Consider the following 54,805-nt stretch of genomic DNA (forward strand, 5'->3'; position numbering starts at 1 on the left):
CGGGCCACAAGCGCACCCACCTCGGCGGACAGGGCGGGCTCGAGGCGCTCGTGCACCGACAGGGAGTCGTCACCGAGGGCCCGCGCGGCGGCCAGGACGAGGCCGCGCTCCGGGCCCTTCGGTACACCGGCGGCCGCCCGCTCGTACAGCTCGGCGCCCTCCTCCAGGACCAGTCCGATGTCGATGCCGGCCGGGATCTTGACCGAGGCGGCGTGTCGCCAGGTCGCCAGCGGGTCCGACCAGGCCTCCACACGGAAGGTCCAGCGGCCCGTCGCCTCCGGCGTGATCTCCGCGCCCCACACGTCGCTGCCGGGGGACAGCTCACGCATCGGCGTCCACGGGCCTCGGCGGCCCTTCGGATCGCGCAGGACCACATTGGCGCCCACGGCGTCGTGCCCTTCGCGGAACACGGTGGCCGTGACCTGGAAGGTCTCCCCGGCCACCGCCTTCGCCGGGCGCTTGCCGCACTCCACGGCCGGCCGGACGTCACGTACCGGTACACGGCCGATGGCCGGGGTCCTGCGCATGTATCTCACCTCCGCCGTGCGCGAAGCCGGGCACCTGGCCCGGCTTCGCGATCCGAGACGGGCCGGCTCGCGCCGGTCCCGTGGGGAACGCCTTGTACGGTGCCAGGTCAGGGGCTTGACGCCGTGGAACGCCGCTCCGGTGGCGGCCCTCTTCTCGCCGACCGGCGCCGTTTCGGCCGCCCGTTCTGCTCGCGCAGGTAGGTGACCAGGTTGGTGCGCAGATAGCGTTCGGCCGCGTCCGCCGCTTCGCGGGCGCAGCGCTTGCCCATCAGCACGCACAGCGTGTAACCCGAGTCCTCGAAGGCCGTGCGGACCGTGCGGTCGTGGGGCGAGGCGAGCATCACTCGTTCCCACGCCCGGTAACGCCGCAACTGCCGGGCCACCTCGGCCTTGGCGGGCAGCAGCATCGCCGTCTTCACCTTCCACGCTCTCGACTGGGCGCGTTCCCGACGGTCGGGTGGTGTCCGGGCGCGGGAGGGCACGGCACCGTTACGGCGATCGAGGCTTTCACTTATGGTGCACGCACGACGACGCAGCGTCTTGTTGGACCTTCAACCATGAGTGGTGTCGGGTGCTCGTGTTGCACGAATGGCGTAGTGGCCGCATCGTAAAGGTGACTCAGAAGCAATCAGCGCTCACGCTGGGTGTCCGGGGTCCCTCCCGGACAGGCGAGGGGAGCAAGAGCTTCGCCGGTGAGGAGCAAGCGACGATGAAGACCGCAGTGCCCTGCTACTACCGCATCGACGTGGAAGTCAGCCCCGAACGGGTGGGACAGGTCAGCCGCATCCTGGCCGCCCATCTGCGCTACTGGGACCTCGACAACCTCGCGGACCCCGTCTGCCGTGGCGCCGAACTGCTGCTGCGGGCGATCCACCAGCACGCCTCCGACAAGCGCACGACGATCGAGCTGTGGTGGAACGGACAGCACCTCATCACGGCCTTCGGCGACGACGACCCCGAACTGCGCCCCGACCAGGACCTGCGGTCCTGTCTGGCGGACATCGCCGCCATGAGCGACGGCTGGGGCTGCTGCGCCTCGGACAGCGGGACCAAGATCATCTGGTTCTCGCAGCGCGCCCGCGCGGGCCAGCGGGTCCCGCTGGTGCCCACTCCGCCCGTGCCCACCCTGATGGAGGACCTCCAGGTGCCGCGCGAGCTTCCGGTCGCGATGCTGGCCGCCCAGGCGGGTGCCCCGGACGACACCCTGGAGGACAGCCGGTGACGTCCCGCACCTCCCGGAACGGGCTGCCCGTGTGGAGCGGGCAGCCCTACCCGTTGGGCGCCACCTTCGACGGACAGAGCACCAACTTCGCGCTGTTCAGCGAGGTCGCCGAGCGTGTCGACCTGATCCTGCTGGACGACGCGGGCACCGAGACCGGCGTCCGGCTGCACGAGGTCGACGGATTCGTCTGGCACGCCCGGCTGCCCGGCATCGCGCCCGGCCAGCGCTACGGCTACCGGGTGCACGGCCCCTGGCAGCCCTCCCTCGGCCACCGCTGCAATCCGGCGAAGCTGCTGCTCGACCCCTACGCCATGGCCGTGGACGGCCAGATCGACAACCACGCCTCGCTGTACGAGCGCGCCCCCGACGGCCCGGCGCCCGCCGACAGCGCCGGGCACTCCATGCTGGGCGTGGTCACCGACCCGTACTTCGACTGGGGCGACGACCGCCCGCCCCGGACCCCGTACTCGGACTCGGTCATCTACGAGGCCCATGTGCGCGGCCTGACCCGCACCCACCCCGACGTCCCCGAGCGCCTGCGCGGCACCTACGCGGGGCTCGCGCACCCCGCGGTCATCGAGCACCTGACCTCGCTCGGCGTGACAGCGGTGGAGCTGATGCCGGTCCACCAGTTCGTGCAGGACGGCGTCCTGCAGGACCGCGGCCTGTCGAACTACTGGGGCTACAACACCATCGGCTTCTTCGCCCCGCACCACGCCTACGCCGCCTTCGGCAGCCGGGGGCAGCAGGTCAACGAGTTCAAGGCCATGGTGAAGGCGCTGCACGCGGCCGGCCTCGAGGTGATCCTCGACGTCGTCTACAACCACACCGCCGAGGGCAACGAACGGGGCCCCACCCTGTCCTTCCGGGGCATCGACAACGCCTCCTACTACCGGCTGGTCGACGGCGACTGGGCCCACTACTACGACACCACCGGCACCGGCAACAGCCTGCTGATGCGGCACCCGCACGTGCTCCAGCTGATCATGGACTCACTGCGGTACTGGGTCACCGAGATGCACGTCGACGGCTTCCGCTTCGACCTCGCGGCCACCCTGGCCCGGCAGTTCCACGAGGTGGACCGGCTCTCGGCGTTCTTCGACCTGATCCAGCAGGACCCGGTGATCAGCCGCGTCAAGCTGATCGCCGAACCGTGGGACGTGGGCGAGGGCGGCTACCAGGTGGGCAACTTCCCGCCGCTGTGGTCGGAGTGGAACGGCAAGTACCGGGACGCCGTGAGGGACTTCTGGCGGGCCGAGCGCGGTTCGCTCGGCGAGTTCGCCTCCCGGCTGACCGGCTCCTCCGACCTGTACCAGCACAGCCGGCGCCGGCCGCGCGCGAGCGTCAACTTCGTCACCGCGCACGACGGGTTCACCCTGCGCGACCTCGTGTCGTACAACGACAAGCACAACGTGGCCAACGGCGAGGACAACCGGGACGGCGAGAGTCACAACCGGTCCTGGAACTGCGGGGTGGAGGGTGCCACCGACGACCCGGCCGTCCTCGAACTGCGCGCCCGCCAGCAGCGCAATCTGCTGGCCACGCTGCTGCTCTCGCAGGGCATCCCCATGCTCAGCCACGGCGACGAACTCGGCCGCACCCAGCGCGGCAACAACAACGCCTACTGCCAGGACAACGAGATCTCCTGGGTGCACTGGGAACCGGCCGACGAGCAGCGGTCGTTGACGGCGTTCACCCGGCGCCTCATCGCCCTGCGTGCCGCCCATCCGGTGCTGCGCCGGAGCCGTTTCTTCCGGGGCGAGACCGTGACCAACGCCGACCAGCCGCTGCCCGATCTGATGTGGCTCAGGCCCGACGCGCGCGAGATGACCGACCGGGACTGGCAGCGCGGCGACGCGCACTCGGTGACCGTGTTCCTCAACGGCGACGCCATCGCCGAACGCGACTCCTACGGGCGCCGGATGACCGACGACTCCTTCCTGCTGCTCATCAACGGCTACTGGGAACCCGTCGGCTTCCGCCTGCCCGACCACACCTTCGCCGAACGCTGGACGACCCTCATCGACACCGCCGACCCGGAGGGCGTCCCCGACGAGCGGGAGCGCAAGGCGGGGACGCGGATGCGGGTGGAGGCGCGGAGTCTGGTCGTGCTGACGAGGCCGTCGCGAGTGGCCGGTTAACGCTCCCGGCGGGACGTCACGGTGAACTGCGCCCCGTCCGGATCCCGCAGAATCGCCTCGTCCTCCGCCTCGCTCAGCACACTGCCGCCGTGCTTCTCGGCCGTTCGCGCGCAGCCGGTGACGTCCGCGACGAAGAAGTGGATCTGCCAGTGCGGCCGTACGGACGGATCCGGAGCCGCCTCCGCCGCGCCGGAGTCGATCCGGGCCACGATGTCGCCCTGACTGCGCAGCACCACCTCGCCGCCCTCGTACTCCACCTCGCAGCAGCCCGGCAGCCCGGACGCCCAGTCGAGGACCTCGCCGTAGAACATCGCGGCATCGAAGGCGTTGCGGGTGTGCAGCCGGATGAAGGTGGGGGCCGCCCGCCGCCACGCCTCCCAGTTGCCCACCAGTTCGCCCTGCCAGATCCCGAACGTGGCCCCGTCCCGGTCGGCGAGCAGCGCGGCCCGGCCCGGGGCGAAGGACAGCGGTCCGACGGCCGCCGTGCCGCCGCGCTCGCGGACCCGGGACACGGCCACGTCGGCGTCCGGCACGGCGAAGTACGGCGTCCAGGCCACCGCCATCTGCCACATCGCGGCGACGGCGGCGATACCCGCCACCGGCACCCCGTCCGCCAGCGCGATACGGAAGTGCTCGCCGAGTTTGGCGCCGCGCCAGCGCCAGCCCAGGACCGCCGTGTAGAAGTCCTGGGTGGTCTCGAGGTCGCGGCTGGTCAGGCTCACCCAGCACGGGGCGCCGAAGACGGAGTGCGTGGACACGACGTCGCGCTTGCGCGGTCCACCGTCGACGGGGGTCTTGTGGTTCATGGCAGTCGCGTCCTGCTCTCGGGGCCGGTCGGCCGCCGGTCTGGCACCAGTGTCCACTGCGCGGGCCGGTTTCCGCTCCTCGGCCTTGCTTCGACTCCCCCTTTGGCTCCTGCCTTGACTCCCCCTTTGCGGCAATACCTCTGTAACAGAGGTAATCTTCGAATGTGGAGCACGAGACCTTCCCGGAGGACCTGGCCGACACGCTGGTACGGATCCAGCGGCTGATCCGGCGCCGCTTGCGCGGCGAGCTCGTCATGCCCCGGCTGCGCGGTGCCGAGGTGGAGCTGCTGCGGCTGGTCGAGTCCCGGCCCGGCATCCGCATCTCGGACGCGGCCAAGGCGCTGCACCTGGCGGGCAACTCCGTGTCGACCCTGGTCAACCAGCTGGTCGGGGGCGGATATCTGCTCCGCGAGACCGATCCGGCCGACCGGCGGGCCGCGCGTCTGCTGCTGACCGGAGCCGCCGAGAAAAGGCTCGCCGACTGGCAGCGCCGCCGGGCCGAGCTGGTGTCCCGGCAGGTCTCCCGGCTCGACGAGACCGACCGGGAGGCCCTCCGCGCGGCCCTTCCGGCGCTGCGCAAGCTGGCCGTCACCCTGCACGAGGAGGCCGAGGAATCATGACGCAGGCCGAGGATCACGACGGAGGTCCGGGCACCATGACGAGCGAGAGCGGCACCGCAGACCTGTCCGGTACGACCGCCGAAGGGGTGACCGAGGCCGTCACCTGCACCGGTCTCTCCTACGCGTTCGGCGACACCAAGGCCGTCGACGCGCTCGACCTGGCCGTCCACGAGGGCGAGGTGTTCGGACTGCTCGGCCCCAACGGCGCGGGCAAGACCACCGCCATCCGCTGCGTCACCACCCTGCTGCCCGTCCCCGCCGGCCTGGTCCGGGTCTTCGGCCACGACTCCGCGAAGGAACGCATGGCGGTCCGCCGGCTCCTCGGCTACGTCCCGCAGCAGCTGTCCGCCGACAGCGGGCTCACCGGGCGGGAGAACGTCGCCCTGTTCGCCCGTGTCTTCGACGTGCCCCGCCGCGAGCGGGCCGCCCGCGTCGCCCAGGCCCTCACCGCCGTCGGCCTCGCCGACGCCGCCGACCGGCTCGCCGGCACCTACTCCGGCGGTATGGTCCGCCGGCTCGAACTCGCGCAGGCCCTCGTCAGCGCCCCCCGGCTGCTGATCCTCGACGAGCCGACCATCGGCCTGGACCCGATCGCCCGCACCGGCGTGTGGGAGCACATCAACGCCGTCCGCGCCGCCACCGGCATGACCGTCCTGGTCACCACCCACTACATGGACGAGGCCGATCAGTACTGCGACCGGGTCGGCCTGATGCACCGCGGCCGTATCCGCGCCCTCGGCACCCCGGCCGAGCTGCGCCGGGGCCTCGCCGAACGCCGGGGCACCGACACCCTGCCCACGCTGGAGGACGTCTTCCGCGACGTCGCCGGCAGTGGCCTCGACGACACGTCCGGAGGAGGTTTCCGCGATGTCCGCAGCACCCGCCGAACCGCGCACCGAGTCGGCTGACCGCACGGATCTTCTGCTGACCCCGCCCGTGCCCCGCGCGGGCTGGCGGCTGCTGCCCGCCCGGGTCGTCGCCATGTGCGCGGTCGAACTGCAGAAACTGCGCCACGACCGCACCGAGCTGTACACACGCGCCGTCCAGCCCGCCCTGTGGCTGCTGATCTTCGGCCAGACCTTCACCCGGATCCGGGCGATACCCACCGGCGGCATCCCGTACATCGACTTCATGGCGCCCGGCATCATCGCCCAGTCGGCGATGTTCATCGCGATCTTCTACGGCATCCAGATCATCTGGGAGCGGGACGCGGGCATCCTGAACAAGCTCCTCGTCACCCCGACCCCGCGCTCGGCGCTGATCACCGGCAAGGCGTTCGCCGCCGGAGTGAAGTCGCTGGTGCAGGCCGTCGTCGTCATCGTCATCGCCGCCCTGCTCGGCGTCGCCCTGACCTGGAACCCGCTGAAACTGCTCGGCGTCGCCGTCGCCGTGGTCCTCGCCTCCGTGTTCTTCTCCTGCCTGTCGATGACCATCGCCGGCATCGTCCTCAGCCGCGACCGGCTGATGGGCTTCGGGCAGGCGATCACCATGCCGCTGTTCTTCGCCTCCAACGCCCTCTACCCCGTCAAGGTGATGCCGGGCTGGCTCCAGGCCGTCAGCAAGGCCAACCCGCTGAGCTATCAAGTCGACGCGCTGCGCGGCCTGCTGCTCGGCACGCCGTCGCATCTCGGCGCCGACTTCGCGGTGCTGGCGGTGGCCGCCGCGCTCGGGATCGCCGCCGCCTCCTCGTTGCTCGGCCGGCTGGCCCGCTGATCTTGGCCGCGGACGTGATGTGCGGCACGCGCGCGTACCCCGCCGAAAGGGGTGCCGAACGGATTCTTCCTGGGCAGCGCTTGATCACCGATCAAAGCGGGCGAACCCGCTGGCCACAGCGCATTCTGCTCATTTGACAGTGTGCTCAGCACACAGATAGACAGCAGCTCTCGAAGGTCGAGAGGGGCACTGTGTACGAGCCGAACGTGGTCGGGGACTGGCACGAGTACGACGAGCATGCCGGTCTGCGGGTCCGCGTCCACCGCCTGGAGGCGTCCGAGCCGCCGCGCGGACGCGACGACGCCGCCGTGGGGCTGACGTACTTCAGTGTCCGGGTGACCGTGGAGAACCGCGGTGCGCGGCACTACGGCATCCATCTGGAGGACGGCCAGATCGACGTCCGCGTCGGCCCGGACGGCGAGGCCGCGTTCATGGACTGGCGCAACTCCCAGTTCATCGAGGGCTTCGACGTCTACCCGCTGCGCCGCGCCACCGCCGTGCTCTACGCCGCCGCACCCGAGGCCGCCCTGACGCACGTGGACGTCCAGGTGCAGCTGCGGGTGGAGGAGGAGTGGGCCGACCGCCGGCTGTGGACCGGCGGTACCGGCGTCCAGGAGGCGACCGCCGCGGCCGCCCCGGCCGGCACCGCCCCGTGCAGCCTGGCCCACCAGGTCAGCGCCTTCCTGCGGGACCAGACGGAGCCGGGCGCGGCCTGACGCGGCCCGGTAGAACCCCTCGTGCCCGGGGCGGGGGCGGTCAGTGCGGGATTCCGTCGATGATCTCCCGGGCGCCCTGCCGGAGCAGCGCCACCGCGACCGAGGTGCCGAGGGTCGCCGGATCGAGCCGGCCCGCCCACTCGTGGGCGTTCAGCCGGGTCTTTCCGTCCGGTGTGAACACACAGGCCCGCAGGGAGAGTTCCCCGCCGCGGTCCACGCGCGCGTAGCCGGCGATCGGGCTGTTGCAGTGGCCCTGCAGCACGTGCAGGAACATCCGCTCGGCCGTCGCCTCCCGGTGGGTGGCGGCGTCGCCGAGCCCGCTGACCGCGTCGATCAGCTCGGTGTCGTCCTCGCGGCACTGCAGGGCGAGGATGCCCGCACCGATCGGCGGCATCATCGTCTCCGCCGACAGCACCTCGGTGATCACGTCGGTCCTGCCGATCCGCTCCAGCCCGGACACCGCCAGCAGCAGCGCGTCCGCCTCCCCGGCGGCGAGCTTCTCCAGCCGGCGGTTGGCGTTGCCACGGAACGGGACGCACTCCAGATGCGGATGCGTGGCGGCCAGTTGGGCGATCCGGCGCACCGCGGAGGTGCCGATCCGGGTGCCGGCCGGCAGCTCGTCCAGGGTGAGACCACCCGGATGGACCAGCGCGTCCCGGATGTCGTCCCGCTTCAGGAACGCCGCGAACACCGTGCCGGCGGGCAGCGGCCGGTCGGCGGGCACGTCCTTGACGCAGTGCACCGCGAGATCGGCTTCCCCGGCCAGCAGCGCCGCGTCGACCTCCTTGGTGAACGCCCCCTTGCCCTCGACCTGGGACAGATCGCCGAGCCACTTGTCACCGGTGGTCTTCACCGGGACGACCTCGGTGCGCACGCCCGGGTGCAGCACGGCCAGCTCGGCGCGGACCCGCTCGACCTGGGCGAGGGCCATGGGCGAGTCACGGGAGACGATTCGGATCAGTTCGGGAACCGGCATGGGCACACGATAGACCTTCGCCGCTCATGCCAGGTCTTCGGGCAGGTCCGCCGTGGACTCCTGCGGCGTCAGGTCCGGGCGCAGCCGCAGCCAGGACGGCTGGCGCAGCAGGCCGTTGCGGGTCCGTGTGCTGTAGCCGACCTCGCCCACGAGCCGGGGCAGCACCCAGTGGGCGCGGGTGATCCGCGGCACCGGGTCGAAGGGGCACCGGCTGCTTGCGGCGGCCTGGAGCAGCCGGGCCAGCTCGGTCCGCTCCGCCTCGCTCCAGCCGGTACCCACCCCGCCGACGTACCGCAGCCGGTCACCCGCGCGTTGGCCGACCAGCAGGGCTCCGGGCAGCCCGGACAGCCGTCCCCTGCCGGGCAGCCAGCCGCCGACGATCACGTCCTCGGCCCGCATGTTCCGGATCTTGATCCAGGAGCGGGAGCGCACCCCGGGCTCGTACACCGAGTCCAGCCGCTTGCACACCAGGCCTTCCAGGCCGTGCTCCCTGGTCGCCGCGAGCGCCTCGGCGCCGTGCCCGGTGACGGCACCCGGCGTCGACCAGTACGGTCCGGCCAGGCCCAGCTCCGCCAGCCGGGCCCGCCGCTGTGCGTACGGCCGCCGGAGCAGGGATTCCCCCAGGTAGGGCACGTCGAAGAGGACCAGGTGGACCGGCACTTCGGCGGCCCGGCGCGCGGCCCGCGCGGGGGAGTGGGCGAGTCCCATCCGGCTCTGCAGCAGCTGGAAATCGGCCCGGCCCCGCGCGTCCAGGGCCAGCACCTCGCCGTCCAGCACGGCGGGCGTGCCGCGCAGGGCGCCGCCGAGCGGCCGGAGTTCGGGATAGGCCGCGGTGATGTCCTCGCCCGAGCGGGCGCGCAGGCGCACGCTGCCGTCGCCGGGCAGATAGACCATCGCCCGCTGGCCGTCCTGCTTGGTCTCGTACGCCCATCGCGTGTCCTGCGCGGCGGGCGGCAGCCTGCCGGCCGTGGCGAGCATCGGTGCGATGAGCGGCAGGGGTACGGCGGTCACGGCTGAAGTCCTCGACCGCTTCCGCCGACCGCACGCGCCTTCGCCCGTCGGTTCCCCTGAACGGGTCCGTACCGGGATCAGGTGTGCTGGAGACAGGCGAGCACGGCCGGCACCCGGCGGTGCCCGCTGTCGCTCGGCGGCAGGCCCAGCTTCAGGAAGACGTTGCCGATGTGCTTGCTGACGGCGCGTTCGGTGATGACGAGGGTCCGGCCGATCGTGGTGGTGTCATGGCCCTCGGACATCAGGTGCAGCACCTCACGCTCGCGCGGGGTGAGCGCGTCCGGGGAAGAGTGCGCGCGGCGGGTCATCAGTTCCGTCACCGCATCGGGGGCGAGCGCCGTGCCGCCCCGGGCGACCCGTTGCGGCACGTCGAGGAATTCATCCACACAGCCCACCCGGTCCTTGAGCAGATAGCCCACCGCCCTTGAGCAGATAGCCCACCGCGCGCGCCGCCGCTCAGCAACTCGGCCGCGTACGCCTCCTCGACGTACTGCGAGAGCACCAGGACCGGCAGCCCGGGCAGCCGCTCGCGTGCCTCCAGCGCGGCGCGCAGCCCCTCGTCACGAAAGCGCGGTGGCATCCGGACGTCCAGGAGGGCGATGTCCGGCCGCTGGGCCAGCAGCGCCGGAACGACTTCCGGTCCACTGCCCACGACGCCGGCCACCTCGTGCCCGGCCGACGTCAGCAACAACACCAGGCCCTCCCGGAGCAGAGCGTTGTCCTCGGCGATCAGCACACGCACAACGGTTCCCGCGACAGATCGGCCGGGCCCCGACCGCCCGGCGGCCACCGGACCAGGTGTCTCATGCTGTCACTCCCGAACGTCCCTCGTTCTGCGGCCCCGTACGCCTGCCGTCCCGCCCGGCCGAGGCCACGGCCCGCCCGGACCTGATGGTCCGGCCGAGGCCACCGCTGCGGCGCCCTTCCCGGCCGGGCCCGCCGCCCGCGCGGAGCGGCACGGACCACTGCGCCGGCGGGCCGGCTGGTACCCCCGCTGTGGCCGAGGTCGCGGCGGCTGCCGGGGCCGAGTGCCCCGGCCCGCTTCTCGCGCCGCGTGGCGCAGGCCTCGTGCCGGCTGTCGCGCTCCGCCCCCCGGCGCGGCTGTCCGGCTCAGGCACCGCCCCCCCGTCGTCCCGCCGAGGCCACCGCTGCAGCCGATGGCCGGGGCCGCCCCGGCCGACCAGTCCGGCCCGTTGCCCGTTGCCCGCGCGGAGCGGCACCGGCTCCTGCGCAGGTCGTCGGGCTCGGGCACCGTCCCGTTCGTTCGCCTCAGGCCACCGTTCCGGCCGAAGGCTCGGCGGTCGTCGGTGCGCAGGCGGGGGCCGGGGCGGGCGGGCGGTGGCGGGGGAGGAAGGAGGCGAGGACGAAGGCGAGGACGGCCGCGCCCGCGCCGATCGCCATGACGACCTTGAACCCGTTCTGGGACGGCAGCGCCTGCCCGCCGAGGCTGATCGTCATCTGTGCCAGGATCACGCCCGTGACCGCGCTGGCCACGGAGGTGCCGATGGACCGCATCAGCGTGTTGAGGCTGTTCGCGGCGGCCGTCTCCGAGGGCGGAACCGCGCCCATGATCAGCGCCGGCATGGCGCCGTACGCGAAGCCGACGCCCGCGCCGATGACGCAGGACACCAGGATCAGGTGCCACACCTCGGACATCAGGACGATGTTGAGGCCGTACCCCGCCGCGACGATCACCGCGCCGATCATGAGCGTGACCTTCGGCCCCCTGGCCTTGGTGATGGCGGCGGAGACCGGGGCGAAGCCCATCATGACCAGACCCTGCGGAGCCATCACCAGACCCACGGTCATCATCGACCTGCCCAGGCCGTACCCCGTCTGGGTCGGCAGTTGGAGCAACTGCGGGAGCACCAGCGACATCGCGAACATCGAGAAGCCGAACGCGATGGAGGCGAGGTTGGTGAACAGCACCTGGCGGCGGACCGTGGTGCGCAGGTCCACCAGCGGCGTCCGTGTGCGCAGTTCGAAGAAGCCCCAGGCCACGAGAGCGACGACGGCGAGCGCGAACAGGCCGAGCGTGGTGCCGCTGGCCCAGCCCCAGTCGCCGCCCTTGGAGATGGCGAGCAGCAGCGAGACGAGCCCGACGGCCACACCGAGCGCCCCGACGAGGTCGAAGCGGCCGCCGGTACGCACGCCGGACTCCGGCACCAGGGACAGGACGAGCCCGAACGCGACGACCCCGAGGGCCCCCGAGGTCCAGAACAGCACGTGCCAGTCGTAGTGGTCGGCGATGAACGCGGCGGCGGGCAGTCCGAGCGCGCCGCCCACACCGAGCGAGGCGCTCATCAGCGCGGTCGAGCCGGCCAGCTTCTCCGGCGGCAGTTCGTCGCGCATGATGCTGATGCCCAGCGGCACCACGGCGGCGGCCAGCCCCTGCAGCGCGCGGCCGACGATCATGGGGATCAGCGCGTCGCTGAGCGCGCAGACCACCGAACCGGCCACCAGCAGCACCAGACTGACCAGCAGCAGACGCCGCTTGCCGAACATGTCGCCGAGCCGGCCCGTCACGGGCGTGGCGACAGCGGCTGCCAGCAGCGTGGCCGTGACCGCCCAGGCGGCGTCGGACGCCGAGGCGTGCAGATAGACGGGCAGCTCCGGGACGATCGGGATCACCAGGGTCTGCATCAGCGACACGGTGATACCGGCCAGGGCCAGCACCGCGACCACGGCACCCGGGCGCGACGGAACGGATCCGCCGGCCCCGGCGGGCCGAACGGGGGCATCGGACATGAGACGAGGACCTTCCGGAGAGAAAGAGAAGCAAGGAGAGAACAGAACGTTTAAGTCAACTGCTTGACTTACTTTATCGAGCCGAAAAGGCGCCGTACGCGGGGCCTGTTCCTGGTGGGGCGGGCGCGCACCGTAGGGTTGGCCGGCTGGACCTCGCCGCCCCGGTCGAGGGCCTGGGGCGGTGCGCGGGACTGACCGCCCCGGGGCGGTGCACAGTCCCGGAGCGGTGGTGAGCATGGCGGGCAGGACGGCGCGGGCCGAGCAGGTGAGCGCGACGCGGGAGGCGATCCTGACCGCGGCGGAGCGGCTGTTCGCCGAGCACGGCGTGTACGCCGTCTCCAACCGTCAGGTCAGCGAGGCCGCCGGCCAGGGCAACAACGCCGCGGTCGGCTACCACTTCGGCACCAAGGCCGACCTGGTCCGCGCGGTGGCCCGGCGGCACGGCGAGCACATCGAGACGCTCCGCGAGCGGGCGCTGGTGGCGGCCGGCGACTCCACGGACGTACGCGACTGGGTCGACTGCCTGGTGCGCCCGGTCACCGAGCACCTGGCCGGGCTCGGCAGCCCCACCTGGTACGCCCGGTTCTGCGCCCAGGTGATGACCGACCCCGCGCTGCACGAGATCATGGTCGAGGAGTCCATGACCTCCCCGGCGCTGCGGCAGGCGATCGAGGCCCTGAACCGCGTCCTGCCCGAGCTGCCGTCCGAGGTCCGCGCCGAACGTGGCCAGATGGTCCGGCAGTTGATCCTGCACACCTGCGCCGAGCGGGAGCGGGCACTCGCCGAGGGCACCCCGACCCCGCGCGCCACCTGGGCGGAGGCGGCCGGCGGACTCGCCGACGCGATCGTCGGCCTGTGGCTGGCACCGGTGAGCCGCGACGCCCGCTGAGCCTCGCGCATCCGCGGCTCACGCATCGAACGTCACCACGACCTTCTCCGCGGCCCCCGGCGTGAGCGCCAGCCCGAAGGCGCGGTCGGCCTCGGCGAACGGGACGCGATGGCTGATCAGCCGGGCGAACCGCTCATGGTGCTCGATCAGCTGGGGTGTGACCTCGAAGATCTCGGTCGGGTACCCCTGGGAGGCGATCAGCGTCAGCTCGCTGCGCAGCATGCCGCCGAGGTCGACCTCGGAGCCCTTCTTCTGTGCGGCGACCATGACCAGCCGGGCGCCCCACTCGGCGGCGCCGACCATGGTGTCGAAGACGGCGGCGGCCCCGGCGGCGTAGACGCTCCGCCGCGAGGGCTACGACGGCACGCTCACCCTCGTCGGCGACGAACCCCGTCCGCCCTACGACCGCCCGCCGCCGTCCAAGCAGGTGCTGTCCGCCCAGTGGGAGCCGGAGCGGGTACGGCTGCGCCCGCCCGCCGACCTCGACGCGCTCCACCTGGACCTCAGACTCGGCGTCCCCGCACGGGAGTTGGACACGAACGGCCGCACGGTGCGGCTGGCCGACGGTTCGGTGCTGCCGTACGACGGACTCGTCGTGGCCACCGGCGTACGGCCCCGCCGGCTGCCGGGCAGCGGCGCGCGGGTGCTGCGCACCCTGGACCGCCCGGCTGTCAGGGCTGTGCTTGTCGCTTCGTCCGGCCTGCGGCGTCAGTGGGCGGGTTGATCCGTGAGCCCGGCCACCGGGCTTGCGCCCGCTGCCTTGCCCGGCCCGCGAGCCCGGCCACCGGGCCTGTGCCCGTCGCCTTCCCCGGTCCGTCGGCCTGACCGCCAGGGCCTGCGCTCGCTGCCTCGCCCAGCCCCTGACGTCCATGGGAGGGTCGACCCGCCGGTCCGGCCGTCAGGCCCGCTCTCGCCGCCCCGCTCGACCCGCGACCCCAGTCGTCAGGTCCGCGTCGTAGCGATGCTCACCGCGTTCGCCGCCACCACCGCACCGATGCCCGCCCACTCCGCGCCGCCCGGGCCCTGGTCGAGGATGGCCCAGCCGACCAGGGCCGCAAGGACCGGGTTGACGCTCATGAACAGGCCGAAGGTCTGCGTGGGGACGTGGCGCAGGGTCAGCAGGTCGGCCAGGTAGGGCACGGCGGACGACAGGACTCCGGCCGCCACCGCGCACAGGACCGCCCCGGCCGTCGGCGGATGGCGCAGGGCGACGGCGACGCCGGCCGGCAAGAAGGCCAGTGCGGACACCGTCGCGGCCGCCGCGGAGCCCTGCGCGCCGGGTATGCGGCGGCCGACGACGCGGTTGAGCAGGATGTACGAGGCCCAGCAGCACGCGGCGACCAGGGCCAGGGCCATGCCGGTGTAGTCCGCGGAGGGGCGCGGGCGCATCAGGACGACCACCCCGGCCGCGGCCAGCACCGCGCACCCGGCGTCCAGCCGGCGCCGCGAGGCGGCCAGGGCGATGGCGAGCGGCCCGAGGAACTCCAGGGTCACGGCGAGTCCCAGGCCGATCCGGTCGACGGCTGTGTACAGGCTGAGGTTCATCGTGCCGAACACCGCGGCCAGGAGCAGCACCGGCCACCACTGCCGCCAGGTGAAGCCGCGCAGTCGGGGCCGGCCGACGGCCAGCAGGGCGAGCGCGGCGACGTACTGGCGCACCGCGACCACGCCGAGCGGGCCGAGGACGGGGAAGGCGAGCGCCCCGACGGCGGCGCCGGTCTGGTTGGAGAGCCCGCTGCCGAACATCGTGGCCACGCCGGCCAGCCGCCGGGCCTGTGTCGGGGACGGGGTGATGACCATGGGCGCGGCCACGGCCGGGCGTTGGGGAGCGCGTCGCATACCGGGATCGTGCGCCGCCCTGACGCTTGCGCAAAATGCATGCGCTGGTCCATCTATACGCTGAGCGTATGCACGATATCGATCTGCGCCAGCTGCGCTGTCTCGTGGCCATCGTCGACGAGGGCACGTTCACGGACGCGGCGATCACGCTCGGCGTCTCCCAGGCCGCGGTCTCCCGCACCCTCGCCTCCCTGGAGCGCGCACTGGGCGTACGGCTGCTGCGCCGCACCTCCCGCGAGGTGACCCCGACCGCGACCGGGCTGCGCGTGGTGGCGCAGGCCCGCCGGGTGCTCGCGGACGTCTTTGACCTGGTCCGGGAGGCGACCTCGGGGCACACCCGGCTGCGCGTCGGCTACGCCTGGTCGGCGGTGGGCCGGCACACGGTCGCCTTCCAGCGGCGCTGGACCGCGGCACACGGGGACATCGACCTGCATCTGGTGCGCGTCAACTCGCCCTTCGCCGGGCTGGCCGAGGGTGCCTGCGATCTCGCCGTCGTCCGCAGGCCGCTGGACGACCGGCGGTTCGACACCGCGATCGTCGGTCTGGAGCGCCGGCTGTGCGCGCTCGCCGCCGACGACCCGCTCGCCAGGCGCCGTTCGGTGCGGCTCGCCGAGCTGACCGACCGCACCCTGCTGGTGGACCGCCGTACCGGCACCGCCACCCCCGGCCTGTGGCCGCCCGACGCCCGCCCGGCCGTCGAGGAGACGTACGACGTCGACGACTGGCTCACCGAGATCGCCGCCGGGCGCGGGATCGGCGTCACCGCGGAGTCGACCGCGAACCAGTACCCGCGGCCCGGCATCGTCTACCGGCCGGTCCGCGACGCCGAACCCGTCGCCGTACGGCTCGCCTGGTGGCGCGACGACCCGCATCCGGCCCGCCAGGCGGTCGTCGAACTGCTCACCGAGCTGTACCGCACACCCTGAGCCATCCGGGAAGGATGATGCAGACAAAATTGTTGACAATCTTGTTTGGCTAGATTTACGTTCGACAGGCACTCACTCAGGGAGGGCAACGATGCCGAAGGAAGCCCGTCCGAGCACTGGAGAGCAGGCCAAGCGGCATGCGTTCGCGCAGCTGCGGCAGGCGATCCTGCACGGCGAGATGGCACCGGCTCAGCGGCTGGTGGAGAACGAACTCGCCGAGCAGTTCGGTGTGACGCGGGCCAGCATCCGCGCGGCGCTGATCGATCTGGAGGCACAGGGACTGGTCGAGCGGATCCGCAACCGCGGCTCGCGGGTGCGGGTGGTGACCGTCGAGGAGGCGGTCGCGATCACGGAGTGCCGCATGGCCTTGGAAGGGCTGTGCGCCGCCAAGGCCGCCGTCGCCGCGAGCGACGAGCAGCTGACCCGACTGGCGGACCTCGGCGCGGCGATGAAGAAGGCCGTCGCCGACGGCGAGCCGGTGACGTACTCCGACCTCAACCACCAGTTGCACGACCGCATCCGGGAGATCTCCGGCCAGCAGACCGCGGTCGAGCTGCTGGAGCGCCTGAACGCCCAACTGGTCCGCCATCGCTTCAAGTTGGCACTCCGGCCGGGGCGTCCGCAGCAATCCCTGAACGAGCACCTGGCGATGATCGAGGCGATCAGGGCCAGGGATCCGCAGGCGGCCGAAGCGGCCGTCCGCGCCCACCTCGCCAGCGTGATCGACGCGCTCGGCGACTGACACCGCGCGCCTCGGGGTGCGTTGTGTGCCGGCGTCGCGTCGCGTGTCCGAGCGCTGGGGCGGGTGGGCGTTCACCCGTCCAGCAAGGAGATGCCACTCATGACGCAGCCCAACGCGCCCGCCCCGCCCCGGTCGACCCTCGTCGTCACCGCCCATGCCGGGGACTTCGTGTGGCGGGCGGGCGGAGCGATCGCCCTGGCCGCCTCCCGGGGCGAGCAGGTCACCATCGCCTGTCTGACCTTCGGCGAGCGCGGTGAGTCCGCCAAGGCGTGGCGCGCGGGGAAGACCCTCCAGGAGATCAAGGCGCTGCGCCGTCAGGAGGCGGAGCGGGCGGCGGCCGTACTCGGCGCCGACATCCGTTTCTTCGACGCCGGCGACTATCCCCTCGTCGCCACCGCCGAGCTGACCGACCGGCTCGTCGCCCTCTGCCGCGAGACACAGCCCGACGTGGTGCTCACCCACCCGGCGCAGGACCCGTACAACGGCGACCATCCCGCGGCCCACCGCATGGCGCTGGAGGCGCGCGTCCTCGCCCAGGCCATCGGCTATCCCGGCCCCGGCGAGATCATCGGCGCCCCGCCCGTCTTCTGCTTCGAGCCGCACCAGCCGGAGATGAGCGGCTTCAGGCCCGAAGTCCTGCTCGACATCACCGAGGTGTGGCAGACCAAGCGCAAGGCGATGGAGTGCCTCGGCGCCCAGCAGCATCTGTGGGACTACTACACCGACCTCGCCGTCCGCCGTGGCGTCCAGCTGAGGCGCAACGCCGGCCCCAACCTCGGCCTGCCGCACACGACCGTGGCCGAGGCCTATATGCGCCCCTTTCCGCAGGTCACGAAGGAGCTGGCATGAGCGGCGTGATCGTCACCGACCCACCCAAGGCGGAGCTGCGGTACGTCGAGGCGCTGGCCGGCTTCGGCGTGGCCACCGTCAGCGAGGCAATGGGCCGCACCGGTCTGCTCGGTCCGGGGATCCGGCCCGTCCAGCAGGGCGTGCGCGTCGCGGGTACGGCCGTCACCGTGCTCGGCCGGCCCGGCGACAACCTCATGATCCACGCGGCCGTCGAGCAGTGCGGCCCGGGCGACCTGCTGGTCGTCACCACCACCTCGCCGTCCAGCGACGGCATGTTCGGCGAACTGTTCGCCACCGCCCTGCAGCGGCGCGGGGTGCGCGGGCTCGTCAGCAACGCCGGCGTCCGCGACACCCGGGAACTGCGTGACATGGACTTCCCGGCCTGGTCGCGTGCCGTCTCCGCACAGGGCACGGTCAAGGCCACCGGCGGTTCGGTCAACGTGCCGGTCGCCATCGACGGCCAGGTGATCAACCCGGGCGACGTGATCCTCGCGGACGACGACGGTGTCGTGGTCGTACCGCGCGAGCGGGCCCGCGCTACCGTCGAGGCCTCCACGGCCCGGGAGGAGAAGGAGGCCGCCTCCCGCGCCGCCTTCCTCGAGGGCCAGTTGGGCCTGGACCGGTACGGACTGCGCGAGACGCTCGCCCGGCTCGGGGTGACGTACCGGACGTACGAGGAGTACACGCGGTGACCGGGCCCGGGGAGGTGCGCTGCATGCTGATGCGCGGCGGCACCTCCAAGGGCGCGTACTTCCTGGCCGAGGACCTGCCCGCCGATCCCGCCGCCCGGGACGACCTGCTGCTGCGGATCATGGGCAGCCCCGACCCGCGCCAGATCGACGGCCTCGGCGGCGCCCACCCGCTCACCAGCAAGGTGGCCGTGGTCTCCGCCTCGGCCGACCCGGACGCCGACGTCGACTACCTGTTCCTCCAAGTCCTCCTCGACAGACCAGAGGTGAGTGATCGTCAGAACTGCGGGAACATCCTCGCCGGAGTCGGCCCGTTCGCCGTCGAGCGGGGACTCGTGGCTCCCGCCGACGGCGAGACCTCCGTACGCATCCGCATGCTCAACACCGGGAAAACGGCCATCGCCGCCTTCCCCACGCCGGGAGGCCGTGTCGAGCACACCGGCGATGCCGAGATCTCGGGCGTGCCCGGTACGGCGGCAGCCGTGGAGATCGGGTTCCCGGCCGGCGGTGCCCCGTTGCTGCCGACCGGCAGGGTCCGCGACACGGTCGCCGGTACGAGGGTGACCTGCGTCGACAACGGGATGCCGACCGTGCTGATCCCGGCGACCGCGCTGGGCGTCACCGGGTACGAGGCGCCCGAGGACCTGGAGGGGGACCCGGCGCTCGCCGGCCGCCTGCGCGAAATCCGCCTGGCGGCAGGCCGGCTGATGGGGCTGGCGGAGGCCGAGAGCGCCACCGTCCCCAAGCTCACCCTGCTCGCCGCGCCCCGGGACGGCGGCGTGGTCACCACCCGCACCTTCCTCCCCGTCCGCTGTCACCCCTCCATCGGCGTCCTGGGCGCGGCGAGCGTGGCCGCCGGGCTCCGGCTGCCCGGGGGCGTGGGGGAGGGGATCGCCGTACTCCCCGAGCGCGGCGACCGTATCCGTATCGAACATCCCACCGGATTCCTGGACATCGACGCGGACATCGATCCGGCCGTCCCGGCGGCGCGCCGCACCGCCGTGGTCCGCACCGCCCGCAAGATCTTCGACGGCACCGTCTTCCCCCGCGCCGCGACGCCCGCACCCGTACGACCCCTTGGAGACGCCCATGGCTCCGCCCCTCGGTGACATCGCCCATGTCGGCCACGCCCAGCTCTTCACCCCGGACCTGGACGCCAGTGTCGCCTTCTTCACCGACTACCTCGGGCTCACCGTCAACGGCCGGCACGGCGACACCGTCTACCTGCGCACCTTCGACGACTACGAGCACCACAGCCTCGTCCTCACCGCCCGTGACACCCCCGGCCTCGGCCGGCTCGCGCTGCGCACCTCCAGCGAGGAGGCGCTGCGGCGCCGGGTCCGGGCGGTCCGGGCGGCGGGCGGCACCGGCCGCTGGACGGAGGACGAACCCGGCCTCGGCCGGCTGTACGTCACCACCGACCCCGACGGCCACGAACACGCCCTGTACTGGGAGAGCGAGCACCACCAGGCCCCCGAGGAGCTGAAACCGGCGCTGAAGAACCAGCCGCAGGCGAAGCCCGACCGGGGTGTGGGCGTACGCCGCCTGGACCACGTCAACTTCCTCGCGGCCGACGTGCTCGCGAACGCCGAGTTCCAGCAGCAGGTGCTCGGTGCCCGCCCCACCGAGCAGATCAGGCTCGACAGCGGCCGGGTCGCGGCCCGTTGGCTGACCTTCACGAACAAGTCGTACGACGTGGTGTACACGGAGGACTGGACCGGCTCGACCGGCCGCCTGCACCACATCGCCTTCGCGACGGACACCCGCGAGGACATCCTGCGCGCCGCCGATCTCGCCATCGACACCGGGGTGTTCATCGAGACGGGCCCGCACAAGCACGCCATCCAGCAGACGTTCTTCCTCTACGTCTACGAACCGGGCGGCAACCGCGTCGAGTTGTGCAACCCGCTCACCCGCCTCGTCCTCGCCCCGGACTGGCCGCTGATCACCTGGACCGAGGCCGAGCGGGCCAAGGGGCAGGCGTGGGGCCTGAAGACCATCGAGTCCTTTCACACCCACGGCACACCGCCGGCCGGCTGAGACGCACGGCGGGAGCCATCCCAGGGCCTCCTGGTCGATGAGATTGTTGACAAAAATGTTGACTGTCTTGGGGTGGCTCCCACTGTCTGGCGCACTACGCACGAGAGGCAACGACGATGTCCCCCTCACCCTCCCCCTCCGCTCGCGGCCGCAGACTGGCGCTGCTCGTCGTCGGTCTGTGCTGGCTGGCCGTCCTCTTCGACGGCCTCGACATGTTCGTCTACGGCTCGGTGCTGCCCCACATGCTGGAGACCAGGGCACTCGGGATCACCCCGGGCCAGGCCGGCGACCTCGGCAGCTACGCCACCTTCGGCATGCTGCTCGGCGCGCTCACGGCGGGCACGGTCGCCGACCGCGTCGGCCGCAAGAAGCTGATGACCGCCTGCATCACGCTCTTCTCGCTGGCCTCCGCGATCTGCGCGCTGTCCGGCTCGGTCGCGGTCTTCGGCCTCGGCCGCACCCTGGCCGGCGTCGGCCTCGGCGGTCTGCTGCCCACCGCGATCAGCATGGTCTGCGACTACGCCCGGGGCGGCCGCGTCGCGCTGACGATCGGCGCCCTGATGACGGCCCACCACGCCGGCGGCATCCTCTCCGCCTACGTCGCCAAGTGGCTCGTCGAGCCGTACGGCTGGCGCTCCGCCTTCTGGGTCTGCGTCCTGCCGCTGCTCTTCGTCCCGGTGCTCGCCAAGGTCATGCCCGAGTCGCTGAGCTTCCTGGTCGCGGGCGGCCGCACCGCCGAGGCCCACGCACTCGCCGCCCGCTACGAGGTCGAAGTCCCCGCCGAGTCCGCCCCGAAGGCCCCGGCCGACCGATGGGGCGCCCTGCTCGCCCTGTTCCGCGGCGGCGAATGGCTCCAGACCCTGCTGTACTGGCTGGCCTCCTTCGGCGGACTCCTCCTCGTCTACGGCGTCGCCACCTGGCTGCCCACCCTGATGCGCGGCGAGGGCTACCACCTCGGCTCCGCCCTGACCTTCGTCGTGCTGTTCAACCTCGGCGGCATCGTCGGCATGCTGATCGCGGGCCGTGCCTCCGACACCTTCGGCGCTCCGCGCGTCTCCGCGCTCTGGTTCGCGCTCACCGCGGCCGGTGTCTTCCTGCTCAGCGCGCACCTGCCGCTCGGTGTGACCTTCCTGGTCGTCTTCCTCACCGGCGTGTTCCTCAACAGCGCCCAGACGATGGTCTACGCGACCGTCTCGATCCGCTCCACCCCGGACAGCCGCGCCACCGCCGTCGGCTGGACCTCGGGGATGGGCCGCTTCGGCGCGGTCTTCGGCCCCTGGCTCGGCGGTCGGCTCCTCGACGCGGGCCACGGCGACTGGGGCTTCACCGCCTTCGCCCTCGCCGGCGTCTCCTTCATGGTGTTCATCGGCATCGCCGCCCTGCGCTCGCCCCGGCGTCCCGAGCGCACCGGCAGCGGACCGAAGCTCGTCACGGCCTGCTGACCCGTCCCTTCGCACGCGGTGCCGCACCCCGGGTCGAGGGTGCGACACCGTCTGCGCACCGGCAGGCTCAGCCCGCCTCGTTCGGCTCCACGTCCCGGCCCGTGCACGCCAGTTCCCCGCCGACCTCGGCACACGCTTCCACGCCCCGGGGCGAGGACACCGAGAGCATGGGGCTGCTGTCACCGGCCGGGTCGTCCGCCGGATAGCCGGCCGACAGCACGTCCTGGCCCGCCCGCACCGACACCTCGCGGGCCTTGGCCGAGTGCAGCCGCACCTGGGACCAGACGGTGCCGCAGGCCGCCGAGTAGCGGAGCCGGACCGTGTAGGCGGGGTCGGTGACCGTGCTCGTGGTCCGCGCGTCCCGGGCGCACAACGACGCGTCGGGCAGCTCGCCCTGGCACGAGCGGCCGTGACAGCGCGGTGCCGCCGGCACGGGGCGCGCGGCGGGCGTCGAACCCGGTCGCGCGGCCAGGGTGACGGCGGCGGCCACCGCCGTCACCGCGCCGCACATGGCGAGTGCGGACAGGGGCAGCCAGGCCGGAAGGCGGGACGGCAGCCGGGGCGGAAACCATGCGGGGAAGGGCCGGCGAAACCGGCCCGGCCGCCGCCCGCGGCCGGTCCCCCCGGGCGGACCCGCGTCGAGCGGCGTCGCGTCGGGCAGGGCCGCGTCGGCCGCGTCCCACTGGGCCAGTACGGCGTCGGGATCCGTGCCGGCGAGCCGGCAGAGCGCCTCCACGGCGGGCCGGGGCGGTGGCGTGCCGCCGGACAGATAGCGGTGCCACGCGGACTTGCTGTACGGGGTGCGCGCGGCGAGCGCCGCCAGGCTCAGTCCCGTACGGTCCTTCAGTTCGCGCAGTCCCGCCACCAGCGGTTCGTCCGGCGTGGTCGATGCTTGAGGGTGCCGCATCGTGCGTCCTCGACTCCCTTTCCACTATGGGCTGTTTCGCCCCTGTTGTCGGGATGGATTCCCAGGAGCGCGGCGAACGCAACACGCGGTGGGGTATGAGGAGGGTGAGGCAGAGCGGCATACCGAAGGCCCGTTCGGGGGTCGTCGAACGGGCCTTCGGTGGCTAGGCGGTGCGGTGGTGAGGCGTCGTCAGCACCAGGGCAGGGCGCGGTGGGTGCGGACGTAGTGCGCCGAGACGTAGCCCCTGTGGTGCGTGAGCCGGTACCAGGTGCGGTTCCCGGCGACCCACGAGCCGCGGGTCTTGCAGGTCAGGTGCAGGAGTCGGTTGGTGTGCCGGTGGCCGACCACCCGGTAGCCGGTGCCCGGACCGGAGCGGATGTTGAGGCGGGCGTGACGGGTGGTGACGCGACCGGTGACGTGGGAGGCGAGGCGGTACGACGCCGCCGGCGCGCCCCAGCTGTAGGCCGCCGTCCGCGGGGCGAAGCGGTACGCCGTGCCCGGTGCGCCGAGGCGGTGGAACCGGTGGATGCGGTACGCGTGGCGCAGGTGGTGCAGACGGTACGCGTCGTACCTGTGGTGGTGGATGCGGTACGGGGCGGAGTGGGTGTGGTGCTGGGCGATGGCGCCGGGCGCCGGGTACGCGGTGGCGGCGTTCGCGGTGGCGGCCCCGGCCGCCGTGGGCAGGAACGCGAGCACCGCGACCGTGGCCAGCAGACCGCTCTTGAGAGTCCGTAGGATCATGGCAACCTCCGGCTGTCGTTCTCGTGACCACGAGCAGTGATCACGACAGCAAGCGTTTCCGTGACGGACCGTGAGGATGCCGTTCCGGCGTCCCCGGGGACACCCGGGACGTCCCGCGGGACGGGTGCGGGCCTCGTGGGTCGGCCCAGCGGGGTGACGGGGCGGCGGCGTCCCGCCGTCCCGTTCGTCTTCGGACGGCGCGTCCCGAGGAGGGTCGTGACGGCGTGTCACCCACACTGGGGAACGGGCGGGGCGAGGGGTTCCGGATCAGACGGTCTCGGCGAACGTGACGGTCCGCTCCTTCAGCAGCGGGAACACCGTGCCCCGGATCAGCTCCGCGAAGTGGTCCGTCTCCTTGTGCGCCTCGAAACCGGCGCGGTCGGTGTAGCGCTCGTACACCATGAATTCCCCGGGCCGGTCGGCCACTTCGTGTGCCTCGTAGGCGAGGTTCGCGGGCTCGGACGGGACCCGTTCGCGCATCTCGCGGAGCGCGTGGCGCACGGTGTCCGCGTCGGCGGGTGCGCACTGGTACTGGGCGACGACGGCGAAGGCCATGGGTTCCTCCGGGGTTCGAAACGGCTGTGGTGCTGCCGATTGCAGCACGGGTGCGGTGAGGGGCGGCCTGTACGACACGCGACCGACGGCTGCCGGGCCGGACCGGGCCGGGCGTGGATGTGGATGTGGCCGTCGTCCGTGGTCCGTGGGCGGCGGAAGTTACTTGACTTACGCAACGACCTGGTAAACTGCCGGGTATGCCCACGGAATCGCTGTCCGACCGGCCCGTCGCCTCACCGGAGGTCGTCGAGATCGAGCGTGCCCTGACACGCGTCACCTACCTCAGCACCCGGTCCCGGCAGCACGAGCGGCTGATGGCGCTGGCGGGCGTGCCGCTCGACCGGGCCGCGGTGGCGCTGCTGCGGCAGATCGCCGACTCCGAACCGCTGCGGCCGGGGGAGCTGGCCCAGCGCCTGGGCGTGGAGGCCTCCCATGTGACGCGGACCGTGCAGCAGCTGCAGAAGGCCGGCTACGTCAGCCGTGTCCCGGACCCCGACGACCGGCGCGCCCAGCGGATCCGGCTCACCGGCGCGGGGCGGGAGGCCGTGGGCCGGATCAGGGAGGCCGGCGCCCGGGGGATGGAGCTGGCCCTCGCCGAGTGGCGGCCCGAGGAGTTGCGGCAGCTGGCCGCCCTCTTCCATCGCATGGTCGACGACTTCCTCGCGTACGCGATCGAGGAGGACTCCGGACGGGACGCGGGCGAGGCCCCGCCGGCGAAGGGCTGACGGCCGCTGCCCGGCATGAGCGGCGGGAACGGCGCACCCTCGCCTCTACCGTCAAGTAATATCCGGCGGCAGGCCGGCGGAGGAGAATCGGCACCGTCGGTGCCGTGGGCGCCGCAAGCGGCCCGAAACAGAGGAGGGGCGGTCGTGACGCAACGTATCGAGGTCGGGGGCACGGTGGAGGACTTCGCCCTGCCCGACGAGACCGGCACCACCCGCCGGCTCACGGAACTGCTGGCCGACGGGCCCGTGGTGCTCTTCTTCTACCCGGCCGCCATGACCCCCGGCTGCACCGCCGAGGCCTGCCACTTCCGCGACCTCGCCGCGGAGTTCGCGGCCGCCGGCGCACGCCCCGTCGGCATCAGCGGCGACAGCGTGGACAAGCAGCAGGAGTTCGCCGGTACGCACACCCTCGGCATGCCGCTGCTCTCCGACGCCGACGGCGCGGTGCGCGAGCGGTTCGGCGTCAAGCGGGGCTTCTCCCTCGCGCCCACCAAGCGCGTCACCTTTGTCATCGCCCAGGACCGCACGGTGCTGGAGATCGTCCGCAGCGAGCTGCGCATGAACACCCACGCGGACCGCGCCCTCGCCGCCCTCCGTACCCCTCGGGGCTGACCGGCTCCGCCCGGCCACCGGGGCCGGCCGGCTCCCGTCCCGCGCTTGATGCCCCGGAACAATCGCATCATCCTGGGGCATATGAAGCATGGTGCCGCCGTGGCCGTCATCGATGCCCTGGGCAGGGTGACCGGCTGGAGCGAGGGAGCGCGGCTGGTCACGGGCCTCACGGCCGAGGACGTCGTGGGCCGGCCCGCGGCGGATCTGCTCGCCGACGAGGTACCCCGGGACGCCTTGACGGCCCGGGCCGGGACCGTCGCCCTGCGGCACCACGACGGACACCGGGTCGTGCTGGCCCTGTCCGCCTGCCCGCTCCTCGGCCCCGACGGCGCGCCCACCGCATACGTGGTGAGTGCCGACCCGCCCGCGCCACCCGACGCCGCACTGACCGGCCAGGCCTTCCAGACGGCCTCCATGCCGATGGCGGTCCTCGACCTGCAGCAGCGTTATCTGCGGGTCAACGACGCCGCCTCCCAGCTGATCGGCGTACCCGAGGAGGACCTGGTCGGCCGGTTCTACCCGGAGACCGTGGAGGACTCCGAGTACAGCCGGGTCTACCAGCGCCATCTGCGCCAGGTCATCGAGACCGGCCGGCCCGTTCGCTACGAGAGCTTCACCCGCGCTCCCGCGCAGCATCGGGACAACGCCTGGAACATCGAGATGTGGCCGCTGCGCGACGACTCCGGTGCGCCGAGCGCGGTCGCCATCGCCGCCTTCGACAGCGGCGAGCAGTACTGGGCCCGGCGCCGGCTCGCCCTCCTCAACGAGGCGGCGACCCGCATCGGCACCACCCTGGACGTGGTGCGCACCGCCGGGGAACTGATCGAACTCCTCGTCCCGCGGTACGCCGACTTCGCCAGTGTGGACCTGCTCGACTGGGTGCTCGGCGCGGACGAACCGCCGATGCTCCCCGACGGGGGCGTCGTCCTGCACCGCGTCGCCCACGGCTCCACCCGCGAGAGCGACCCCGGAGCCGCCGTCCCCATCGGCGGGACCCACGTCTACCCGCCGTCCTCCCTGCCCGCCCGTGCCCTGCGCGATGGCCGCGCGGTGCTCAGCCAGGCCGGCGAGCCGGAGTTCGTCCGGTGGCTGGCGGAGCGCAACGCGCGCTCCCCCGAGAGCCGCCCTCTCCGGCAGGGCGCCCACTCCATGATCGCGGTGCCGCTGCGCGCCCGCGGCACCACGCTCGGCGTCGTCGTCTGCGTCCGCACGGACCACCCCGACGACTACGGTCCCGGCGACGCGGTCTTCGCCGAGGAACTCGGCAGCCGTGCCGCCGTCTGCATCGACAACGCCCGCCGCTTCGCCCGCGAACGCAGCACCGCCCTCGCCCTCCAGCACAGCCTGCTCCCCCGCGGCCTGCCCGGGCAGGCCGCGGTCGACGTGGCCCACCGGTATCTGCCGTGCGGCTCCCTGGCCGGCATCGGCGGCGACTGGTTCGACGTCATCCCGCTCTCCGGCGGCCGGGTCGCCCTGGTCGTCGGCGACGTGGTCGGCCACGGCATCCAGTCCTCGGCCAGCATGGGCCGGCTGCGCACGGCCGTACGCACCCTCGCCGACGTCGACCTGCCGCCGGACGAACTCCTCACCCACCTCGACGACCTGGTCGTCCACCTGTCCGCCGAGGACAGCGCCGAGGACCGCGGCGAGGAGGTCGCCGAGCTCGGCGCCACCTGCCTGTACGCCGTGTACGATCCCGTCTCCCGTCGGCTCAGCCTGGCCGCCGCCGGCCACCCGGCCCCGGCCGTCGTCCGGCCCGGCGGCACCGCCGAGACCGTCCCCATGGCCGCCGGGCCGCCGCTCGGCGTGGGCGGGCTGCCGTTCGAGGCGACGGAACTGGAGCTGCCCGAGGGGTCCGTCGTCGCGCTCTACACCGACGGTCTGCTGGAGGACCGCGACGGGGATCTCGACGGCGCCACCGAGGCGTTGCGCCGGGTCCTCGCCGCACCCGCCGACTCCCTCGACGCCCTGTGCGACAGCGTCCTGAAAGCCGTCCTGCCCGACCAGCCCGGCGACGACGTCGCGCTGCTCCTCGTCCGCACCCGCGCCCTCGGCGCCGACCGGGTCGCCACCTGGGACGTCCCGCCCGACCCCGCCCAGGTCGCGGTCCTGAGGCAGGCGGCCGACGACCGGCTGACCGCCTGGGGGCTGGAGGAGGCCGCCTTCGTCACCGAACTCGTCGTCAGCGAACTCGTCACCAACGCCATCCGCTACGGCGAACCCCCCATCCAGCTCCGCCTGATCCGCGACCGCGCCCTCATCTGCGAGGTCTCCGACGCCAGTTCCACCTCTCCGCATCTGCGCCGGGCCAAGGCCTACGACGAGGGCGGCCGGGGACTGCTCCTGGTGGCCCAGCTCACCCAGCGGTGGGGCAGCCGGCAGACAGGACTGGGCAAGACCATCTGGGCCGAACAGGCGCTGCCCGGAGCGGATGGGCCCAAGCCGTAGTCCCCGGAAGAACCGGCCGTTCGGGGATGCCGGGCAGACGCCTCGCCGGGGGGAGCGGGCCGCCCGTGTTCGATCCGCACCGCCTGCGCCTGCTGCGCGAACTCGAACGCCACGGCACCCTCGCGGCCGTCGGCGTCCCGCCGTCCTCGCCTGCCGGGACGCGCTGCGCCGCGCGGTCGCCCTCCGCTCCGGCCCGGCCCGCGCCGGACCGCCCTCAGTCCGTGCCGTCCGCCGTCACCTGGGCCAGGGTGCGTCCGGTGCGCACCGAGCGGGCCCGGCGGGGGTCCGGGGTGCCGTGGCCGTCCGACCGTGCCGGGCCCTTGCGCACCAGCAGCCACGCCTCCTCCCCGTCCTCGGCGCCGCGGAAGCGGGTCAGCGCGTACTCACCGTGCAGCTTGGTGCCGTGCAGCCGGAACGTGGCGTGCCCGTGCGCCAGGGACCGCGCGAACCCCACCGGGCGGCCCCCGCGGTCGTGGCTCAGCGGCTCGTAGGTCCCGTGGTCCCACACGATGACCGTGCCGCCGCCGTACTCGCCGCCCGGGATCACCCCTTCGAAGTCCTCGTACTCCAGCGGGTGGTCCCCGGTCGGCACGGCCAGCCGCTTGTCCCCGGGATCGGCGGACGGGCCCTTCGGGACCGCCCAGGACTTCAGGACGTCACCGACCTGGAGCCGGAAGTCGAAGTGCAGCCGCCGCGCGTCGTGGATCTGCACCACGAACCGGGGCGCGCCGGACCCGTGCGGGGTCGGCTCCGGCCGCCCGGCCGGCTCGTGAGTCCGCTCGAAGTCGCGCTTGCCGCGGTACGTCCGCAGCCGGTCCGCTGCCTCAGCCGCCACCTCCCGCTCCTTCCACCGGGTCCCTTCGAGTGTCCGCCTCACGCGCCCGGAACGCCCGTGGGCCGTTCGGCCCCGATGCCGTCCAGCTCGGCCACCGCGTCCCGGGGAAGCTCCAGGGACGCGGCGGCGATGTTCTCCCGCAGATGGTCCGGGGACGACGTGCCGGGGATCAGCGCGATGTTCGGCGACCGCCGCAGCAGCCAGGCCAGCGCCACCTGCTGCGGCGACGCCCCCAGCCGCGCGGCGACCTTCGCCAGCGTCTTGGACTGCAACGGGGTGAAGCCGCCGAGCGGGAAGTACGGCACGAAGGCGATGCGCTCCGCCGCCGTACGCGCCAGCAGCGCGTCGTCCTGCCGGTTGGCCAGGTTGTACAGGTTCTGCACGGTGACCACGGGCGCGATCGCGCGCGCCTCGTCCAGCTGCGCGGCGGACGCGGCACTCAGCCCCAGGTGCCGGATCAGCCCCCGCTCCCGCAACTCGGCCAGGGCGCCGAACGGTGCCGCGACGGAGTCCTCGTTCGGGGTGTCCATGTCGCCGAGACGCAGATTGACGACGTCCAGGCTCTCCACACCGAGGTGGCGCAGGTTGTCGTAGACCTGCGCCTTCAGGTCCTCGGGGTGGCGCGAGACGATCCAGCTGCCGTCGGCCCCGCGGCGGGCGCCGACCTTGGTGACGATGTGCAGATCCTCGGGGTAGGGGTGCAGGGCCTCGCGGATGATCTCGTTGACGACGACGGGGCCGTAGAAGTCGGCGGTGTCGATGTGCGTGATGCCCGCCTCCACCGCCGCGCGCAGCACCGCCACGGCCCGGGCCCGGTCCCTCGGCGGGCCGAAGACGTGCGGCCCCGCCAGCTGCATGGCGCCGTAGCCGACGCGGGTCAGGGTCAGGCCGTCGGCCGGGGTGACGGTGCCGCCGAGCTGTGCTGTCATGTCGTACCTCGCAAGATGTCCGGGCGCCCGGCCGGTCCGGCGCCTCGCTCTCCACCCTGCGCCGGTGCCCCCCCCGCCGTGGCAGTACCCCCGCGATCCTGGGAGTGACAGGGACAGTCACCGCCGCCCGCCCGGCCGTACGGTGGGTGCCATGGACGGATCGAACGCGCTCGGTGAGTTCCTGCGCGCCCGCCGGGCGCTGGTGCGGCCCGAGGACGTGGGGCTGCCCGGCGGCGGCCTGCGCCGGGTGCCGGGGCTGCGCCGGGAGGAGGTCGCCATGCTGGCCGGCATCAGCTCCGACTACTACCTGCGGCTGGAGCAGGGCCGGGACCGCAACCCGTCCGTGCAGGTCCTCGAGGCCGTCGCCCGCGTGCTGCGGCTGGACGCCGACGCCACGGCCCACCTCGTCGGTCTCGCCCAGGACCGGCCCGCCTTCGGGGTACGGCCCGGACGCCGGTCGCAGCGGGTCCCGCCGAGCCTGCTGCAGCTCATCGCCGGCTGGCCGCGCAACCCCGCCTATGTGCAGAACCGCTACACCGACTGCCTGGCCGCCAACGCCCTCGCCACCGCGCTCAGCCCGAACTACCGGCCCGGCGTCACCCTCCTGCGGGCCGTCTTCCTCGACCCCGCCGAGCGCGAACTGCGCCGGGACTGGGAGGAGCTGACCGAGGAGGGCGTGGCCGTGCTCCGGTCCGAGGCAGGCGCGGACGCGGACGACCCACGGCTGCGCGACCTGGTCGGCGAACTGTCCCTGCGCAGCGAACGCTGCCGCACGCTGTGGGCCCGGCACGAGGTACGCCCCCGACGCGGCCGCACCAGCCATCTCACCCATCCCCAGGTCGGCGAACTCGACCTGCACTCGAACAAATTGTCCGTGGACGGCACCGACGGACTCACCCTGGTCGTCTTCCACGCGGAGCCCGGCAGCCGCAGCGCCGAACTCCTGGACATCCTCGGGAGCCTGAGCGCGCCCGCGGGCGGCATCACCCCGGAGCGCGTCGAGGACCAGTAGCCGACCGCCGGCCCGAGGGGCCGCAGCCGGCGGAACCCCGTCAGTTCCAGGGGGTCACCGTGAGCCGGATCCGCGCGTCCTGTCCGACGATGGGGGCGGCGGTGGCGGGCAGCTCGATGTCGTTGACCCAGATGCCGGCCGCGGGGTTCTCGTCGTCGAGGGCGCCGCCGTCGGGACGGTACGCGCTGATCGGGCCGGTGATGGCGGAGTTCCAGGTGGCCGAGACGGCGGGCCCGGCGGCGCTGGGGTCGGCGCGGACGTCGATGACGAGGATGTCGTCGAAGTCCGCGGTCTGCTCCAGGTGGTCCTTGAAGCTCAGCAGGCCGTCGCACCGGTGCAGCGACAGGATCCGCAGATGCAGCGCGTACCGCATGGTGTCGGCGCCCGCCGCGAGAAGGGCGCTGTTCAGGAAGGTGGTCACCAGGGGCACGGACGCCGTGCCGGCTGCCGCGCCGTCCGGCAACTGGATCGGGCACCACTGGGCCGTCGTCTGCTCGTGCGTGACGATCTGGAGCCCGCGCACCGACAGCAGGACCTCGGCCTGCCAGGTCGTGTCGGGCCGCTGCGGCAGCAGGGCGTCGACGAGTGTGGTCTCCACCTTGCGGTCCCCGAACAGGAAGCGACGCAGATTCTGGTAGCCCTCCTCGGAGTTGACGAGTCCGTAGGTGCCACTGTGACTGCGGTGCACATAGGCCCGGTACGCGCCGGGGACGTAGGCGTTGTCGATCTGCACCAGTCCGTCGCTGCGGGGTCCGACCGTGGCGGCGGACAGGCCGTGCGCCACGTCGTAGTCCGTCGGGTCGGTGCCGATCAGGCAGAAGACGCGGCCGAGGGGGAAGTCGGACGGCCCGCCCGGTGACATGCTCCGCGCGTCCCAACCCGCGGGCGGACCACCCGGGTCGACGTCGGACTTCGGCGTCAGGTACTCGTACATCCGCTGAGGCCCGAAGATGTCCGCGCCGTTGATGCCGGTGATGTCGCGCAGTCTCTCCAGCACGCCGAAACCGACGTCGAAGGCGATGCCGCCGTGCGGGGTGCCGTAGGTGAAGAACTTGTCGACGTAGTCGGCCGGATCGCAGCCCTGATCCGGGAGGATCTTCTGCATGAGGCAGCGGCACACCAGGCCCCCCATGGAGTGGGCGACCAGGTGGACGCGCGGTGCCTGGGACTTCGCCCTGATGGTCTCGATCAGTGTCAACAGGTCCTGCGCGGCCGTCTCCAGCCGGAACTCGTGAGGACTGGCACCCCAGGTCGTCGCGGACGTGTCGTAGAAACGGTGGATCCAGATGCTGTCCTGCGGAATCGTGTCGTGGGTGGCGAGGTAGGCCTCCTGGCCGCCGTCGACCAGGATCTTGTAGCCCTCGTCCAGGTGCAGGCGCAGCAAGGGACTTTCGAACTGGAAGAAGCACGGCTGGTCGTCCGGTCCGATCCGGATGTGCGTGGAACCCAGGTTGAACCCGTAGAAGGGGTCCGTCACCGCGGTGTCGATGCCCGCGGTGTTTCCGGCGTATCCCCGGACGTAGACGATCGGGAGCTTCGGGGCCGGTGTCATACGGGCCTCCAGGAACGTCCGGCACCAGGATCCGGACCTCATGCCCGGTTCGCCGCCGAGGCTACGGATGTGCCGTCAGCCCGGCGTCACCCTCGCGTCACCCGCGCAGCGGGACGGTGACCCCGTGGCGGGAGAGCAGGTGAGCGAACCGGGCGGACGGCTCGACCCCCAGCTCGTTCAGCAGCAGCCGCCGGAACGAGCGGTAGTGCCGGACCGCCTCCATGAGATTGCCCTCCGCTAGATGCGCGGATACGGCGGCCCGGTGCGCACTCTCCCGCAGCGGATCCGTGCGCACGCTCTCCCACGCCGCCTCCAGGGCGAGTGCCGGCCGTCCCGCGCGTACGAGCGCCTCGGCCAGCGCGTCGAGGGCGTGCAGCCGCAACTGCCGCAGGCGTTCACGCTCCAGCAGCACCCACTCCTCGTCCCAGCCCGGCAGCAGGTCGTCTCCGCCCAGCAGGCCGTGCGGGAGTGGTGCGGTGGGCGCAGGAACGCTGCCCTGCAGGACGCCGAGTGCCGTCTCGGTGAAGGAATGCACGTCGACGCCCAGGCCCGTGGCGGCCACCAGGGAGTCCCCGCTGCACCGGATCAGGGGCTGGTCACCGCGCGGAAGCTTCCACAGGGTGGTGCGCAGGCTGCCCCGGGCGTGATCTTCGGTGACCTCGGGCCACAACGTCCCGGCGAGCACCGTACGGGACACACGGCGCCGTAGCGCGACGAACGCCAGCAGGCGCTGGCCGTTGCGGCACAGTTCGACCGGCTCGGCGCCGCACTCCAGCCGGAACTGGCCGAGCAGCCGCAACTGGGGAGAGGAAACCACCTTGACCGCCTCGCTCACCGGGGCGAGCGTCTCGCCGGCTCCGGGGAAGCCTCGTGCCCTCAGTTTCAGCAGGTGCGGGCGGGCTGTGCAACTTCTGAGATCAACGGGACCGGTTTTGGGGCGAGTTCAGCGGCGAACGGATCCGCGGCCCTGGGGCGGTGCGGCACGTCCGCGCCTGCGGTTGCCGCAGCGGCCTCCAGTGGCGAGAATCCGCCGCCGGAGCGAGCATGGAAGACGGTGAGCGGCGTCGCCCCACGTCAACGACCCTCACACTCCCGGATGAGGCGTACGTCATGTCATTCCACATCGCCCGTCCTGTCGCCCCGGGGCCTTGGCAGGAGTTGCGACACCATCCCGGCGACGGTCACTTCGGTGGTGACGGCGACGATCACGGTGGCGGCGCCGGCGGTCCCCATCCGTTCGGTCCGCATGACGGTCCTCCGGATCACGGCGGTCCTCCGGATCACGGCGGTCCCCCGGATCCCGGTTCGCAGGACGGGGACGTCGCGGAGGGCCCGTTCCGGGTGGTGCGGCCCGCGGACATGCTCGTCGTGGACATCACCCTGGTCAATCTGCGTTTCGACGGCCGTCGCCTGGTGCGGCGCGATCCGGCCGCGCCGACGCTCGTGGTCGTGGCACTGCCGCCGCAGCACGTGCTGGAGCAGAGCTTCGAGCAGATACCCGGCATCGCTCCCGTATTCGCGGCCACCGCCGGCACGTCCAGTCTGGCCTTCTCGGTCCCGGCCACCCTGGACGGCCTGGAACTGTCGCTGACCTCGCTGCTCGACTGGTCGAGCCTCGTGGCGATGACCGTTCCGGTCGGTCTGCCGGGTCCGGACACGCCCGATTCGACGGTGTTCCAGGGCATCCCCAGAAGCGTCATCGAGTTTCCCACCCGGCTGCTGATCACCTACGCCGAGCCGGTCGGCTGGGCGGCCCGGACCGATCCCCAACAGGCCGACGGGCGCACCGCGTTGTGGCACGCCCGGCTGCTCGGCACGCAGAACGGGGACGTGCTGCTGAGGGCCTTCGCCCGCGCGACGGTCGGGGAGCGGGGGCCGCTGCCCGACGGCAGCCCGCTCGCCGATCAGGACCTGCAGGACATCGTCACCCTCACCAGCGGGGCCGAACTCACCGTCCCGGCCGGTGGTGCCCCCGTCGACGTGCCGAGCGCGCCGTTGCACTCGGATCAGTTCATCGTCACCCCGCTGGGCGCCTCGGCCCATCTGCACGGCGACTGGGACATACCACCGGAGACCGACGGGTCCCCGAACGAGCCGGCCGGGCGGCCTCTTCCGAAGCTGCAGATGTACGACCACATCAGCGGGCTCGGGCGTGACCAGTACGTACGCGTCGTCACGCGCGGCCATTTGAGCACCGGTCACCAGGCCTCGCTCTTCAAGGAGTCCAAGCGCGTCTTCGCGGCGCACCCGAACGACGGGATCATCGCCTATCTGCAACACGAGGAGCGCATCATCGTCAAGCAGCCGGAGGTCCAGTACGCGCCGACCAGCGGATTCACGTTCGCGGGGCGCGAAATGCCCTTCCGCACGTTGCGCATTACCGACCGCGTCACCCCGCCGATCCAGCCGGTCCAGCCGGTCCAGTCGGATTCCGGAATCTTCTGGGTGAAGCTTCTGGCCTCCGGCACGGATCACCCGTTCACCCTGATCGGCACGGACTCGGAGAACCGGACCGTCAGCTTCACCATGCCCCTGGTCTTCGTGCCCGACGGAGGGACCGATCCCGGTGAGGCGTTGAGCACGGTCTACAACGAGAAGGATCCGGCAGGGACCAACGTCCCCAACCGCCGGACGCGTTTGATGTACGGCCAGACGATGGCCATGGCGCAGCCTCCGGCCGACGCGCCCGGCAGCACCGCGCACGCGGTCGAGAGCCTGACGTTCGGACTCGGCACCCTCGGTCCGTCACCGCGGCCCGCGGTCGGGCTGCCCCATGTGTCCGCCGCCGAGGTACGAGTCCACGCGGTGGAACAGTTCCTCCCGAACGTCGGTCCCCTCCCGGTCAGCTTCGACCAGACCTATCTCGAGCAGAGCATGGACGCTCACCCCGCGGGCGCCTATTTGCGCCTCGCGACCCCGCTCCCCCTGAAACTCGGGGAGGAGAAGGCCGGCGGCCTCGCCAGCCCCCAGGCCGCTCTCAGCGTGATCACCAGTCAGGCGGGAGCCGTCCCGGACGTCTTCGGCACGCAGCAGATCGCGGACCTCTTCGGCGGGGCCAAGATCCTCGGTCTCATCGACCTGACCCAGATCCTGGGCGCCATCGGCACGGACGACCTGGACCACCTTCGCAACCTCGGCGACGACCAGATCCAGGCCGTCCTGGACGACGCGAACGGCCGGCTGGCGGTGCCGGTGCTGCGCGTCCGCGACATGGCGGACGGGCAGGGCAAGGAACTGCGCTATGTGTGGAAGACCGAGCTGAAGCTGCCGGATCCGACGAAAGTCCTCCAAGTATCCAGCAGTTCGGCCTCCCCGCCCATGCTGACCCTGGACGCCCGGACCATTCGGTCGAAGGACGCTGTCGACAACACCACCGTGGACGGCAGACTGACCGACTTCGAGCTGGACTTCGGTGACATCCGGGTCGACATCGCCGACCTGAGGTTCAGAACCGGCCCGGGCAAGAAGCCCGACGTGACGGCCTCCGGCCTGGCGGTGTCGTTCCAGAACGATCTGCAGTTCATCAACACCCTCCGCAGTGCCCTGCCTTCGGACGTCTTCGGCGCCGGCGCCTATGTCGACGTCCAGCCGTCGGGGATCGTCGCGGGCTACAAACTCGCGATTCCGTCCATCCCCCTGGGCGTCTTCAACCTGTCGAACCTCAGCCTGGGCGCCGAGCTGACCATCCCGTTCGACGGCACGTCCCCCAGCTTCCGGTTCTCGGTCTCCGAGCGGCAGCACCCCTTCAACCTCAGCGTCTCCCTGTTCGGCGGGGGCGGCTACTTCTCCATGCGGGTCTTCATCCAACCCGGTGACGTGGGGAAGAGCGGCGAGGGGAGCATAGAGATCGAGGGCGCCATAGAGTTCGGCGGCTGCGCCGCGCTCGACGTCGGTGTCGCGGCCGGCGGAGTGACCGTCATGGCGGGCGTCAGCTTCATGCTCGACGGAAAGAACGCCAGGCTGACCGGATACCTACGGTTCAACGGCTTCCTGTCCGTGCTGGGCATCGTCACGGTGTCCATCGACTTCTCCGTGGAACTGAGCTACGAGCGGCACGGCCACCAGACGGTGATCCGCGGCAGTGGTCATCTCACCGTCAGCGTACGGATCGCCTTCTTCAGCAAGTCCGTTTCGATCCCCTTCGAGCGGACCTTCTCCGGCTCGTCCGCCGACCCGTCCTTCGCCCTCTGCATGCCGAGGGATTCGCACTGGCGCGTCTACTGCGCGGCGTTCGCCCAGTGATCCCGGTGGGAGACGACCATGTCCCTCGAACAGCACATCAACTGGACCGTTCTGCCGGCCGGGCTCTCGGACGACGGGACCCAGGCCAAGGTGTCGCTCTTCGTCGCACCCCGACTGCTCCCCGACACCGCACCCCTACCGGCCCCCGACGATCCGTCGGCCACGCTGTCGCAGTTCGGCGACTTCATCAACTGGCCGGTGGCGGTCGGCAAGGCCCACTTCGAGTTCGCGACGGCCGACAGTGCCACGGGGCCGTCCACGGTGTTCACCGGTCTCCTCGTACCACAGGGACCCGCCCCCGATCCGACCCTGTGGACGAGCGTCTTCCACGGGGACACCCCGCTGGAGCCCTACGTCTTCAGCACTCCCGTCTCTGACGAGCACTCGCACGCGGCACTCCGTACGTACAGCGTCAGGGAGGTCCGTGACTTCACCCGGAAGGCCTACGCCCGCGCCGCCCAGACGTGGCCCGAGGAACCGCCATCGACGTGGAACGCGCTGGGGGCGCCCGTCCCCGCCGCACCGATCGACGAGGGCCAGGGCCACGACGTCGACGGCCCCGTCCCACCGCGGCCTCCCGACCTGTCGGCGCTCTCCGATCTGGACACGTTCCACTCGATCACGACGAGAAGGCCGAGTGCCGGGTCCGGCCTCGAGACCGTGAGCGAGAGCGCGGAAGCGGACACGAACGCGCCACAGACAGGGCCGCTGAGCCCTCCCCGGCCTCCCGACTTCCACGCCATCCTCACCTCGCTCGGCGACCACCCCACGTTGCTCCGGCGTCTCGGGCTCGTCCTGGACTTCCTCCTGCCGGCCCACCAGCTCCCCGCCTCCTCGGGCGAACGGCTGCTGACCGTCGTGGCCCACTGGTCGTCCGTACTCGGATCGGCCTCGAAGGACGTGCCCGCCCGTACCCGCTACGTCTTCCTCGCGGACCGGCACGTCTTCGTCCCCGCCGCCAAGGAGGCCACGCCCGCCGAGCCGCTGGCGCCGCCGTCCCAGGGCCTGGTCGGGGTGGGGGCGGGGGAGGACTACTTCCTCGAGCAGACCGACCTCGACGCCGCCGCGCTGGGGATGCTGACGGCCTCCCAGCAGTCCACCGGCCTGTCCCCGGTACGGGCGCACGGGATATCGCTGATCGAAAACGGCCGCAAGAGCAAGCTCGCCAGTGAGTTCGACCAGGCCAAACAGTTCGACGACACCTTCGCCGAAGCCGTCAAACAGCCCTCTCCGGTGGGCCCCGTACTGGCCGCCGACGACGTGGTCCGCGGCCACCGGATGGACATCTGGGACGAGGGCCGCAGACAGTGGTTCTCGCTGCACCAGCGCGATGTGGAGTACCGCCTGCCGAACGCCGGAGCGCCGCTGCTCACCGTCTCGGACGAAGGCTTCTTCCAGGCCCACCTGGCCTCACCGCCCGACGGTTCCGCGCCCCTCGTACCCGAGCACCTGGCCACCTGGGACGGATGGTCGTTGTCCGCGCACCGCCCGGGTCTGGTGCTGGACAGCGCGCCGGACGAGCCCGGACAGCCCCCCAGGCCGCCTGTCGAGCCCAAGAACGAGGCCGGGCCGGGAGTACCGCTGGAGATCACGGTCAGCGTGCGGCCCGGTTCACTGCCCCGGCTGCGCTTCGGGAGCAGGTACCGGGTGCGGCTGCGCACCGTCGACCTGGCGGGCAACGGCCTCGACCTCACGCAGGCCACCGCCTTCACGAACCCGACGGGCCAGGCACCGGCGGACCCGAAGGACCTGACGCTGCCCGCCGGCGGCGGATTGCTGACCTTCCAGAGGTTCGAGGCCGTCCCGGCGCCGGCCGTCGCACCCAGGCTGCCGTTCGGAGAAGGCGCCTCGGCCTACCGGATGGTGATCCGGAGCAGCCCGGGCCCCGCACCGCCCCCGGCCGCCGCTCCCGGCGCCACGGGCAGCACGCAACCGGTCCTGCTCTCCAGAGTCCAGCCCCAGCAGACCAACGACGACATCCGTATCGTCCAGCGGGCTCTCATCGCGGGCGGCCACCACCTTCCGGGCGGCGACGACGGTTTCTTCGGCCCGGACACCAGGGCCGCCTACGCCGAGGAGCAGCGAGACCAGGGTTTCTCGGGCAGCGACGCGGACGGCGTCCCCGGCTGCCAGTCCCTCACCGAACTGGGGCGCAAGAACGGCTTCACCGTCGACTGCGGCACCGGCCCCGCGGGCCCCGCGGCGGCGGGCGGCACGGCGGCGCAGGAGTACGCCGCCGACTTCAACAAGTCGCCGCTGGTCACCGAGGCAGGCCACGCCCCCTACCAGGGGACCGACGAACGCCACCTGGTGGCGCCGAAGGGGTCGTTGCAGTGCGTGGAGCGTCATGGACTGCTGGACGAGGCCATCGGATCGACCGACCAGAACGTCCAGAACGCGGTCTGGGGCCTGGCCGTACGGGAGAGCGGCTCGCTGAGCGATGTGACCGGGCCGGATGTGCGGCTCGTGCCGATCACTTCGCCGTCCGCGGATCCCGCCCACCCGCCGACGACCGCGCTGCACACCGGCGAGCGGATCGAACTCCCCTATCTTCCCGATCCGCTGTCCACCGGCGCCGTCCTCCTCGACCTGCCCGGCATGCCCGCGGGCCAGCCCTTGTTCGTCCCCTGGGACGGCAGCGCGTGGCACCAACCCCAGTCCTTCCGGCTGGTGCTGGCCGAGGGCAGCGGGCCACCCCGCTTCGACGACGCGTCCAGGGTGCTGACGGTGTCGCTGCCACAAGGCGTCGTGGCGACGGTCCGGGTGTGCTCCGGGATCAAACTGGACGGGGACGTCATGGGCCTGGCCACCTGGTGCCAGGACGCGGTGCAGGACCCGGTGCACGGCGCGCCGGAGCCGCAGGCACCGGAGCAAGTGCTCGCACTGGCCGCGGCCGGCCGGCACTGGATGTTCACCCCCTGGCAGGAACTGACCCTCGTGCACGCCGTACAACAGCCGCTCAGGACACCCGTGTTGAACCTGCGGACTCCGCCACCCCCGCGTCCCGACCACGCGACGGCGCAGCAACTCGCCGGCACCATCGCGCTCGACGAGGGCACCACGGACCGGATCGACCTGGTCGCGCAGTGGACGGAGGTGACGGACGCCGGCCCCGCGGGCCGCAACGCCCAGCCGATGACGGCCCCCGTGTTCGGGCTGCTCACGGCGCGGGCGAACCGGACCGGAGCCCCCGGCGCCGCACCCGTGGTCCTCCAGGACGGCCTGCTGACCTTCGACACCGGGGCCGCCGCGACCGGCACCACCCCGCCCGACATCAAGCAGCACGAGTTCGGCGACACCAAACACCGCACGGTGCGCTACAGCCCCCTGGCAGGCAGCAGCTTCGGCGACTACTTCCCCGCGCAGTTCGCCGACCCCGGCAGGAACGACCTGTCCGTGCAGGGGGCGGCGCAGGAACTCTCGGTGCTCAGCAGCGCACCGCCCACGGCACCACGGCTGCTGTACTGCATGCCCACCCTGTCCCTGGAGCGGGCCGACGGGCCCTCCGGTGCCCTCGTCCAGCGGCGGCACGGTGGCGGTGTCCGGGTGTACCTGGACCGTCCGTGGTACTCCTCCGGAGACGGTGAACTGCTCGGCGTGGTCCTCGGCCGGCAGCCCGGGGGCGACCCGACTTCCGTGCAGGACGCCTGGGTCACCCTGATGGGACGAGACCCCGTGCACCGTTCCGCACCCGTGGTCGCGCCGACCGCCGACGTCTTCACCCATGCCGAGCAGCCCAGGAACGTCTCTCTCACGACCCCCTCCGGCCCGCTCCCCGTCACGGTCGTGGGCTTCACCCCGCAGTTCGACGCGGACGGGCAGGGCGGCCGCTGGTTCTGCGACCTGGAACTGGACACCGGGGACGCCTGTCTGCCCTTCGTCCGGCTCGCCCTGGTCCGCTACCAGCCGGACTCGATCCCCGGGGCCGAGATCTCCTCGGTCGTACTCGCCGACCTGGTACGCGTCCTGCCCGACCGTGAACTGACCGTCACGCTCGGCCAGTCGATCTCGGTCAGCCTCACCGGCCCCTCCTGGGACCCCACCGGCTCGGCGCCGCCCCTTGTCACCGCCACGCTGCAGCGCCGGCACGACGTCGTCACCGACGACGACCTCGGCTGGGTGACGCTCGAGGACACCGTCACCCAGCTGACCTCGATCGACGCGGAGTCCTCCCACAGGCCCTTCTACACCGGCCAGGTCCCGGTCCCACCCGTGCCGCCGGGGATGCCGCTGCGCCTGCTCGTCATGGAGACCGAGGGCATCCGGGCGGACGGATCCACGCCGCCCGCGCCGTCCACTCCGACCACGCCCCCGGGCCCGGTGCTCTACTGCGACACCGTCGACCTCCCGCCGAGACATGGCGGCGACGACCACGACGATCACGACGACCATGGCGGGTTCGGGCATCACTGACCTTCCGTCCCGTAGTCCCACGAGCCTGATCCGGAGGCCACACCATGTTCGACAGCGTCCGCAATTACTGGATCGGATTCAACGATCCGCTCGAAGGCCGCGTGCACTTCATGTACCTGGACCAGAAGGGCTGGGTGAGCACCGGCATCGGCAACAAGATCGACGAGACGGCACACCCCGACTCGGCGCCGACCGACGCGGAGCGGCAGAGCTCGCTGGCCGAGGCGCGGGACTTCCACTGGCTGGTCAACGACGACGACTCGGATGCGACGGCCGACCAGATCGCCGCCGACTGGGACGCCGTCAAGGGGCACCTGGAACTGGCGGCGCAGGGGCACAACGCGTTCAGGCCGCTGACCTCGCTGCACGTGGGCGACGACGAGATCGATCGCGGGGTGTTCAGCAAACTCGACCAGATGGAGTCGGTGCTCCTGTCCCACTCCGAGTTCGGCGACTTCGCCGACTGGCCGGCCAATGCGCAACTGGCGGCCCTGAGCATGTCCTGGGCGCTGGGACCGACGCTCAACGATTTCCCCGTGTTCCGGGCGGCTGTCGCCAACCACGACTGGAACGGCGCCGCCGATCAGTGTCATTTCACCCCGGACGAGGGAACCATCCAGATCCGGAACAAACTGGACCGGGAGCACTTCCTGCTGGCCCAGCTCGTCGCAGACCAGGGGCAGCCCTCGGAGCAGATCGCGATGCGGCTGTCCGACGTCTTCGAGGTCCAGGGCGCGCTGCTGGCCCTGGGGTTCAACCCGGGCCGCCAGGACGGTGCGGACGGCCCCAGTACGCAGGCCGGGGTACGGGCGTTCCAGACGGCCAACGGAATCGACCCGGCGAACGGGCAGTTCGACGACCCCGCCACGGTGAGCGCTTTGAGCTCCCGGCTCGCCGGCGCGGGTTTCAACGTGATTCCAGCGTGATCCGTTCGCGGCTTCATGCGAGAGCGAGGAAGGATTCACCGTGTCTTTCGACATCGATCTCTCCAATCCGTTCCCGTCAGGATTCACCGGTGGCCTCGGCGGCCCCAACACAGGTGACCATGTGCCGCCGAACTGGTACATCCAGTTCGGGATGGATCTGGGTGCGGGCGGGGGCACCCAGGTCTTCGCCGCCTTCGACGCACACGTCACCCGCTACACGCCGGACAACTCCGCCGCGGACACCGCGCACGTCTATGGGGCCCAGCTGTTCATGCGTGCCCCCAACGACATGATGGGCGGCTTCTACACACATCTCACCGATGTGTCGCCCGACATGGCGGTCGGGTCCTCCATCAGCAGGGGCGACCTGCTGGGCACCGTGCTCCGGTTCGACCCGACGGCCCCGCATCTCCACCTCGCGCTGGTCGAGATCATCGGCGGGGCACCGAACGGCACCTACCAGGGCGTCGATCTGTACCAGCTCTTCCAGGACACGGCCAACACGGACGATGTCACCACCGTGACGTTCATGCAGGACGGCACCCCGCCGGTCGTCAACTGACATCCACCCGATCGGAGTTCGCGGTCCCGGGCTCCGCAGTGACACGATCGGTCCGGAGCCGGTACCGACGAGCATCGGAGCGCGTATGACGACGCACAGGTCCCCCGTGGAGCAGCCGGAACGGGTCGAGGGCGTGGAGGTGAAGCCGGTCGCGGGGCACATCGGCGCCGAGATCACCGGCGTCGACCTCGCCGAACCGCTCGACGACGCCGTGGTGGCGCTGATCCGGCGAACCGTGCTGCGCTGGAAGGTGGTGTTCTTCCGCGGGCAGGAACTGGACCACGCCGGGCATGTCGCCTTCGCCCGCCGCTTCGGCGAGCCGGTGGCGCTCGGGCGTCGTGGACCGCATTCGCCGCCGGAGTTCCCCGAGATCGAGACGACGGCCGACCGGCTGGAACTGGCCGGACGGTACGGCATGGACCGCGACGAGTGGCTGCACCGGCGCCGGCACACCCTGCTGCGCGGCTGGCACTGCGACTACGGCACCCGGATCGACCCGCCGGCCGCGACCATCCTGCGCGCCGAGACCGTACCGCCCTACGGCGGCGACACCACCTGGGCCAATCTGGCCGCCGCCTACGCCGGTCTGTCGGCGCCGGTCCGTGCCTTCGTGGACGGGCTGCGCGCGGAACACCGGCTCGGCGTCGGCTACCAACCCCGGCCGGGCGACGACGCGTACGCCCGCCACCTCCTGGACCACCAGGTCGCCTCCGTCCATCCGCTGGTGCGGGTGCACCCGGAGACGGGGGAGCGGGTGCTGTTCGTCAACGGGTACTACCTGGAGCAGATCACCGACGTCTCCCGCCCGGAGAGCGCGGCCCTGCTGGAGATGCTGGTGGAGCAGGCGGTGCGTCCCGAGTACACGGTCCGCTTCCGCTGGGAGCCCGGCAGCGTCGCCTTCTGGGACAACCGGGCCACCATCCACCTCGCGCCCAGCGACCACGCGCACGTGGGCTCCGCCCGGATCATGCATCGGGTGATGCTCCAGGGCGATGTGCCGGTAGGGGTGGACGGCAGGCCGTCGCAGCCGGTCGTCGGTACGGCTCGGGGCCGGTGGTGACTCAGCCGGCGGGCCGCCAGCCGAGCGCCGGTCCCAGCTTCGTCGCCATGTCGGTGAGGATCTGGACGTAGTCCTCGTGCTCGAAGGTGAACGGCAGCGCGAACGCCACCTCGTCGACCTCGCGGAACGCGGCGTGCGCGCCCAGCCGTTCGGCGATCTCCTCCGAGGTGCCCACCAGGTCCGGTGCGAACAGCAGCCGACCCGGGCCCTGCGGGGTGGCCGTGCGCGGCAGCCGCCGTGCCGCGTAGGCCTCGTACCTGGCGCGCTGCTCCGGGCGCGCGGAGTCGGTGGGGATCACCACCAGACCCTGTGAGACCCGGGCGGCCTCGCCGTCGGGGTGCCGGTCGCGGAACGCCCTGATGAGGGACTGCTGGATGGTGGCGAAGTCCCATGGCCCGTCCGGCTGTTCCGCCCTGACCACGCTGCTGGTCAGGAAGTTCATCCCGTTCTCACCGGCCCAGCGCGCCGAACCGAGGCTGGCGCCGCCGTACCACAGCCGTCGGCCGAGGCCGGGGGAGTGCGGCTGGACCACGTCCGAGAACACCTCGAAGCCCTCGGTCCCGGTGAAGTCGCTGGCGGGCTTGCCGCGCACCAGGTCCACCAGCCGCCGCACCCGCTCGTAGGAGAAGTCCTCGGTGTCCGCCGTGTCCGGGTAGAGAGCGCCCTTGACCTGGTCGAAGTGGCCGGGCGGGCCGACGCTCACGCCCGGGTTCAGCCGGCCGCCGGACAGCACGTCCACCGTCGCCAGGTCTTCGGCGAGGCGCAGCGGGTTCTCCCAGCCGAGCGGGATCACCGCGGTGCCCAGCTCGATGCGGCGGGTGCGCTGGGAGGCGGCGGCCAGGACGGCGACCGGGGACGAGATGCCGTACTGCAGATGACGGTGGCGCAGCCAGGCGCTGTCGAAGCCGAGCCGCTCGCCCAACTCGATGATCTCCAGCGTGGACTCGTGCCCCCGGGCCGGATCGGCCGGGTCGAACAGGCCGATGGTGAGGAAACCCAGCTTGCGCAGCGGACGGGAAGGGGACGGCACGGGCTCCTCCAGCAGTCGTACGTCGGTTCCTTCTCCGATTCTGGCAGGCGGGTGTGACAACCGTGTGATCACTTCAGCACGATGACGATCTCGTCCTCGACCGGCGGATCGAGCTCCTGTGCCCGGTTGCCGGTCGCGGCGAAGCAGCGCAGCCGGATCTCCTCGGGGGCGACGTCCAGCCGCAGGAAGTTCTTGAAGAACGGCGGGCTGTAGGTGGCGGAGCTCGGTGAGAACAGCTGGGTGTAGAGCTTGCGCACCGGCAGCCGGAAGCGGGAGGCACGGTCCGGGCGGCCGCCGGTGCCGAGCAGGCTCGCGACCAGCCGGGTGCGCCGGGTCACCCGGGCCTCCGGACCGGGCGCGCGGCCCGGCTCGATGCCGAGCCGTTCGGCGACGACGGCCGTCGCCTCGGACTCGCTGAGGGTGAAGAAGCGCGGCAGTCGCAGCCGGCGGCCGTACAGACGGCTGTAGAAGGCCAGCGAGTCGCCGCGCAGCGGATAGCAGCGGAAGTCCCGCTCGGTGACGCCCGCGACCGACACCCGCGGGATGGTGTGCGTGGCGTGCATGAACGCACCGCCGCCGCCCGATACCACGTACTGGACGGTGCGGCCGTCCACGTCGACCGGGTAGCGCTGGTAGTTGTGGATGTCACCGCCGATCGCGGCCACGTAGTGGTGTTCCGCGTCCCGTACGATCTCGTCCACCGTCCCGCCGCCCTCGATCTCGCACGGGTGGTGCTCGCCGTCGACGTACAGCGGTGACCCGGTGATCAGGATCTTCGGCTTCGGCCCCCGGGACACCGCGCGCAGCCAGGCGCCCTGTTCGGCGTCGATCGTGCCGAGCAGACCGGTGTCGATGCCGACGATCCGCACCGGACCGGCGTCGATCGCCCAGTACGGCCCGGGCTGCGCGGCCTGTTGAGCGGGCGCCGGGCGCAACTTGCGTGCTGTGGCGAGCCGTTGCTGGTCGATCGGGCCGGGCCGGTGCCACAGCAGGGCACGCCACCAGGCGCGGGTGAGCGGGCGGGGCCGGGGCTCGGGGCCGAGGGGCGGGGTGTCGGCGCAGAAGACGCGCATGAACGCGCCGAGGTCCTCGTACCAGTCATGGTTGCCGGGTATCGCGAAGATCGGCGCCGGATAGTCCTGGTACGGACGGAAGAACTTGCCGTCGTAGTCGGCGGCGCTGCCGACCGGGTAGATCACGTCGCTCGCGATCACCGTGAAGTCGGTGTCCTGACTCATCTTCAGAAAGCCTGGCACGACCGCGTACTGGGGGTCGTCGCCCTCGCCGGTGTCCCCGACCACCATGAAGGAGAACGTGTCGGGGACCTCGCGTCGCATCACCTTGTCGACGGGTGCCCCGGCTGCCTCCCGGCGCGCCACCCAGCGGCCCCGGGTGCGGCCGGTCGGGTCGCCGAACCAGGACGCCAGCACGCCGTTGCGGGCGGCCCACAGGGTCCGCGGGTCGAGCCACGACAGCTTCTCGACGCGGTCCGGCATCAGCTGCTTGTAGGCACCGGGATCGGCCGAGCCCCAGCCGGCGCCCTGTGCGGTATCGCGTGAGGATTCAGACACGCCGTGCACCGTAACAACGGGCCGGTCAGGGGCGGTTGGCGGGGGTGGATCTCCAGCGGCACCGGCCCGTGCCGATGCCCCCGGCGAGGGCGCCGGCCGCTTCCGGACCGGCGCCGGCCAGCCGGTCCTGGACGCCGGCGGCCGCAGCCGCACGGGTACGCTGTGGTCTTCCTTCAGGAGGGGGCCGACCATGGAACTCGCCTTCGCCGGCCGGGTCGTGGAGTGGCGGGGGCCCGCCCCGTACTACTTCGTCCCCGTACCGGACGCGGAGTGCGCCGACATCCGCGAGGTGGCCGCACTGGCCAGCTACGGCTGGGGCGTGATCCCCGTCGAGGCCAGGGTCGGCACCACCGCCTTCACCACGTCCCTCTTCCCCCGGGACGGCGGCTAGCTGCTGCCGCTGAAGAGCGCGGTGCGCCGTCCGGAGGGGCTCTCGGAGGGGGACGAGGTTTCGGTCGCGATGACGGTACGCCTGTGACGGCCGTACGGCTGCCCGTCGTCGGTCCGCGATCAGCACGCACCGCAACACCCGGCCGCCGTACGGTGCCGGCGGCCGCGGGGCGGGCGGTCAGGTCAGGTTCAGGCCGCCGTCCAGCAGGATGACCTCGCCGGTGAGGTAGCTGCTGGCGAGCACCGACGCGACCAGGTCGGCCACGTCGGCGGGCTGGGCCGGGCGGCCCATGGGTGCGCGCTCCCGCCACAGTTCATGTGCCTGCGTCCAGTCCTTCGTCATCGGGGTGTCCACCAGCCCGGGGGCCACCGCGTTGACCCGCACGTCGGGCGCGAGCGCGCCCGCGAGCAGCCGGGTGACGTGGTTCAGCGCGGCCTTGCTCGCCGCGTACGGCACCGACGAGCCCTTGGGGCGTACCCCGGCGTGGCTGGTGATGTTCACGATGCTCCCGCCCCCGGGAGACGTACGCAGGGCGGGAAGCGCCGCGGTGCACAGCACCCAGGGCGCGATCAGGTTGACCTCCAGCAGGCGCCGCCAGTCCGCCGGGGTCGCGGCGGCCAGGTCGGCGTGCGGGATCGGCCAGCTGATGCCGGCGTTGTTCACCAGCACGTCCAGCCGCCCGTACCGGCCGAGCGCCGCCTCGACCAGACCGCGGGCCTCCTCCTCCACCTCCAGGTCGGCCCGCACGTACGCACCGTCGAGCTCCGCCGCCAGCGCCTGACCGGCACGCGCGCTGCTCCGCGAGTGCACGACGACCCGCATGCCGTCCGCCGCCAGCCGCCGCGCGACGGCTTCCCCGATCCCCGACGTGGACCCGGTGACCAGGGCTACGGGCCGATCGCTCTGTTCGCTGCTCATGATCGAGAATCCTGCCACGGGCCGACCGCGCCCTGTCCCGGACCCCGCCGGCCCTTCAGGGCGTCCCGCCACCGCCGGCCTGCGCACGGACCTCCTCCGGGTCTCGGCCCGCATCCCCGCGCCGCGCTCCCGCGGCGGGCCGGGCAGCCGATCCGCGATGCGGTGCAGATCGTCGACGGTAGCGCCCTGGATGTCGTGCCCGCTGCCGGGCCGCATGGTCGAATGCGGCCCGCCTCCCGAGCGGGCCGTGCACGGGTGCCGGGCGATCTGGTACTGCACCGCCGGAGAGATCGCGCTCCGCACGACGGCGGCCCGGCGGCGCACGGGCGAGGATCGTCCCACCTGCCGGGAAGTGGTCGGTCCGGGCGACGGCAGGGCCCCGCGGCGCGCCCGGACCGGTCGGCGAAGGTGCGCGCCGCCGGTGGACCACCCCAACCGCGCGCCCACACCGATGCGTTGGGCTCGCGAAGCCTTCGGGCAAGTCGGCGGAGCCGGCTGGAGTCCCGGCCGCCTCGAAGCGGCCTCCGGCCACGGCCGGAAGCCCCTCGACCGTCCTGTCAGCTCAGCGGATCCAGCGTGAGGTACGCCTGCTGCGGATCGCCGTCGTTCACCAGCGACTCCTGGTTGCCGACGTCGTCGAAGGCGAACGCGTAGGCCTTTCCGTCGGCCATCTGCCCATGCACCGCGCGCGCGTACTGGTTGGTCACCGGGTCCTGGTAGAAATCCGCGGGTGTGGTGTCCGGCTGGGTCGAACTGGTCAGCAGCGTCGAGCGGTTGAAACCGGCGCACAGGGTGCGGGAGATGGGCCCGCGGACCTGGTCGTTGGGTGCGTCGAGCAGCTTGTGGCAGCCGAAGACGCTGTCGGCGTCCGGCTTCTGGAAGCTGGTGACGACCGCGCCCGAGCCGTCGGTGAAGTTCATGACGCCGCCCGAGACCCGCCCGTAGTACTTGGTGTCCGGCCGGTCGGCGAACGGCGTCACGGTCAGCGTGTCGCTGGAGTACTTCTGCCAGACCCGGTTGACGTAGTCGTCCATCACGTTCGCCGGCAGAGCTCCGGTCTCCACCCCGTACAGCGGCGACAGGGCGCGCAGCACGGTCCCGTCGGAGCGGGTCTGGATCAGCCCGGCCCAGCCGCCCTGCTGTGCGCGCAGGGCGTCGAAGACGCCCGTGTATCCACCGGACTTCAGGTGCCCGGTGGTGCTCACGCTGCCGTCGGCCCGCTGCACCCCGACCGCGTAGGGCGCCGAGAACATGTCCACCTGGGTGCTGTTGAGCCACAGGCCGGAGTCGTTCAGCGTGTACTCGGACCAGTTGAAGAGGATGTCGCGGTTCGGGTCGGACGGATTCTGCACGGCAGGCTGCACCAGGCCGCCGGTGGTGAGCCGGAAGTCCAGCTTCTGGCCGTAGGAGAAGTAGATCCGGCCGGAGAACTTCGGTATCCGGATCGTCGTGGACTGCCCGGCGGCCGGGCCGGGGATCGACGCGTCCGGTGCGGGCGTCGGGGGGTTGCCACCGGCCGGCCAGACGTGGAAGGTGCCGTTCGCGTCGGCCCAGCCCTGCTGCCCGGAGGACAGCTGGGTGCCGAGGTCGTAGAGGTAGACCGGTTCGGAACGGCCCGAGTTGTTGGTGATCTTCAACGGGACGGTGTCGGGTACGGCGGCGTCGGCGCGGTCCGGGGCGCCGAGTGCGAGCACCCCGCCGACCAGGGCCGCGGCGGCCGCCAAGGGCAGCGCGGGGCGCGTGAGTGTGTGCGGCACTCTCCTACCTCCGTGTGGGGTCGGGGTCGTCGTACGGATCGTGGTCCGTACCTTTCTGAGAGCGCTCTCAGACTCGTGCCACAGCGCGTGCATGTCAATGAGGTGAACAGGGTGACGCACGGCGCCCGCCGTGCGGCGGGCGCCGTGCACCGGTGTCGGCTGGTGTCAGAAGGTGCGCTCGAGCAGGCCGAACAGGGCGGCCCAGTGCCGCTCGGACGCCTCCTCGTCGTACGCCGGCGTGTCCGCCTGTGTGTAGCCGTGCTGCGCGCCCGCGTAGACCTCGCAGGTGTGCCGGACCCCGGCATCGGTCAGGGCCTTCTCGAAGCGCTCGATCTGCTCGGGCGGCAGCGAGTGGTCGTTGTCGGCGTGTCCGAGGTACAGCTCCGCCTTGATGCGCGGGGCACCCAGGTGCGGGCTGGTCGGATCGTCGGTGGCGAGCCCGCCGCCGTGGAACCCGGCCGCGGCCGCCACCCGGTCCGGATGCGCGGCCGCCGTCCACAGGGCGAGCCGGGCGCCCATGCAGTAGCCGGTGATCCCGACCGGCCCGTCGGCGACCAGCGGGCTGTCGGCCATCCACTGCAGATAGGAATCGGAGTCCCGCCCGATCATCTCCGGGTTCAGCGCGAACACGATCGGGCCGAGCTTCTGCCAGATGGTCGGGTCCTTGCCCGGGTCCTTGAACTCGGGCAGTTCGACGACCGGGGCACGGCCGAGGCGGTAGGTCACGTTGGGCACCAGCACCGTGTAGCCGGCGGCGGCCAGCCGGTCGGCCATCTTCTTCAGGTGCGGACGCAGGCCGTAGGCGTCCTGGTAGAACAGCACACCCGGACGGGGGCGCCCGTCCGCGGGGTGGACGAGGTAGGCGTCGGCGACGCCGTCCTCGGTCCGGATGTCGACGTCGCTTCCCTGGACATCGGTCATGGTGAACAGGCCTCCCTGGGGAATGGGCGCCGGACGGCGGTAGCCCCCCGGCGCCGGCTACGGCCCATGCTGTCACGCAAGATCGCCGAAGCCGCACCCGGTGTGCCGCACGGCCGCCGCGGTCACTCGAAGCGGTCGGTGTCCCCGGCGCCGCGCCGGACGATCTCCGCCTCGCCGCCGGAGAAGTCCACGACCGTCGTCGGCTCGGTGCCGCATTCGCCGGAGTCCACCACCGCGTCCACCACATGGTCGAGCCGGTCCTTGATCTCCCAGCCCTGCGTCAGCGGTTCCTCCTCGTCCGGCAGCAGCAGCGTGCTGGACAGCAGCGGCTCGCCCAGCTCCGCGAGCAGTGCCTGGGTGACCACATGGTCGGGGATGCGCACGCCCACGGTCTTCTTCTTCGGGTGCAGCAGCTTGCGGGGCACCTCGCGGGTGGCCGGGAGGATGAAGGTGTAGCTGCCGGGCGTGGACGCCTTCACGGCCCGGAAGACGTCGTTGTCCACCCGTACGAACTGGCCGAGCTGCGCGAAGTCCCGGCACATCAGTGTGAAGTGATGCCGGTCGTCCAGATGGCGGATGGAGCGGATCCGCTCCATCCCGTCCCGGCTGCCCAGCCGGCAGCCCAGCGCGTAACAGGAATCGGTCGGATATGCGATGAGTGCGTCCGAGCGCACCGCGTCGGCGATCTGAGCGATGCTGCGCGACTGCGGGTTCTCGGGGTGCACGTCGAAGTACTTCGCCACCCGTCGAGCTTATGCCGCCCCGCGCGTCACACGCGCATCCGATGCGGTACGTCGCCGAGCACGGCGTCACCGCTGTCGTGAGCCGCGTCCGACCCCACCGCCCCGAAAGTCCCCTCCCGTCTCCTGCGTACTCCCCGGATTCCGGGGCATCCGATCAGTGAGCCGTCCTGGGCCACCCCCCCCGGCCTCGGGCGCTCGTGTCCGCCGACGGTCCACCCCCCCCCGGGCCGTCGGCGGAGCCATGTCCGTGTGCGGGGGACGCAAGCGGGCCCCTTCGGGTAACCTGCCCGGTGCGTATGCCCAGGTCAACGCGGAGAAGACGAGGGGGCGGAGGCACGTGGCGGGCCGACCGGACGAGGGTGCGGCGCCTGTGCGGCCGTACGACGGCGACAGCGCCTGGGCGCAGCAGTTGCTGGACCATCTGCGGCCCGCCGGACGTGATCTCGACCGACTCGTCGCCTGGCTCGCCCGCAGCACACGGGCGACGGTGTGCCTCCAGGACGGGCACGGCCGTCTGCTCGCCGGTGAGCGGCTGCCGCTCGACGCCGCCGTGGTAGCCGACGTCGTCGCCGGCCGGGTCGCCGCCGCGGCTCTCCAGGACGGCGTACGGCAGGTGCGCCTGGTCGGGATCCGGCACGCGGGACCCGGCCCGGCGGCCGGAGCCGTGCTGGCCGTGGCCCGCTCCGCCCCCTTCGACCGGCAGACCGCCGAGATCCTCAGCCACACCGCCGGCGTCCTGGAACTGCTGCTCAGGGAACGGGAGTTGCTGGCCTCCGGGCGACGGCTGCGGCGGGCGACCTCCGATCTGCGGCTGGCGATCCTGCAACTGCTGATGGTGGAGGACACCGTCTCCGCCCGGCGGGTCGCCGCCGGGCTGTGGCCGGGGCTGCTGGAGCAGGACACCGCCCGCGTGTACGTCGTCGAGACCTCCGCCACCGAACGCGACCGGCTCGCCGACACCTGCGTGGACGCCACCACCGGCCGGGCGCTCGTCGTGCGCTGCCCCGCGGTGGACGGGCACGTCATCGTCGTCGGCCCGTCGGCCGAGGTGGAGGAGCGGCTGCGGTCGATCATCGCCGGCCGGCCCGGCACCTTCCTCGGCGGCAGCCCGCGCCAGCGCCTCGCGCTGACCGCCACCGCCTACGGACAGGCCGTCACCGCCCTCGCCGTAGCCCACTTCCGGCCCGAGCGGTCCGCGGTCTACGCCGCCCGCACCCGCCCCGCCCAGCTCATGGACCCGGCCGGACTGCACGCCTGGGCCTCTCGTGTGCTGCGTCCGCTGGACCGGCTGCCGCATCACGTGCGCGCCGAACTGCTCGCCACCACCGGGCTGGGCCTGGAGTTCACCGCCGTGAGCGCGGCCAAGGTGCTCGGCGTCAGCCGGAACACGGTCCGCGCCCGGATGGACCGGGTCGCCGCGCTGCTCGGTGCCGATCTGTCCCGGCTGGCCGTCCGCGCCGTCGCCCACGTCGCGCTCAACACCGAGGCGGCGCACGGCCCGTACGATCCCGGTGGCCCCGCGGCCCGCGCTGCGGACCGGGACGGGCTCACCCACCTGCTCGGCACGCACGCCCTGCGCTCCTGGGGCGAGGGGCTCCTCGGCCGCCTCGACGAGGAGGGCCGGGACCTGCGCGGCACCCTGCGCGCCTGGATCGCCGCCGACGCGCACGCCGAACGCGCGGCGCGGGCGCTCGGCGTCCACGCCCAGACCGTACGCGAACACGTCCGGGCGGCCGAACCCGTCCTGGAACGCCGGCTGACGGCCGGCGGCACCGATCTGTACGAGACCGTCCTCGCCCATCTGGCCGTCGGCGAGCTGTCCGTACCCGACCTCGGTACGACGAACCGGGAGGAACCGGACTCACCTGTGCACGGGTGAGTGCCGGGCGGCCCGTGCCGGGCATTCATGCGCTACCCCGGACCCGGTATCGCACGTAAGTTCAGTGTTCCGCGGGGCACGACCGGGACGGGGGTCCGGTCGCGGCCCCGCGCTCCGCGCCCGGGAGCCTGACCGGTCGGTGTGACCGGCAGGTTGTAGACGTGCGCGGGAGAGATGATCGTCGTGACCGCCTTGCCCACCAGCGTGCTGGGCTCCTGCCCCTTGTGGCCGATGTCGGTGTTGAGGAGCGCGACGAGCGTCGTGCGCGTCGACGGCAGGTAGACGGTCAGGGACTCGTAGCCCGGCAGGGAGCCGTTGTGGCCGATCCAGCCCTGTACGTCGAAGATGCCCAGCCCGTATCCGGCGCCCTTGACCGTGGCGGTCTGCGGGGTGATCAGCCGCTGCCTCTGGGCGGCGGCACCGACCAGCGGCTTCCCGTCCGGGAACCGGCCCGTGGCGACGGTGCGCGCCCAGATGTGCAGATCGCCGAGGTTCGAGATCATCGCGCCGGCCGCCCAGCCCCAGGACGGGTTCCAGTCGGCCGTGTCGGCGACCTTGCCGTCGGCCGTCTGCTGGGTGTAGCCCTGCGCGTGCGGGGTGGGGAACTCGTTGCCCGTGGGGAAGAGCGTGTCCTTCATTCCGGCCGGATCGAGGACGTGCTGCTTGACGTAGTCCCCGAGGTGCTGCCCGCTCTCCTTCTCGACCACCAGACCGAGCAGGACGAGATTGGTGTTGCAGTAGGAGAACTCCCGCCCCGGCTGGAACAGCACCGGGTGCTTGAAGGAGTAGGCGAGCAACTGCCGGGGCGTGAAGCGCCGCGACGGGTTCGAGGTCAGCGCCTTGAAGAAGCCCGGGTCCTCCGAGTAGTTGAACAAGCCACTGCGCATCCCGGCCAGCTGACGCAGCGTGATCCTGTTCCCGTTGGGCACGCCGGCGACGTACTTGCCGATCGGGTCGTCCAGGGCGACCTTCTTCCGGTCCACCAGCTGCAACAGCCCGGTCACGGTGAACGTCTTGGTCTCACTGCCGATACGCATGTACAGATCCGGCGCCATCTTCCGGCCCGTGCTCTTGTCGGCGACACCGAACGAGCGGACGTAGCCGGGCTGCCCCGGCGTCCAGATGCCGACGGTCGCGCCGGGCACGTTCGCCTCGCGCAGCACCTTCCGTACGGCGGCGTCGAGTCGGCGCGCCACGGCGGGGGTGAGGGCGCGGACGGCGGGCCCCGAGGGGGACGGGCTCGGCGAGTCGGCGACGAGGGCGGCGGGCACGGCGGCCGGTGCCGCCCGGACGGGCCCGGCGGCGAGCGGTGTCATCAGCGTCCCCACCGCGACGGCGACCGTGACCCCTTCGAGCAGGCGTGCGGACGATGGCGACATGGGCTGACTCCAAGCACGTGAGAGCCGAACGTGCGATGAGCGGGACGTCGGAGCCCGGACCTCCCCAGCGTAGGAGCGCACCCCCCGCCCCGCCCGTCGGGCCGAGGGGGCGGCGGAACGTGCGTCCGACCGGTCACCGTCCGCACAGTGGCGCGAGGACGGCCAGGGTGCCGTTGGCCTCCCGCAGGGCCTCCTCGAGGGCGTCGGGCGCGTGGAGCGTACCGGTGCCGTCGGGTGGGACCAGCCATTCCAGGAAGCGCGCGGCCCGGTACGGCGGCGGTACGGCGACCCAGGCCCCCTTGGCCGCGTAGCGCAGTCCGGCGCCGACCCAGCCCCCGGACGGGTCCGGCGGCACGAAGAACCCGACCCGGCCCGCCGCCGTGTCGACCAGCGTCGGCCCGGGCCCCCGCACCCCCGGTCGCCACAGCAGGTCCAGGGTGAGCAGGCCGAGCCGGTCGGGGACGCTCAGCACGTCCCAGAAGCGGCCCGCCTCCAGCAGTGCGATGCCCTCGCCGTGATCCCACTCTCCTGTGCACGAGCGGGGGTCTGCCGCCGCGGCCAGCCACTCCACGCCCTGCGTCCACATCGTCTTCGTCATGCGCTGCTCCCGATGTCCTCGCTCGCCGACCCTCGGCGCAGGGAACGGCCATGACCGGGCCTTTCGTGCGCCTGCACACCAACCCGGCATATGCATGCTCGTAGATATTCCTACGCGGCGGAAGGGGTGGCGTGGCCTGGCGTTTGAGTCGGTGCGTTCGAACTCCGGCTGCCGGTTCGGCAGTTGAGGGAGGCGGATGCGTC

Annotated in this window: 48 protein-coding genes and 3 pseudogenes; 26 read left to right on the plus strand and 25 right to left on the minus strand. The window is 72.2% G+C overall.

From position 1 onward, the window contains the following. Nucleotides 1–527, minus strand: a 527-nt coding sequence (locus ADK64_RS27865) for a maltotransferase domain-containing protein (protein WP_159046344.1), incomplete at its 3' end; no start/stop codon positions are given. 107 nt (nt 528–634) lie between these two features. Next, nucleotides 635–934 carry a DUF5133 domain-containing protein gene (locus tag ADK64_RS27870; protein WP_053663312.1) on the minus strand — a complete coding sequence of 100 codons (300 nt, stop codon included), beginning with the start codon at nt 932–934 and terminating at the stop codon, nt 635–637. Nucleotides 935–1,236: 302 nt separating this feature from the next. Between ADK64_RS27870 and ADK64_RS27875 the strand changes: the two genes are divergently transcribed. Next, nucleotides 1,237–1,749: a hypothetical protein gene (locus tag ADK64_RS27875; protein WP_053663239.1), complete on the plus strand. Its 513-nt coding sequence runs from the start codon at nt 1,237–1,239 to the stop codon at nt 1,747–1,749. Then, nucleotides 1,746–3,890 (plus strand): glycogen debranching protein GlgX, encoded by a 2,145-nt coding sequence (gene glgX, locus ADK64_RS27880; RefSeq protein WP_107093107.1) that lies wholly within the window; start codon nt 1,746–1,748, stop codon nt 3,888–3,890. The genes ADK64_RS27875 and glgX overlap by 4 nt, the downstream gene beginning before the upstream one ends. Here the strand turns inward: glgX and ADK64_RS27885 are convergent. Then, nucleotides 3,887–4,696 carry a VOC family protein gene (locus ADK64_RS27885; RefSeq protein ID WP_053663241.1) on the minus strand — a complete coding sequence of 270 codons (810 nt, stop codon included), beginning with the start codon at nt 4,694–4,696 and terminating at the stop codon, nt 3,887–3,889. The two genes, glgX and ADK64_RS27885, sit on opposite strands and share 4 nt — an antisense overlap. 164 nt (nt 4,697–4,860) lie before the next feature. Here ADK64_RS27885 and ADK64_RS27890 point away from each other — a divergent pair, with 164 nt between their 5' ends. The 4 genes from ADK64_RS27890 to ADK64_RS27905 all read left to right on the plus strand — a co-directional run bounded on the left by ADK64_RS27890 (nt 4,861) and on the right by ADK64_RS27905 (nt 7,745). Then, nucleotides 4,861–5,316 (plus strand): MarR family winged helix-turn-helix transcriptional regulator, encoded by a 456-nt coding sequence (locus tag ADK64_RS27890; RefSeq protein WP_053663242.1) that lies wholly within the window; start codon nt 4,861–4,863, stop codon nt 5,314–5,316. A 35-nt stretch (nt 5,317–5,351) separates the two neighbouring features. Beyond that, nucleotides 5,352–6,224 (plus strand): ABC transporter ATP-binding protein, encoded by an 873-nt coding sequence (locus ADK64_RS27895; protein WP_053663316.1) that lies wholly within the window; start codon nt 5,352–5,354, stop codon nt 6,222–6,224. Further along, nucleotides 6,184–7,029, plus strand: a complete 846-nt coding sequence (locus tag ADK64_RS27900; protein ID WP_053663244.1) for an ABC transporter permease — start codon at nt 6,184–6,186, stop codon at nt 7,027–7,029. Before ADK64_RS27895 ends, ADK64_RS27900 begins: the two co-directional genes overlap by 41 nt. A gap of 191 nt (nt 7,030–7,220) precedes the next feature. Continuing rightward, entirely contained in the window at nt 7,221–7,745 is a 525-nt protein-coding gene (locus tag ADK64_RS27905) for a hypothetical protein (RefSeq protein ID WP_053663245.1), read from the plus strand. A 40-nt stretch (nt 7,746–7,785) separates the two neighbouring features. Here ADK64_RS27905 and hemC read toward each other — a convergent pair whose 3' ends face one another. The 4 genes and pseudogenes from hemC to ADK64_RS27925 all read right to left on the minus strand — a co-directional run bounded on the left by hemC (nt 7,786) and on the right by ADK64_RS27925 (nt 12,480). Then, nucleotides 7,786–8,727, minus strand: a complete 942-nt coding sequence (gene hemC, locus ADK64_RS27910; protein ID WP_199829723.1) for a hydroxymethylbilane synthase — start codon at nt 8,725–8,727, stop codon at nt 7,786–7,788. A gap of 18 nt (nt 8,728–8,745) precedes the next feature. Continuing rightward, nucleotides 8,746–9,699 carry an ATP-dependent DNA ligase gene (locus tag ADK64_RS27915; protein ID WP_078992874.1) on the minus strand — a complete coding sequence of 318 codons (954 nt, stop codon included), beginning with the start codon at nt 9,697–9,699 and terminating at the stop codon, nt 8,746–8,748. A gap of 110 nt (nt 9,700–9,809) precedes the next feature. Next, a pseudogene (locus ADK64_RS27920) lies at nt 9,810–10,474 on the minus strand (response regulator). Nucleotides 10,475–11,001: 527 nt separating this feature from the next. Next, nucleotides 11,002–12,480 (minus strand): MFS transporter, encoded by a 1,479-nt coding sequence (locus tag ADK64_RS27925; RefSeq protein ID WP_053663251.1) that lies wholly within the window; start codon nt 12,478–12,480, stop codon nt 11,002–11,004. Nucleotides 12,481–12,715: 235 nt separating this feature from the next. Here ADK64_RS27925 and ADK64_RS27930 point away from each other — a divergent pair, with 235 nt between their 5' ends. Beyond that, nucleotides 12,716–13,369, plus strand: a complete 654-nt coding sequence (locus ADK64_RS27930; RefSeq protein ID WP_053663318.1) for a TetR/AcrR family transcriptional regulator — start codon at nt 12,716–12,718, stop codon at nt 13,367–13,369. Nucleotides 13,370–13,387: 18 nt separating this feature from the next. Here ADK64_RS27930 and ADK64_RS27935 read toward each other — a convergent pair whose 3' ends face one another. Next, on the minus strand, nt 13,388–13,672 hold the full coding sequence (locus ADK64_RS27935; RefSeq protein WP_234384718.1) for a hypothetical protein: 285 nt from the start codon (nt 13,670–13,672) through the stop codon (nt 13,388–13,390). Between the two features lie 34 nt (nt 13,673–13,706). Here ADK64_RS27935 and ADK64_RS27940 point away from each other — a divergent pair. Next, nucleotides 13,707–14,030, plus strand: a pseudogene (locus ADK64_RS27940) (FAD-dependent oxidoreductase); the annotation flags it as partial. A gap of 281 nt (nt 14,031–14,311) precedes the next feature. Here ADK64_RS27940 and ADK64_RS27945 read toward each other — a convergent pair. Continuing rightward, nucleotides 14,312–15,169, minus strand: a complete 858-nt coding sequence (locus ADK64_RS27945) for an EamA family transporter (RefSeq protein WP_234384720.1) — start codon at nt 15,167–15,169, stop codon at nt 14,312–14,314. Between the two features lie 107 nt (nt 15,170–15,276). Here ADK64_RS27945 and ADK64_RS27950 point away from each other — a divergent pair, with 107 nt between their 5' ends. The 7 genes from ADK64_RS27950 to ADK64_RS27980 all read left to right on the plus strand — a co-directional run bounded on the left by ADK64_RS27950 (nt 15,277) and on the right by ADK64_RS27980 (nt 21,896). Then, on the plus strand, nt 15,277–16,134 hold the full coding sequence (locus ADK64_RS27950) for a LysR family transcriptional regulator (protein ID WP_053663255.1): 858 nt from the start codon (nt 15,277–15,279) through the stop codon (nt 16,132–16,134). A gap of 91 nt (nt 16,135–16,225) precedes the next feature. Then, nucleotides 16,226–16,876, plus strand: coding sequence for a GntR family transcriptional regulator (locus ADK64_RS27955; RefSeq protein WP_053663257.1), 651 nt, complete (start codon nt 16,226–16,228; stop codon nt 16,874–16,876). A gap of 99 nt (nt 16,877–16,975) precedes the next feature. Next, the gene (locus tag ADK64_RS27960; protein ID WP_053663258.1) at nt 16,976–17,725 is read left to right on the plus strand and encodes a PIG-L deacetylase family protein; all 750 of its coding nucleotides are present in this window, start codon (nt 16,976–16,978) and stop codon (nt 17,723–17,725) included. Then, nucleotides 17,722–18,417: a 4-carboxy-4-hydroxy-2-oxoadipate aldolase/oxaloacetate decarboxylase gene (locus ADK64_RS27965; RefSeq protein WP_053663260.1), complete on the plus strand. Its 696-nt coding sequence runs from the start codon at nt 17,722–17,724 to the stop codon at nt 18,415–18,417. Before ADK64_RS27960 ends, ADK64_RS27965 begins: the two co-directional genes overlap by 4 nt. Continuing rightward, nucleotides 18,414–19,523, plus strand: a complete 1,110-nt coding sequence (locus tag ADK64_RS27970; RefSeq protein WP_053663262.1) for a 4-oxalomesaconate tautomerase — start codon at nt 18,414–18,416, stop codon at nt 19,521–19,523. The genes ADK64_RS27965 and ADK64_RS27970 overlap by 4 nt, the downstream gene beginning before the upstream one ends. Beyond that, complete coding sequence (locus tag ADK64_RS27975; protein ID WP_053663263.1) at nt 19,504–20,454, plus strand: catechol 2,3-dioxygenase; 951 nt, start codon at nt 19,504–19,506, stop codon at nt 20,452–20,454. Before ADK64_RS27970 ends, ADK64_RS27975 begins: the two co-directional genes overlap by 20 nt. 116 nt (nt 20,455–20,570) lie before the next feature. Beyond that, entirely contained in the window at nt 20,571–21,896 is a 1,326-nt protein-coding gene (locus ADK64_RS27980; RefSeq protein WP_053663265.1) for an MFS transporter, read from the plus strand. Nucleotides 21,897–21,963: 67 nt separating this feature from the next. Here ADK64_RS27980 and ADK64_RS27985 read toward each other — a convergent pair whose 3' ends face one another. The 3 genes from ADK64_RS27985 to ADK64_RS27995 form a co-directional block, all read right to left on the minus strand. Then, the gene (locus ADK64_RS27985) at nt 21,964–22,803 is read right to left on the minus strand and encodes an XRE family transcriptional regulator (protein ID WP_053663267.1); all 840 of its coding nucleotides are present in this window, start codon (nt 22,801–22,803) and stop codon (nt 21,964–21,966) included. 189 nt (nt 22,804–22,992) lie between these two features. After that, nucleotides 22,993–23,544 carry an SH3 domain-containing protein gene (locus ADK64_RS27990; protein ID WP_053663269.1) on the minus strand — a complete coding sequence of 184 codons (552 nt, stop codon included), beginning with the start codon at nt 23,542–23,544 and terminating at the stop codon, nt 22,993–22,995. A gap of 267 nt (nt 23,545–23,811) precedes the next feature. Continuing rightward, nucleotides 23,812–24,099 carry a putative quinol monooxygenase gene (locus ADK64_RS27995; protein WP_053663272.1) on the minus strand — a complete coding sequence of 96 codons (288 nt, stop codon included), beginning with the start codon at nt 24,097–24,099 and terminating at the stop codon, nt 23,812–23,814. 197 nt (nt 24,100–24,296) lie between these two features. Here ADK64_RS27995 and ADK64_RS28000 point away from each other — a divergent pair, with 197 nt between their 5' ends. From ADK64_RS28000 to ADK64_RS28010, 3 genes are all read left to right on the plus strand, one after another. Then, nucleotides 24,297–24,824 (plus strand): MarR family winged helix-turn-helix transcriptional regulator, encoded by a 528-nt coding sequence (locus tag ADK64_RS28000; RefSeq protein ID WP_053663274.1) that lies wholly within the window; start codon nt 24,297–24,299, stop codon nt 24,822–24,824. A gap of 144 nt (nt 24,825–24,968) precedes the next feature. After that, nucleotides 24,969–25,436, plus strand: a complete 468-nt coding sequence (locus ADK64_RS28005) for a peroxiredoxin (RefSeq protein WP_053663276.1) — start codon at nt 24,969–24,971, stop codon at nt 25,434–25,436. Nucleotides 25,437–25,517: 81 nt separating this feature from the next. Continuing rightward, nucleotides 25,518–27,884, plus strand: coding sequence for a SpoIIE family protein phosphatase (locus ADK64_RS28010; RefSeq protein WP_053663278.1), 2,367 nt, complete (start codon nt 25,518–25,520; stop codon nt 27,882–27,884). Between the two features lie 214 nt (nt 27,885–28,098). Here ADK64_RS28010 and ADK64_RS28015 read toward each other — a convergent pair whose 3' ends face one another. Together ADK64_RS28015 and ADK64_RS28020 are read right to left on the minus strand one after the other, a co-directional pair. Then, complete coding sequence (locus ADK64_RS28015; protein WP_053663280.1) at nt 28,099–28,719, minus strand: DNA polymerase ligase N-terminal domain-containing protein; 621 nt, start codon at nt 28,717–28,719, stop codon at nt 28,099–28,101. A gap of 38 nt (nt 28,720–28,757) precedes the next feature. Then, entirely contained in the window at nt 28,758–29,648 is an 891-nt protein-coding gene (locus tag ADK64_RS28020) for an oxidoreductase (RefSeq protein WP_053663281.1), read from the minus strand. Nucleotides 29,649–29,799: 151 nt separating this feature from the next. Between ADK64_RS28020 and ADK64_RS28025 the strand changes: the two genes are divergently transcribed. Continuing rightward, entirely contained in the window at nt 29,800–30,660 is an 861-nt protein-coding gene (locus ADK64_RS28025) for a helix-turn-helix domain-containing protein (protein WP_053663283.1), read from the plus strand. A 40-nt stretch (nt 30,661–30,700) separates the two neighbouring features. Here ADK64_RS28025 and ADK64_RS28030 read toward each other — a convergent pair whose 3' ends face one another. The 3 genes from ADK64_RS28030 to ADK64_RS48475 all read right to left on the minus strand — a co-directional run bounded on the left by ADK64_RS28030 (nt 30,701) and on the right by ADK64_RS48475 (nt 33,460). Beyond that, the gene (locus ADK64_RS28030) at nt 30,701–32,212 is read right to left on the minus strand and encodes an esterase/lipase family protein (RefSeq protein ID WP_053663285.1); all 1,512 of its coding nucleotides are present in this window, start codon (nt 32,210–32,212) and stop codon (nt 30,701–30,703) included. A 97-nt stretch (nt 32,213–32,309) separates the two neighbouring features. After that, nucleotides 32,310–33,047, minus strand: coding sequence for an AfsR/SARP family transcriptional regulator (locus ADK64_RS28035; protein WP_053663287.1), 738 nt, complete (start codon nt 33,045–33,047; stop codon nt 32,310–32,312). Nucleotides 33,048–33,325: 278 nt separating this feature from the next. Continuing rightward, nucleotides 33,326–33,460, minus strand: coding sequence for a hypothetical protein (locus tag ADK64_RS48475; RefSeq protein ID WP_267888564.1), 135 nt, complete (start codon nt 33,458–33,460; stop codon nt 33,326–33,328). Nucleotides 33,461–33,571: 111 nt separating this feature from the next. Between ADK64_RS48475 and ADK64_RS28040 the strand changes: the two genes are divergently transcribed. The 5 genes from ADK64_RS28040 to ADK64_RS28060 all read left to right on the plus strand — a co-directional run bounded on the left by ADK64_RS28040 (nt 33,572) and on the right by ADK64_RS28060 (nt 43,415). Further along, the gene (locus ADK64_RS28040; protein ID WP_159046345.1) at nt 33,572–36,454 is read left to right on the plus strand and encodes a hypothetical protein; all 2,883 of its coding nucleotides are present in this window, start codon (nt 33,572–33,574) and stop codon (nt 36,452–36,454) included. Nucleotides 36,455–36,472: 18 nt separating this feature from the next. After that, nucleotides 36,473–40,867, plus strand: a complete 4,395-nt coding sequence (locus ADK64_RS28045; protein ID WP_053663291.1) for a peptidoglycan-binding domain-containing protein — start codon at nt 36,473–36,475, stop codon at nt 40,865–40,867. A gap of 44 nt (nt 40,868–40,911) precedes the next feature. After that, complete coding sequence (locus tag ADK64_RS28050) at nt 40,912–41,793, plus strand: peptidoglycan-binding domain-containing protein (protein WP_053663293.1); 882 nt, start codon at nt 40,912–40,914, stop codon at nt 41,791–41,793. 40 nt (nt 41,794–41,833) lie between these two features. After that, on the plus strand, nt 41,834–42,355 hold the full coding sequence (locus ADK64_RS28055; protein ID WP_053663295.1) for a peptidoglycan DD-metalloendopeptidase family protein: 522 nt from the start codon (nt 41,834–41,836) through the stop codon (nt 42,353–42,355). A gap of 85 nt (nt 42,356–42,440) precedes the next feature. Beyond that, nucleotides 42,441–43,415, plus strand: a complete 975-nt coding sequence (locus ADK64_RS28060; protein WP_053663297.1) for a TauD/TfdA dioxygenase family protein — start codon at nt 42,441–42,443, stop codon at nt 43,413–43,415. Between the two features lies 1 nt (nt 43,416). On the opposite strand, the gene ADK64_RS28065 is transcribed toward ADK64_RS28060, so the two are convergent. Together ADK64_RS28065 and ADK64_RS28070 are read right to left on the minus strand one after the other, a co-directional pair. Beyond that, nucleotides 43,417–44,445, minus strand: a complete 1,029-nt coding sequence (locus ADK64_RS28065; RefSeq protein WP_053663299.1) for an LLM class flavin-dependent oxidoreductase — start codon at nt 44,443–44,445, stop codon at nt 43,417–43,419. A gap of 68 nt (nt 44,446–44,513) precedes the next feature. Then, complete coding sequence (locus ADK64_RS28070) at nt 44,514–46,016, minus strand: metallophosphoesterase family protein (RefSeq protein ID WP_107093109.1); 1,503 nt, start codon at nt 46,014–46,016, stop codon at nt 44,514–44,516. A gap of 190 nt (nt 46,017–46,206) precedes the next feature. Here ADK64_RS28070 and ADK64_RS28075 point away from each other — a divergent pair. Next, a pseudogene (locus ADK64_RS28075) lies at nt 46,207–46,494 on the plus strand (DUF1905 domain-containing protein). A gap of 90 nt (nt 46,495–46,584) precedes the next feature. Here the strand turns inward: ADK64_RS28075 and ADK64_RS28080 are convergent. The 4 genes from ADK64_RS28080 to ADK64_RS28095 form a co-directional block, all read right to left on the minus strand. Continuing rightward, nucleotides 46,585–47,325 carry an SDR family NAD(P)-dependent oxidoreductase gene (locus ADK64_RS28080; RefSeq protein ID WP_053663303.1) on the minus strand — a complete coding sequence of 247 codons (741 nt, stop codon included), beginning with the start codon at nt 47,323–47,325 and terminating at the stop codon, nt 46,585–46,587. Between the two features lie 557 nt (nt 47,326–47,882). Then, complete coding sequence (locus tag ADK64_RS28085) at nt 47,883–49,082, minus strand: glycoside hydrolase family 64 protein (protein WP_234384719.1); 1,200 nt, start codon at nt 49,080–49,082, stop codon at nt 47,883–47,885. A gap of 165 nt (nt 49,083–49,247) precedes the next feature. Further along, nucleotides 49,248–50,003 carry a dienelactone hydrolase family protein gene (locus ADK64_RS28090; protein ID WP_053663304.1) on the minus strand — a complete coding sequence of 252 codons (756 nt, stop codon included), beginning with the start codon at nt 50,001–50,003 and terminating at the stop codon, nt 49,248–49,250. 122 nt (nt 50,004–50,125) lie between these two features. Further along, a complete protein-coding gene (locus ADK64_RS28095) occupies nt 50,126–50,746 on the minus strand; it encodes an L-threonylcarbamoyladenylate synthase (RefSeq protein ID WP_053663306.1) in 621 nt (206 codons plus the stop codon). 337 nt (nt 50,747–51,083) lie between these two features. Here ADK64_RS28095 and ADK64_RS28100 point away from each other — a divergent pair, with 337 nt between their 5' ends. Beyond that, nucleotides 51,084–52,625, plus strand: coding sequence for a helix-turn-helix domain-containing protein (locus tag ADK64_RS28100; RefSeq protein WP_053663308.1), 1,542 nt, complete (start codon nt 51,084–51,086; stop codon nt 52,623–52,625). 32 nt (nt 52,626–52,657) lie between these two features. Here ADK64_RS28100 and ADK64_RS28105 read toward each other — a convergent pair whose 3' ends face one another. After that, nucleotides 52,658–54,004 (minus strand): serine hydrolase domain-containing protein, encoded by a 1,347-nt coding sequence (locus ADK64_RS28105; RefSeq protein ID WP_078992873.1) that lies wholly within the window; start codon nt 54,002–54,004, stop codon nt 52,658–52,660. A 133-nt stretch (nt 54,005–54,137) separates the two neighbouring features. Further along, complete coding sequence (locus ADK64_RS28110; protein ID WP_053663310.1) at nt 54,138–54,602, minus strand: hypothetical protein; 465 nt, start codon at nt 54,600–54,602, stop codon at nt 54,138–54,140. Nucleotides 54,603–54,805: the final 203 nt, after the last annotated feature.

It is taken from the genome of Streptomyces sp. MMG1121 (assembly GCF_001280015.1).
In the GTDB taxonomy this organism is placed as follows: Bacteria; Actinomycetota; Actinomycetes; order Streptomycetales; family Streptomycetaceae; genus Streptomyces.

Bases quoted from the DNA above. Each gene is read 5' to 3' on its own strand.
- ADK64_RS27925 (WP_053663251.1), bottom strand. From the start codon at position 12,480: ATGTCCGATGCCCCCGTTCGGCCCGCCGGGGCCGGCGGATCCGTTCCG.
- ADK64_RS27985 (WP_053663267.1), bottom strand. From the start codon at position 22,803: ATGCGGCACCCTCAAGCATCGACCACGCCGGACGAACCGCTGGTGGCG.
- ADK64_RS48475 (WP_267888564.1), bottom strand. From the start codon at position 33,460: ATGCGGACCGAACGGATGGGGACCGCCGGCGCCGCCACCGTGATCGTC.
- ADK64_RS28060 (WP_053663297.1), top strand. From the start codon at position 42,441: ATGACGACGCACAGGTCCCCCGTGGAGCAGCCGGAACGGGTCGAGGGC.
- ADK64_RS28030 (WP_053663285.1), bottom strand. From the start codon at position 32,212: ATGACACCGGCCCCGAAGCTCCCGATCGTCTACGTCCGGGGATACGCC.
- ADK64_RS28090 (WP_053663304.1), bottom strand. From the start codon at position 50,003: ATGACCGATGTCCAGGGAAGCGACGTCGACATCCGGACCGAGGACGGC.
- ADK64_RS27975 (WP_053663263.1), top strand. From the start codon at position 19,504: ATGGCTCCGCCCCTCGGTGACATCGCCCATGTCGGCCACGCCCAGCTC.
- ADK64_RS27995 (WP_053663272.1), bottom strand. From the start codon at position 24,099: ATGGCCTTCGCCGTCGTCGCCCAGTACCAGTGCGCACCCGCCGACGCG.
- ADK64_RS27990 (WP_053663269.1), bottom strand. From the start codon at position 23,544: ATGATCCTACGGACTCTCAAGAGCGGTCTGCTGGCCACGGTCGCGGTG.
- ADK64_RS28000 (WP_053663274.1), top strand. From the start codon at position 24,297: ATGCCCACGGAATCGCTGTCCGACCGGCCCGTCGCCTCACCGGAGGTC.
- ADK64_RS27980 (WP_053663265.1), top strand. From the start codon at position 20,571: ATGTCCCCCTCACCCTCCCCCTCCGCTCGCGGCCGCAGACTGGCGCTG.
- ADK64_RS27870 (WP_053663312.1), bottom strand. From the start codon at position 934: ATGCTGCTGCCCGCCAAGGCCGAGGTGGCCCGGCAGTTGCGGCGTTAC.
- ADK64_RS28010 (WP_053663278.1), top strand. From the start codon at position 25,518: ATGAAGCATGGTGCCGCCGTGGCCGTCATCGATGCCCTGGGCAGGGTG.
- ADK64_RS28020 (WP_053663281.1), bottom strand. From the start codon at position 29,648: ATGACAGCACAGCTCGGCGGCACCGTCACCCCGGCCGACGGCCTGACC.
- ADK64_RS27965 (WP_053663260.1), top strand. From the start codon at position 17,722: ATGAGCGGCGTGATCGTCACCGACCCACCCAAGGCGGAGCTGCGGTAC.
- ADK64_RS27935 (WP_234384718.1), bottom strand. From the start codon at position 13,672: ATGGTCGGCGCCGCCGAGTGGGGCGCCCGGCTGGTCATGGTCGCCGCA.
- ADK64_RS28025 (WP_053663283.1), top strand. From the start codon at position 29,800: ATGGACGGATCGAACGCGCTCGGTGAGTTCCTGCGCGCCCGCCGGGCG.
- ADK64_RS28045 (WP_053663291.1), top strand. From the start codon at position 36,473: ATGTCCCTCGAACAGCACATCAACTGGACCGTTCTGCCGGCCGGGCTC.
- ADK64_RS27875 (WP_053663239.1), top strand. From the start codon at position 1,237: ATGAAGACCGCAGTGCCCTGCTACTACCGCATCGACGTGGAAGTCAGC.
- ADK64_RS27950 (WP_053663255.1), top strand. From the start codon at position 15,277: ATGCACGATATCGATCTGCGCCAGCTGCGCTGTCTCGTGGCCATCGTC.
- ADK64_RS27930 (WP_053663318.1), top strand. From the start codon at position 12,716: ATGGCGGGCAGGACGGCGCGGGCCGAGCAGGTGAGCGCGACGCGGGAG.
- ADK64_RS27960 (WP_053663258.1), top strand. From the start codon at position 16,976: ATGACGCAGCCCAACGCGCCCGCCCCGCCCCGGTCGACCCTCGTCGTC.
- ADK64_RS27955 (WP_053663257.1), top strand. From the start codon at position 16,226: ATGCCGAAGGAAGCCCGTCCGAGCACTGGAGAGCAGGCCAAGCGGCAT.
- ADK64_RS27945 (WP_234384720.1), bottom strand. From the start codon at position 15,169: ATGGTCATCACCCCGTCCCCGACACAGGCCCGGCGGCTGGCCGGCGTG.
- ADK64_RS27900 (WP_053663244.1), top strand. From the start codon at position 6,184: ATGTCCGCAGCACCCGCCGAACCGCGCACCGAGTCGGCTGACCGCACG.
- ADK64_RS28110 (WP_053663310.1), bottom strand. From the start codon at position 54,602: ATGACGAAGACGATGTGGACGCAGGGCGTGGAGTGGCTGGCCGCGGCG.
- ADK64_RS28105 (WP_078992873.1), bottom strand. From the start codon at position 54,004: ATGTCGCCATCGTCCGCACGCCTGCTCGAAGGGGTCACGGTCGCCGTC.
- ADK64_RS27885 (WP_053663241.1), bottom strand. From the start codon at position 4,696: ATGAACCACAAGACCCCCGTCGACGGTGGACCGCGCAAGCGCGACGTC.
- ADK64_RS27915 (WP_078992874.1), bottom strand. From the start codon at position 9,699: ATGCTCGCCACGGCCGGCAGGCTGCCGCCCGCCGCGCAGGACACGCGA.
- ADK64_RS28080 (WP_053663303.1), bottom strand. From the start codon at position 47,325: ATGAGCAGCGAACAGAGCGATCGGCCCGTAGCCCTGGTCACCGGGTCC.
- ADK64_RS28040 (WP_159046345.1), top strand. From the start codon at position 33,572: ATGCTCGTCGTGGACATCACCCTGGTCAATCTGCGTTTCGACGGCCGT.
- ADK64_RS28050 (WP_053663293.1), top strand. From the start codon at position 40,912: ATGTTCGACAGCGTCCGCAATTACTGGATCGGATTCAACGATCCGCTC.
- ADK64_RS27895 (WP_053663316.1), top strand. From the start codon at position 5,352: ATGACGAGCGAGAGCGGCACCGCAGACCTGTCCGGTACGACCGCCGAA.